The 54,508-nt window shown below is 69.1% G+C and carries 50 protein-coding genes and 4 pseudogenes; 24 read left to right on the forward strand and 30 right to left on the reverse strand.

Annotated features, from left to right (window positions below; all coding sequences use genetic code 11):
* Positions 1-208 precede the first annotated feature (208 nt).
* Positions 209-751 (forward strand): hypothetical protein, encoded by a 543-nt coding sequence (locus ACFVHO_RS29085; protein ID WP_385720830.1) that lies wholly within the window; start codon positions 209-211, stop codon positions 749-751.
* Here the strand turns inward: ACFVHO_RS29085 and ACFVHO_RS29090 are convergent.
* Positions 741-1,634, reverse strand: coding sequence for a sigma-70 family RNA polymerase sigma factor (locus ACFVHO_RS29090; protein WP_385720833.1), 894 nt, complete (start codon positions 1,632-1,634; stop codon positions 741-743). The two genes, ACFVHO_RS29085 and ACFVHO_RS29090, sit on opposite strands and share 11 nt — an antisense overlap.
* Positions 1,635-1,721: 87 nt before the next feature.
* Here ACFVHO_RS29090 and ACFVHO_RS29095 point away from each other — a divergent pair, with 87 nt between their 5' ends.
* Together ACFVHO_RS29095 and ACFVHO_RS29100 are read left to right on the forward strand one after the other, a co-directional pair.
* The gene (locus ACFVHO_RS29095) at positions 1,722-2,180 is read left to right on the forward strand and encodes a carboxymuconolactone decarboxylase family protein (RefSeq protein ID WP_385720836.1); all 459 of its coding nucleotides are present in this window, start codon (positions 1,722-1,724) and stop codon (positions 2,178-2,180) included.
* Positions 2,181-2,318: 138 nt separating this feature from the next.
* Positions 2,319-2,792 carry a carboxymuconolactone decarboxylase family protein gene (locus ACFVHO_RS29100; protein WP_385720838.1) on the forward strand — a complete coding sequence of 158 codons (474 nt, stop codon included), beginning with the start codon at positions 2,319-2,321 and terminating at the stop codon, positions 2,790-2,792.
* A 114-nt stretch (positions 2,793-2,906) separates the two neighbouring features.
* Here ACFVHO_RS29100 and ACFVHO_RS29105 read toward each other — a convergent pair whose 3' ends face one another.
* Positions 2,907-4,211 carry an NAD(P)/FAD-dependent oxidoreductase gene (locus ACFVHO_RS29105; RefSeq protein ID WP_385720841.1) on the reverse strand — a complete coding sequence of 435 codons (1,305 nt, stop codon included), beginning with the start codon at positions 4,209-4,211 and terminating at the stop codon, positions 2,907-2,909.
* Positions 4,204-5,496 carry a DUF885 family protein gene (locus tag ACFVHO_RS29110; protein WP_385720843.1) on the reverse strand — a complete coding sequence of 431 codons (1,293 nt, stop codon included), beginning with the start codon at positions 5,494-5,496 and terminating at the stop codon, positions 4,204-4,206. The genes ACFVHO_RS29105 and ACFVHO_RS29110 overlap by 8 nt, the downstream gene beginning before the upstream one ends.
* Before the next feature lie 418 nt (positions 5,497-5,914).
* Between ACFVHO_RS29110 and ACFVHO_RS29115 the strand changes: the two genes are divergently transcribed.
* Both ACFVHO_RS29115 and ACFVHO_RS29120 read left to right on the forward strand, forming a co-directional pair.
* Positions 5,915-6,502 (forward strand): PAS domain-containing protein, encoded by a 588-nt coding sequence (locus ACFVHO_RS29115; protein ID WP_385720952.1) that lies wholly within the window; start codon positions 5,915-5,917, stop codon positions 6,500-6,502.
* A gap of 164 nt (positions 6,503-6,666) precedes the next feature.
* Positions 6,667-7,674, forward strand: a complete 1,008-nt coding sequence (locus tag ACFVHO_RS29120; RefSeq protein WP_385720846.1) for a zinc-binding dehydrogenase — start codon at positions 6,667-6,669, stop codon at positions 7,672-7,674.
* Positions 7,675-7,788: 114 nt separating this feature from the next.
* Here the strand turns inward: ACFVHO_RS29120 and ACFVHO_RS29125 are convergent, their stop codons facing one another.
* Positions 7,789-8,610: an SDR family oxidoreductase gene (locus ACFVHO_RS29125; RefSeq protein ID WP_385720849.1), complete on the reverse strand. Its 822-nt coding sequence runs from the start codon at positions 8,608-8,610 to the stop codon at positions 7,789-7,791.
* 197 nt (positions 8,611-8,807) lie between these two features.
* Here ACFVHO_RS29125 and ACFVHO_RS29130 point away from each other — a divergent pair, with 197 nt between their 5' ends.
* Positions 8,808-9,275, forward strand: a complete 468-nt coding sequence (locus ACFVHO_RS29130) for a nuclear transport factor 2 family protein (RefSeq protein WP_385720852.1) — start codon at positions 8,808-8,810, stop codon at positions 9,273-9,275.
* Between the two features lie 17 nt (positions 9,276-9,292).
* Here ACFVHO_RS29130 and ACFVHO_RS29135 read toward each other — a convergent pair whose 3' ends face one another.
* Both ACFVHO_RS29135 and ACFVHO_RS29140 read right to left on the reverse strand, forming a co-directional pair.
* Positions 9,293-9,946 (reverse strand): response regulator transcription factor, encoded by a 654-nt coding sequence (locus ACFVHO_RS29135; RefSeq protein ID WP_385720855.1) that lies wholly within the window; start codon positions 9,944-9,946, stop codon positions 9,293-9,295.
* Between the two features lie 292 nt (positions 9,947-10,238).
* On the reverse strand, positions 10,239-11,105 hold the full coding sequence (locus ACFVHO_RS29140) for an NAD(P)-dependent oxidoreductase (RefSeq protein WP_385720857.1): 867 nt from the start codon (positions 11,103-11,105) through the stop codon (positions 10,239-10,241).
* Here ACFVHO_RS29140 and ACFVHO_RS29145 point away from each other — a divergent pair.
* The 3 genes from ACFVHO_RS29145 (at position 11,104) to ACFVHO_RS29155 (ending at position 12,847) form a co-directional block, all read left to right on the forward strand.
* Entirely contained in the window at positions 11,104-11,505 is a 402-nt protein-coding gene (locus ACFVHO_RS29145; RefSeq protein WP_385720860.1) for a winged helix-turn-helix transcriptional regulator, read from the forward strand. The two genes, ACFVHO_RS29140 and ACFVHO_RS29145, sit on opposite strands and share 2 nt — an antisense overlap.
* Before the next feature lie 178 nt (positions 11,506-11,683).
* Positions 11,684-12,127, forward strand: a complete 444-nt coding sequence (locus ACFVHO_RS29150) for a TIGR03618 family F420-dependent PPOX class oxidoreductase (protein WP_385720863.1) — start codon at positions 11,684-11,686, stop codon at positions 12,125-12,127.
* A 114-nt stretch (positions 12,128-12,241) separates the two neighbouring features.
* Positions 12,242-12,847, forward strand: a complete 606-nt coding sequence (locus ACFVHO_RS29155) for a dihydrofolate reductase family protein (protein ID WP_385720866.1) — start codon at positions 12,242-12,244, stop codon at positions 12,845-12,847.
* 104 nt (positions 12,848-12,951) lie between these two features.
* Here ACFVHO_RS29155 and ACFVHO_RS29160 read toward each other — a convergent pair whose 3' ends face one another.
* The 3 genes from ACFVHO_RS29160 to wecB form a co-directional block, all read right to left on the reverse strand.
* Positions 12,952-15,258, reverse strand: coding sequence for a hypothetical protein (locus ACFVHO_RS29160; RefSeq protein ID WP_385720869.1), 2,307 nt, complete (start codon positions 15,256-15,258; stop codon positions 12,952-12,954).
* A 31-nt stretch (positions 15,259-15,289) separates the two neighbouring features.
* Positions 15,290-17,569: an NHL repeat-containing protein gene (locus tag ACFVHO_RS29165; protein WP_385720871.1), complete on the reverse strand. Its 2,280-nt coding sequence runs from the start codon at positions 17,567-17,569 to the stop codon at positions 15,290-15,292.
* Between the two features lie 83 nt (positions 17,570-17,652).
* Entirely contained in the window at positions 17,653-18,822 is a 1,170-nt protein-coding gene (gene wecB / locus ACFVHO_RS29170; RefSeq protein WP_385720873.1) for a non-hydrolyzing UDP-N-acetylglucosamine 2-epimerase, read from the reverse strand.
* Positions 18,823-19,599: 777 nt separating this feature from the next.
* Between wecB and ACFVHO_RS29175 the strand changes: the two genes are divergently transcribed.
* From ACFVHO_RS29175 to ACFVHO_RS29185, 3 genes are all read left to right on the forward strand, one after another.
* Positions 19,600-20,967 (forward strand): glycosyltransferase, encoded by a 1,368-nt coding sequence (locus ACFVHO_RS29175; RefSeq protein WP_385720876.1) that lies wholly within the window; start codon positions 19,600-19,602, stop codon positions 20,965-20,967.
* A gap of 85 nt (positions 20,968-21,052) precedes the next feature.
* Positions 21,053-23,335, forward strand: coding sequence for a hypothetical protein (locus ACFVHO_RS29180; protein ID WP_385720879.1), 2,283 nt, complete (start codon positions 21,053-21,055; stop codon positions 23,333-23,335).
* 127 nt (positions 23,336-23,462) lie between these two features.
* Positions 23,463-23,813, forward strand: a complete 351-nt coding sequence (locus ACFVHO_RS29185; RefSeq protein ID WP_385720882.1) for a hypothetical protein — start codon at positions 23,463-23,465, stop codon at positions 23,811-23,813.
* A gap of 19 nt (positions 23,814-23,832) precedes the next feature.
* Here the strand turns inward: ACFVHO_RS29185 and ACFVHO_RS29190 are convergent, their stop codons facing one another.
* From ACFVHO_RS29190 to ACFVHO_RS29200, 3 genes are all read right to left on the reverse strand, one after another.
* Entirely contained in the window at positions 23,833-24,675 is an 843-nt protein-coding gene (locus ACFVHO_RS29190) for an alpha/beta fold hydrolase (RefSeq protein ID WP_385720955.1), read from the reverse strand.
* 136 nt (positions 24,676-24,811) lie between these two features.
* Complete coding sequence (locus ACFVHO_RS29195; protein WP_385720884.1) at positions 24,812-26,023, reverse strand: low temperature requirement protein A; 1,212 nt, start codon at positions 26,021-26,023, stop codon at positions 24,812-24,814.
* Positions 26,024-26,427: 404 nt separating this feature from the next.
* Complete coding sequence (locus tag ACFVHO_RS29200; RefSeq protein ID WP_385720887.1) at positions 26,428-27,828, reverse strand: FAD-dependent monooxygenase; 1,401 nt, start codon at positions 27,826-27,828, stop codon at positions 26,428-26,430.
* Between the two features lie 326 nt (positions 27,829-28,154).
* On the opposite strand from ACFVHO_RS29200, the gene ACFVHO_RS29205 reads away from it, so the two are divergent.
* Positions 28,155-28,625 (forward strand): flavodoxin family protein, encoded by a 471-nt coding sequence (locus ACFVHO_RS29205; protein ID WP_385720889.1) that lies wholly within the window; start codon positions 28,155-28,157, stop codon positions 28,623-28,625.
* Positions 28,626-28,907: 282 nt separating this feature from the next.
* Here ACFVHO_RS29205 and ACFVHO_RS29210 read toward each other — a convergent pair whose 3' ends face one another.
* Positions 28,908-29,453, reverse strand: a complete 546-nt coding sequence (locus ACFVHO_RS29210; RefSeq protein ID WP_385720892.1) for a hypothetical protein — start codon at positions 29,451-29,453, stop codon at positions 28,908-28,910.
* Positions 29,454-29,522: 69 nt separating this feature from the next.
* Positions 29,523-30,188 (reverse strand): nitroreductase, encoded by a 666-nt coding sequence (locus ACFVHO_RS29215; RefSeq protein ID WP_385720894.1) that lies wholly within the window; start codon positions 30,186-30,188, stop codon positions 29,523-29,525.
* 257 nt (positions 30,189-30,445) lie between these two features.
* On the opposite strand from ACFVHO_RS29215, the gene ACFVHO_RS29220 reads away from it, so the two are divergent.
* On the forward strand, positions 30,446-31,111 hold the full coding sequence (locus ACFVHO_RS29220; RefSeq protein ID WP_385720897.1) for a hydrolase: 666 nt from the start codon (positions 30,446-30,448) through the stop codon (positions 31,109-31,111).
* A 186-nt stretch (positions 31,112-31,297) separates the two neighbouring features.
* Positions 31,298-31,762 (forward strand): MarR family winged helix-turn-helix transcriptional regulator, encoded by a 465-nt coding sequence (locus ACFVHO_RS29225; RefSeq protein ID WP_385720900.1) that lies wholly within the window; start codon positions 31,298-31,300, stop codon positions 31,760-31,762.
* 80 nt (positions 31,763-31,842) lie between these two features.
* Here the strand turns inward: ACFVHO_RS29225 and ACFVHO_RS29230 are convergent.
* Positions 31,843-32,015 (reverse strand): annotated as a pseudogene (locus ACFVHO_RS29230) (nitroreductase); the annotation flags it as partial.
* Between the two features lie 64 nt (positions 32,016-32,079).
* Between ACFVHO_RS29230 and ACFVHO_RS29235 the strand changes: the two are divergent.
* Together ACFVHO_RS29235 and ACFVHO_RS29240 are read left to right on the forward strand one after the other, a co-directional pair.
* Positions 32,080-33,321, forward strand: coding sequence for a serine hydrolase domain-containing protein (locus ACFVHO_RS29235; protein ID WP_385720902.1), 1,242 nt, complete (start codon positions 32,080-32,082; stop codon positions 33,319-33,321).
* 650 nt (positions 33,322-33,971) lie between these two features.
* Positions 33,972-34,607 (forward strand): hypothetical protein, encoded by a 636-nt coding sequence (locus tag ACFVHO_RS29240; RefSeq protein WP_385720905.1) that lies wholly within the window; start codon positions 33,972-33,974, stop codon positions 34,605-34,607.
* A 268-nt stretch (positions 34,608-34,875) separates the two neighbouring features.
* Here the strand turns inward: ACFVHO_RS29240 and ACFVHO_RS29245 are convergent, their stop codons facing one another.
* A complete protein-coding gene (locus ACFVHO_RS29245) occupies positions 34,876-35,442 on the reverse strand; it encodes a YrhB domain-containing protein (RefSeq protein WP_385720908.1) in 567 nt (188 codons plus the stop codon).
* 88 nt (positions 35,443-35,530) lie between these two features.
* Between ACFVHO_RS29245 and ACFVHO_RS29250 the strand changes: the two genes are divergently transcribed.
* Positions 35,531-35,827, forward strand: coding sequence for a hypothetical protein (locus ACFVHO_RS29250; protein ID WP_385720911.1), 297 nt, complete (start codon positions 35,531-35,533; stop codon positions 35,825-35,827).
* A gap of 488 nt (positions 35,828-36,315) precedes the next feature.
* Here the strand turns inward: ACFVHO_RS29250 and ACFVHO_RS29255 are convergent, their stop codons facing one another.
* A complete protein-coding gene (locus ACFVHO_RS29255) occupies positions 36,316-36,840 on the reverse strand; it encodes a DUF1877 domain-containing protein (protein ID WP_385720913.1) in 525 nt (174 codons plus the stop codon).
* Positions 36,841-36,981: 141 nt separating this feature from the next.
* Here ACFVHO_RS29255 and ACFVHO_RS29260 point away from each other — a divergent pair.
* A pseudogene (locus tag ACFVHO_RS29260) lies at positions 36,982-37,790 on the forward strand (IS5 family transposase).
* A gap of 9 nt (positions 37,791-37,799) precedes the next feature.
* Here ACFVHO_RS29260 and ACFVHO_RS29265 read toward each other — a convergent pair.
* Complete coding sequence (locus tag ACFVHO_RS29265; protein WP_385720915.1) at positions 37,800-38,840, reverse strand: CehA/McbA family metallohydrolase; 1,041 nt, start codon at positions 38,838-38,840, stop codon at positions 37,800-37,802.
* 144 nt (positions 38,841-38,984) lie between these two features.
* Between ACFVHO_RS29265 and ACFVHO_RS29270 the strand changes: the two are divergent.
* Positions 38,985-40,014, forward strand: a pseudogene (locus ACFVHO_RS29270) (helix-turn-helix domain-containing protein).
* A 444-nt stretch (positions 40,015-40,458) separates the two neighbouring features.
* Here the strand turns inward: ACFVHO_RS29270 and ACFVHO_RS29275 are convergent.
* From ACFVHO_RS29275 to ACFVHO_RS29300, 6 genes are all read right to left on the reverse strand, one after another.
* A complete protein-coding gene (locus ACFVHO_RS29275; RefSeq protein WP_006376607.1) occupies positions 40,459-41,190 on the reverse strand; it encodes a hypothetical protein in 732 nt (243 codons plus the stop codon).
* A gap of 264 nt (positions 41,191-41,454) precedes the next feature.
* Positions 41,455-41,697: a hypothetical protein gene (locus tag ACFVHO_RS29280; protein WP_385720917.1), complete on the reverse strand. Its 243-nt coding sequence runs from the start codon at positions 41,695-41,697 to the stop codon at positions 41,455-41,457.
* Between the two features lie 163 nt (positions 41,698-41,860).
* A complete protein-coding gene (locus ACFVHO_RS29285) occupies positions 41,861-42,862 on the reverse strand; it encodes a hypothetical protein (RefSeq protein WP_385720920.1) in 1,002 nt (333 codons plus the stop codon).
* Entirely contained in the window at positions 42,859-43,683 is an 825-nt protein-coding gene (locus ACFVHO_RS29290; RefSeq protein WP_385720923.1) for a squalene/phytoene synthase family protein, read from the reverse strand. Before ACFVHO_RS29290 ends, ACFVHO_RS29285 begins: the two co-directional genes overlap by 4 nt.
* Positions 43,684-43,918: 235 nt before the next feature.
* A complete protein-coding gene (locus ACFVHO_RS29295) occupies positions 43,919-44,500 on the reverse strand; it encodes a hypothetical protein (protein WP_385720926.1) in 582 nt (193 codons plus the stop codon).
* On the reverse strand, positions 44,455-44,850 hold the full coding sequence (locus ACFVHO_RS29300) for a hypothetical protein (protein ID WP_385720928.1): 396 nt from the start codon (positions 44,848-44,850) through the stop codon (positions 44,455-44,457). The genes ACFVHO_RS29295 and ACFVHO_RS29300 overlap by 46 nt, the downstream gene beginning before the upstream one ends.
* Positions 44,851-45,307: 457 nt before the next feature.
* Here ACFVHO_RS29300 and ACFVHO_RS29305 point away from each other — a divergent pair, with 457 nt between their 5' ends.
* The gene (locus ACFVHO_RS29305; RefSeq protein WP_385720931.1) at positions 45,308-46,588 is read left to right on the forward strand and encodes an alpha/beta hydrolase family protein; all 1,281 of its coding nucleotides are present in this window, start codon (positions 45,308-45,310) and stop codon (positions 46,586-46,588) included.
* Between the two features lie 209 nt (positions 46,589-46,797).
* Here ACFVHO_RS29305 and ACFVHO_RS29310 read toward each other — a convergent pair whose 3' ends face one another.
* The 3 genes from ACFVHO_RS29310 to ACFVHO_RS29320 all read right to left on the reverse strand — a co-directional run bounded on the left by ACFVHO_RS29310 (position 46,798) and on the right by ACFVHO_RS29320 (position 48,366).
* A complete protein-coding gene (locus ACFVHO_RS29310; RefSeq protein ID WP_385720933.1) occupies positions 46,798-47,184 on the reverse strand; it encodes a fic family toxin-antitoxin system, toxin component in 387 nt (128 codons plus the stop codon).
* Complete coding sequence (locus ACFVHO_RS29315; protein ID WP_385720935.1) at positions 47,181-47,477, reverse strand: DUF1778 domain-containing protein; 297 nt, start codon at positions 47,475-47,477, stop codon at positions 47,181-47,183. The genes ACFVHO_RS29310 and ACFVHO_RS29315 overlap by 4 nt, the downstream gene beginning before the upstream one ends.
* A 208-nt stretch (positions 47,478-47,685) precedes the next feature.
* Positions 47,686-48,366, reverse strand: a complete 681-nt coding sequence (locus ACFVHO_RS29320; RefSeq protein WP_385720938.1) for a hypothetical protein — start codon at positions 48,364-48,366, stop codon at positions 47,686-47,688.
* A 686-nt stretch (positions 48,367-49,052) separates the two neighbouring features.
* Here ACFVHO_RS29320 and ACFVHO_RS29325 point away from each other — a divergent pair.
* The 3 genes and pseudogenes from ACFVHO_RS29325 to ACFVHO_RS29335 form a co-directional block, all read left to right on the forward strand.
* A complete protein-coding gene (locus ACFVHO_RS29325) occupies positions 49,053-49,385 on the forward strand; it encodes a ribosomal protein L7/L12 (RefSeq protein WP_385720958.1) in 333 nt (110 codons plus the stop codon).
* A gap of 651 nt (positions 49,386-50,036) precedes the next feature.
* Complete coding sequence (locus ACFVHO_RS29330; protein ID WP_385720941.1) at positions 50,037-50,228, forward strand: hypothetical protein; 192 nt, start codon at positions 50,037-50,039, stop codon at positions 50,226-50,228.
* Between the two features lie 464 nt (positions 50,229-50,692).
* Positions 50,693-50,782: pseudogene (locus ACFVHO_RS29335) on the forward strand (IS5/IS1182 family transposase); the annotation flags it as partial.
* 15 nt (positions 50,783-50,797) lie between these two features.
* Here ACFVHO_RS29335 and ACFVHO_RS29340 read toward each other — a convergent pair.
* From ACFVHO_RS29340 to ACFVHO_RS29350, 3 genes are all read right to left on the reverse strand, one after another.
* On the reverse strand, positions 50,798-53,398 hold the full coding sequence (locus ACFVHO_RS29340) for a tetratricopeptide repeat protein (RefSeq protein ID WP_385720944.1): 2,601 nt from the start codon (positions 53,396-53,398) through the stop codon (positions 50,798-50,800).
* 38 nt (positions 53,399-53,436) lie between these two features.
* Positions 53,437-53,886, reverse strand: coding sequence for a hypothetical protein (locus tag ACFVHO_RS29345; protein ID WP_385720947.1), 450 nt, complete (start codon positions 53,884-53,886; stop codon positions 53,437-53,439).
* Positions 53,887-54,057: 171 nt separating this feature from the next.
* Positions 54,058-54,508: hypothetical protein (locus ACFVHO_RS29350; protein WP_385720949.1), on the reverse strand; the 451-nt coding region annotated here is incomplete at its 5' end.

The following is a 54,508-nucleotide window of genomic DNA, read 5'->3' on the forward strand; positions in this document are numbered from 1 at the left end:
TCTTCTACCACCTTGTGGGGGGTTTTTTTTTTTTATTACACCAACCCTGCCCATTTTGGGGGGGCCCCTACTGCTTTTTTTTCGTGGGGGGCCACCGGCCTTCTCGACCGATTCGGGAACCGTTCCTCCGCTTCCCGCGTGATCTGGTGATGTGCTGCCAGCTGGTGGTGGCGTGACCGGAGGGGACGGAATGAGAGCGCGGACGTGGGTGAGTGTGGCGGTATCGGCGTGCGTGGTGCTGGTGGCGACCGCGTGCGGCCCGGACAAGGCGAAGAAGGACACGGACGCGAAGCCGTCGCAGCCCTCCACGTCCACCGGCGTGAAAGAGCCGTCGGCCACGCCGTCCGAGTCCCCGCGGCCCGACAAGCCGTCGGCCACCCCGTCCGGCGACCAGCCCGCGCCCAGGACGAAGGACGGCGCGATCCGCCGGTACGAGCAGTACCTCCACGCCCTCGGCCGTGAGGACATCGACACGGTCTGCGAGGTGGCCGGGCCAGCCGCGAAGAAGGCGGAGGACGAGGGCGTCGGCCCGTGCACCTCGACGTACGTCACCGTGTTCAAGATGATCTCGCCCGCACAGAAGAAGGCCCTGAAGACCGCGACGGTCGACCCACAGCGGGTCGTCGTGCGCACACCCGCGAAGATCGAGATGCCGGTCGCGGCGGTCAAGTCCTCCGCCACCTTCTCCGAGAGCGACCTCGGCAGCTACACCTTGGAGTACCTCAAGAAGGACTGGTACATCACCGACTGACCCCGACGCCCGGTGCGCGCCGCAGGTCCACGCGTGCGAGCTCGGCCGGGTCGGTCACAGCCGTGATCTCGGTGATGCGGCCGTCGGTGACGGTGAAGGCCAGGAGGGAGAGCGGGGTGCCGTCCTGGTCCCAGGAGACGACGCCGGGGCGGCCGTTGACGGTCGCCGTACGTCCTTGAGCCATGCCGCCTGCGATCCGCGCGCGGGTGGCGACCTCGGTGGCTCCGATCGTCACGAACCGACCATCCGGGGTGTGGACGGTGAACTCCACCTCGGGGTGCAGCACCTGCAGCAGTTGCTCGAACCGACCGTCGCGGGCCGCGGCCAGGAAGGCCTGGACCACCTCGCGTTGCTGTCGCGAGGTGCCGGCGGGCTCCTTGGCGCCCTGCACCTTCCTGCGGGCGCGGCTGGTGAGCATCTTGGTCGCGTCGGCGGACTTGCCGAGGATCGTGCCGATCTCGGCGTGGGGCACGGCGAACACGTCGTGCAGCACGAACGCCAGTCGTTCGTCCGGGCGCAGCGAGTCGAGGACCGTGAGGAGTGCGACGCCGACAGAGTCCCCGAGCTCCACGAGGTCCTCCGGTGCGGGCCCGTCGTCGAGGACCACGGTGAACTCGGACAGCTGGTCGTCGAGGGCGACGTGCGGGCGGGTCCGGCCCGAACGCAGGACGTCGAGGCTGATGCGGCCGACCACGGTGGTCAGCCAGCCGCCGAGATTGTCGATGCCGCCGATGTCCTGGCGGGACAGCCGCAACCACGCCTCCTGGACCACGTCTTCGGCGTCGGCGTGTGAGCCGAGCACGCGATAGGCGACGGCTCGGAGCCGGGTGCGATGGGACTCGAAGGCCGCGGAGAGCGGATCCACGGGATGGGCGTCGGGCACGTCGTTACCTTCCTCGAAACTGCTCCGTCAAAGGGGTGACGGGCACCGGCCCCGGAACGTAACCCCGATCAAGGAGAGCACCCTCACATGGAGAACCGCCTCAAGAACAAGAACACGAACAGCCCCGACGTGGGGACCGCGATCCAGCACCTCCACAAGGCGATCGCCGCCGGAGGCGTCGACCCGAAGCTCCTCGCGCTGGTCCACCTGCGCGTCAGCCAGATCAACAGCTGCTCGGCCTGCGTCTACGCCGGCGTCGCCGGAGGCAAGAAGGCCGGGGACACCGACGAGCGGCTCCACAACGTGGCGGCATGGCGCGAGGCGCCGTTCTACACCGACGCGGAGCGCGCGGCACTGGCGCTGGCCGAGGCGGCCACCCGGCTGCAGGACGGCGCGGAGGGAGTCACCGACGAGATCTGGGAAGAGGCCGACGCCCATTTCACCGAGGAGGAGCTCGGCGCGATCAACCTGGAGATCGCGCTGACGAACTTCTTCAACCGGATCAACCGCACCATCAAGGAACCGGCCGGCCGGACCTGGGGCTGAGCCCGGCGTGTGTCCCGTGCGCGCTGCCTGACGTTCGGTGGCGCTGTCTCGTCGGGTGTGCAGGGACGCATCCGGTCCCGTGAGCAGCCGTTCCGTTCCTGTGGGGGAGCGGATCGGCCCCGGAGTGGGGAGACATTGGTGAAGGCTCGTATTGATTTCCATGGCAATGCGATCGGTGCCAGGCATGTGAAGTACCTGGCGTCGGCGGGCCAGGCGCTGTTGGCCACGGCGCTGCCGAAGGCGACGATGGAGCTGGTGGCGCTGCGGATCAGCCAGATCAACGGCTGTGGGTTCTGCGCCGACATGCACACCAAGGACGCGGCCCACGCCGGAGAGAGCGCGGTGCGGCTGAATCTGGTCGCGGTGTGGCGCGAGGCGACGGTCTTCTCCGAGGCCGAGCGTGCCGCGCTGGAACTGGCGGAGCAGGGCACCCGGATCGCCGACGCCGCAGGTGGTGTCAGTGATGAGGCCTGGGCGGCCGCGGCCGAGCACTACGACGAGGACCAGCTCGTCGCCCTGGTGTCGGCGATCACGCTGATGAACGCCCTGAACCGCCTGAACGTGATCATTCAGCAGCCCGCGGGGGACTACCAGCCCGGCCAGTTCGGGTAACCGGAAGCCTCCCCGATCCCTGGCGGCGGACGGGCTGGAACAGCCGGGCAAACACCGCTGGCCGGGCACCCGCTCTTTGGTGCCCGGCCAGCGGGGCGCGGTCCCACCGCCCAGTCAGCCCATGACTGTCCCCGTCGACTCGGTGAGCGGGCGTTTGCGTGAGAAGGCCCCGAGGTTGATGACGTGGCCGGTGTGCTCGCAGGTGTGGCGGACCGGCTCCGCGTCGTGGTCGCGGCCGGCCTCCACCTCGTGCACCAGGGTCGTCATGAGGCGGCCGACGAGCGGGGCGTTCTTGAACTGGTTGCCGCTGGTGCCGATCGCGACGTAGAAGCCGTCGAGGTCGGTGCGGTCGTAGAGCGGCGTCCAGTCGTCGGCCACGTCGTAGACGCCCGCGATGCCGCTGGGCCGCCCGGGGACGCGCAGTCCGGGCAGGCGGCGGGCGGCGCGCGTCACCTGGGCGTTGAAGAGGGACACCGTGGCCCGTGGGTCGGCCTTGTCGGGCTCGTCGACCCATTCGAGCGGGTCGCACTCCGGCTCGGTGCCGCCGACGAGCAGAAAGCCGTGGCCTTCGGGGCGGAGGTAGGTGCCGAGGTCCAGGTCGGCGATGACCGGCCCGGACCTGCCCTCCGGGTGGTAGTCGTCCGGGGCCGCCACCTGGTGGACCTCCTGGCGCATCGGCCGCACCCGCACGGTGAACTCGGCCCCGACTCCGGCCAGCCGGTTGAGAGCGCCCGACCAGGGACCGGCGGCATTGACCACGACGGGCGCGGAGAGGACCGTGCCGTCGGAGAGCCGCACGCCCCGGACACGGTCGCCGTCGCGGACGACGTCGGTCACCTCGGTGTTGAAGAAGAACCGCGTGCCGCGCCTCTCGGCGGCCCATGCCAAGTTGAGGGCGGCGAGCTGCGGGTCGCTCACGTATCCGCCGTCGGGAGTGTGGAGCGCGCCCAGGTGTGCGGTGGCGTCGGTGAAGAACGCGTCGTCGCCCACGGGTTTGGGCGGCCAGAAGCGGCCGGTGTCGACTGCCGGGAGGTGCCGGGCCAGTGCGGCCGCGTCCCACTCCTCGTACGGGACGCCCACACGGTCGAACAGAGCCGTGACGCGGTCCCGCGGTGCCGGTGGCGCGTCGAGGAACACCACCCCCGTGCGGAGGTAGCGGGCCAGCCCGTCCCGGGCCGCCGCCTCCACGTGATCGGGCCAGTTCTCCCAGCAGTCCTTGGACTCCCAGGCGGCCGTCACGCCGTCGAGGGTGGAGTAGTTGAAACGGACGATCGCGCTCGAGGCGCTGGTCGACCCCTGGCCCGCTCCACCGAGCTTGTCGACGAGCGCCACGCGCAGCCCGGACCGGGCCAGTTCGAACGCCGTCGAGCAGCCGATCACCCCGCCGCCGACGACGACGGCATCCACGGTCTCAGCCACGACGGCCCCCGCTCATGGACGTTTCCCGGTGCACCGCTCGGGCCACCCGTTCTCGCATGCGCGGCAGCGGGACGGCGCCCGCCGTCAGCATGGCCTCGTGCACGATGCGCGGGTCGACGCCCGCGGCGGACTCCCGCGCCTCCTGGAACGCCAGGAAGCCGCTCCGGTACGCGAGGGCCTGGGCGGGCAGGTCCGTGGCGTAGCGCAGGGTCTCGGAGGCGATCTGCCGGTCACTGTCGAGCGTGTGGGCGCGCATGAACGCGCGGGCCCTCGTCAGGTCCCAGGAGCCGAGGTTGAGTGCGGTGTCCACGACGAGCCGCTGCGCGGTGAACCGCTCGTGCGCGAGGCGCCCGTACGCGTCGTCGGCCGGGTCGAGGCGCTGTACGTCGTATCCGGCGCGGGGCCGGGTGCGGAACAAGGCGTCGATGCCTGGTTCGACCCGCGTCAGGTGCCGTCGGTAGGTGGCCGCGACGGCGTCGGGAGTCGACGCGTACAGGTGCTTCTGCGCCGCGATCCAGCTACGGGCCTCGTCCTCGTCCTCGGGCCCGCCGAGCCGGGCCCTGATCTCGGCCATCCGCTCGGCGAGCCGGGCGCACTGCTCCAGACCCAGCCGGTGCAGCTCTTCCGGACCCAGGTCCAAGGTGGTGTGCTGCCGCACCAGGAGGCGGTAGGCCTCCTCCCCGCCGGGGACGTTGGCCATGCCCACCGCGTCGCCCGCGCTCTCGGCCGAGGTCTCGATCTCGGCGGCGACCGCGACCATCGCGGCATCCACCGCGGGGCTGTCGAGCAGCGTGGACAACTCCGCGCTCAGCGCCGCCCAGGTCCCGCGCGCTCCTTCGACGGCGGGCCCGGGCAGCACGATGCCGCGCTCCCGCCGACCGCGCAGCAGAGTCGCGGCGGAGCACACCCGCTCGGCGAGTTCGGCGGTGAGCCGCGCGCGTTCGGCACCGGTCAGCGGGGCGATGGCCATGCGGGCGACCAGGGAGAACAGGAAGCCGACGTGGTACGGCGCCGTCACGTGCTCGTGCCACATGACCTGGACCCGTTCGATGTCGGCGGTCAGCAGGGCGCGCAGCACCGAGGCGAGATCGGCCTCGGAGTCGTCGCCCTCGATCGCGTCGAGGAGGCCCAGCAGCTCCGCGGCCGTCGCGGCACGGTCGCGCACCGCCTCCTCGTCCAGGGGCGTGAGGGACTGCGGGGCCGTGCCCGCCATCACCGCGTAGAGGGGATCGTCCCGGATCAGCAGCGCCTGATAGGCATCCGCGAGGTCGGCTGTCGCTGTCATCACAGGCTCCTTCACCAGCGGTATCAAGTCAGGACTCTAGGAGCCGAGGAGCACTGCGACCACAGGACGATCGTCGTGTCCTTCAGGAGCCACACACGACAGACGTCGCCCCCCCGTTGCCCGGTGTCACGGGCCGTATGAGTGCTGCTCCTCCTGCAATTCCTCAGTGCTTCGCACTGCACGTTCAGCCCAGGTCGACCGAGCGAGTCACTTAAGTAAGCCGCCTGTTGGCACGCAGGGCCCACCGGCCATCTGGCTGCGTAATCACTACGCACGCGCCAACGGAGCTGTCTGTGTATGTTCGGTCGAAATGGCGACCTGCAACGCAACCCCCATGCGCAAAGGGAAAGACAGTATGTCCGTGGTGACCGCAAACACCACCGCATCATCCACCGCCCGCAGCAAGACCGGCAGCAGTGTGAACCACCGCCGTCCCTACACAGCACACGCATGCTCGAAGGAAACAACCATCACGGCCGCTGAAGCCGACTTCGCGGCACAATTCGGCCTGAGCCCCCGTGAGATATGCGGCCGCGCTGTGAGCGACCTGCTCCAGGCCGGTGCGCCCGGGCGCCTGCGGCATCGGTTCACCGACCTGTGCGAGGGACGCACGGACTGCCTCACCGAACGGGTCACGGGTCGGCATGGCAGCGACCGTGTCCTCACCGCGAGCCTCACGGCCATCGCGATCACCGGCCCGGCCGGACTGGCCGGAATCGTCCTTCTCCTCCACCCCTTGGGGAAGGCGAGCGAGCCCCACCCGCACGAACTGACACTCAGTCAGCTCGACGCGCGCCTCCTGGAAGGCCTGGCGAGCGGCGCGTCGACCGCAGCGCTGGCCGCCCGCCTCTACCTGAGCCGCCAGGGCATCGAGTACCGCGTGACCCAGTTGCTGCGCCGCTTCGACGCCGCCAATCGGCCCGCCCTGGTCGGGCGCGCCCACTCGCTCGGCCTGTTCGTCCCAGGCCAGTGGCCCTCGCGAGTACGTCCGGAGCTCATCGCTTAGCGCGGGATCCGGCGGACGCGAAACGCGCGGAGGCCGTCGACGGGACAAGCTCCTGCCGACGGCCACCGGCATCAAGAGAAGCCCACCCGAAATCAAGGTTCTGCTCCTGCAACGATGCCGAGGCTTCGGGCAAGCCACCGGCACGAACAACACCAGGAGTTCGCATGAGATCACTCGAATTCGTCGCCCCGCGCCACCTGCGCTGGCATGAACTCCCATCACCACGCGTCAACCGGCCGCACGAGGCAATAGTCGCGCCCGTCGCGGCCACCACCTGCGACCTGGACCGTGCCGTCATCGCGGGAGCGACGCCCTTCGAGGGACCCTTCGCACTGGGCCACGAGTGCGTGGCCCGCATAGTCGAACTCGGCTCGGAATGCACGGACCTCACGGTCGGAGACCTCGTCGTGGTGCCCTGGCACATTTCCTGCGGTACCTGTGCCCGGTGTTCGCTCGGCTATCCGTCACAATGTGAACGCACGCCGCGCTACGCCATGTTCGGCCTGCCGCTCGGAGGCCACTGGGGCGGCATGTTCGCCGAACGGATCACCGTGCCGTGGGCCGACGCCAATCTGCGGCGACTGCCCGATGGCGTATCGGCGGCGGCCGCCGCTGCTGCTTCCGACAGTCTCACCGACGCCTATGACGCGGTGCGGCGTGGTCTGCTGCTCCACCCCGCACAGGACGTCGCCGTGCTGGGCGGTCTGACGCACGGGCTCTATGCCTGCGCGTTCGCGGTGAGTCTGGGCGCGGCAGATGTGGTGTACGTCGACCGCGACGAGCGGCGCCGTTCGATCGCCGAGGGTTTCGGCGCCAAAGCGGTGGACGATCCTCGCGAACTGGGCCGGCGCAGGTTCCCCGTGACCGTGGACGCCGCGGGAGACCCCCGAGGTCTGGTCGCCGCCCTGGAAGCGACGGCTCCTGGCGGCCATTGCCACAGCATCGGCATCTACTTCAAGCCGACGCCGCTCCCGCTGATGACCATGTACATGGACGCCATCACCTTCAGCACCGGACGCCCCGACATCAGCCCCCATCTGTCGGACGTGCTGCGCCTGCTGCAGACGGACAGCGTCGACCCTCTCGCCGCCTACAGCGACACCCTCGCCTTCGACGACCTTCCGGAAGCACTGCTGGAGCTGCCGCCCAAGCCGCTGGTGCTTCTTGACTGACGAGCGAGCTCGACGGCCGGCCCAGCAGCCCGCCCTGCGGAGGGCGGGCTGTGAGCTTGGGCCTCGGCGGGTGCCTGCGCCGGGCGGAGGCACCCGCCGAGGTCCGTCCCGAGATCAGCCGAAGCGGACCGAGACGACGGCCATGTCGGCGATGTTGACGTTGGCAGGCGCGGAGACGGTGAAGGCCACGGCTTCGGCGATGTCCTCGGCCGACAGCGGGCGCAGGTTGTCACGCATCTGTGTGAGGGCGCTTCGCATGTCCTCGTTGGTCATGTCGTTGCCGAGTTCGGTGGCTGTGACGCCGGGTTCGATGTTGTGCACGCGTACGTCGCGGGGGCCGAGTTCGGCCCGCAGGTTGCGGGTGAGGTGGGCGACCGCCGCTTTGGTGGCGCTGTAGACGGACCAGTTGGGGAAGAGCATGTGACCGGCGACGGAGCCGATGTGGACGAGGTCGGCAGGCCCGTTCTGCGCGGCGCCGATCAGATCGTCGGCGAAGACGCGCCCGGTGTGGATCAGTGCGCGTACGTTGACGTCGAGCATGCGGTCCCACTCGGTGGTGTCGGCGGTCTCGAAGGGCGCGCCGAGCATGGCGCCCGCGTTGGCCACGACGAGGTCCACGCGGCCGAGTCCGGTGCGCACGGACGCCGCCGCATGGTCCAGGGCCTCGGCATCGGTGATGTCCACGGCGATCGGCAGGACGTGCCCGTGCCCCGCTGAACGCAGTTCGTCGGCCAGGCTCTTGAGGCGGTCCTCGCGGCGGCCCAGGAGGGCGACGTGGGCGCCGCCGAGGGCCAGACGGCGGGCGGTGGCGGCGCCGATGCCGCTGGTGGCACCGGTGATCACGGCGACCCGCCCGGCGAGCGGGTCGCCGGGCCAGGAGGCGGAACCGGAACTGGTGGACAGGGCCGCGGCTGAATTCGTAGCAGGAGGTGTCATGCCTCGACCTTCAACCGGTCCGGCGGCCCCCACCAGGCAGTACGTGGTCTGGGGGTGCTCAGCCCAGGTGCGCCACACCCCCTCAGCCGCTGACCGCGACACGCGCCTGAGGCCGCCCGGTCCTGCCTGCTCCTCCCTCGGCTGGGTGGGTGCGACGGACCCTCCCTGGACCTCACCCGCTGTCCTAGCGTCGAGCCATGACCAACGAACAATTGATCGCTGACCTGCACCGCCGATGGGTCTTCGGTTGGGAGCGCAACGAGGGAGACGCACCGTTCGACTTCCGGCGCACCTTCGGCGAGTTCTACGACTTCAGCTCTCCCGACGTCCGCCTCTACGACGACTTCGATCCCGAACAGCGCGTGGCGACGACAGCCTTCGGATACGGATCGATCTGGGAGCCCGCCTTCCAGAAGATGGTCTCCGCACACCACGCGGTCGACGACGGGCCGCACGTCGTCGCCGATCACGGCCTGGCCGCGTCCACCCTGATATTCGTGGCGCGGGTCACCATGCCCGACGCCACCACCGACATTCGCACCACGACGTCACTGGTCTGGCGCCGGACGCCGGAGGGCTGGCGGATCGTCCGCGAACACAACTCGAGCAAGGTTCTCCCCGCGGGAACTCTCGACCACAGACTGGCGGAGCACGAGGCTCGCTGACCTTCTGCGGGCCGGGCTCAGATGTACCCGGCCCGCAGGGCGTAGGCCACGGCGTGGGCCCGGTTGCGCAGTCGGAGGCGGGAGGTGAGGTTCTGGAGGACGTTCTTCACCGTGCGCTCGGAGCAGACGAGTTTGGCCGCGATCTCCTGGGTCTTGAGCCCTTCCGACACCAGTTGGAGGATGTCGGTCTCCCGCGTGCTCATCCCCACCGAGGAGGCGCCCGCCGGTCCGGACTCCTCGCTCCGGAAGCGCCCGAACCGGTTGATGAGGGTGCCCAGCAGGTCGGCCGGAACGTCACCGTCGCCCCGGCGTGCCGTGTGAATGGCCCGCAGCAGCCGCGCTGACGTGGCTTCCCGCCGCCACACGATCGACGTGACACCGCAGCCGGCGACTTCCAGCAGATCGGCCTCCCGCATCCGGTCCACCACCAGGACCACCCGGACGCCCTTGGTATGGCCGAGCGCACGAAGGTTCTGGAGGACGGCTTCGTCCACGGTCCCGGTCAGCATCAGGGCGACGTGGCCGGGGCCGTGCCGGGTGTCGTCCACCACGACGATGTCCGGCTGCGACCGGAGCTGGCTCACCGCTCCGGCCCGGGAGATCGGATCGGACGCGTGGATGGACACCGACACCCGCCCCGTGAGGGGAACGCGCTCATCAGTCTGCCGCACGGGCTGAAGCACCTCCTGGTGTTGACGACGGCCCCGAGGCTCGGCGCGGGATGCTCCGGTCCCGCGCCCGCCTTCGCGACGGGTGCCCTCCTGCGGTCGGCCGGAGGCAGTGCCGAATGTACGCAGGAAGCGGACCTGACACTTCCGTAGTGCCTACGTATGCGGCCGACCACGCACCCGAACAAAGCGGCACCGGGCGCGGCTGCGTAGCGCAATTGGCTGCCTCGGGCTCCCAACCGGCCTGCGTCGACCAGAGGACCTACAGCTCCCGGGTACCGACCGGAGAGCCGGTTCAGCCGCGCAGGAGTTCGGCGACATGGGCGTAGGAGTCGTCGGCGTAACCGGCTGCCATGCCGCGGCGGGCGATGTCGTGGGCGGCGGAGATCACCGTGGTGTCGATGCCCCGGCTGTGGGACGCCTCCAGGACGTGGGACATGATGGCTGCCGCCGAGCGGAGGTTGGAGCCCTCGGAGGGGTAACTGCCCTTGTCGACCTGCTCGGCGAACGCGTCGATCACATCGGGCAGGAGCGCGGCGACGCCCTTGGCGTAAGGGGCGAGGTCGGACGCGGTGACGCCCTCGGCCCCGGCGAGGGCGAAAGCGTGGACGACACCGGTCAGCGCCGTCCAAAAGACATCGAGCAGTGCGACGTCGTGCGCCCCCGCACGGCCCGCATCGGCGCCCAGGTGCACACAGGTCCCGCCGACAGCGCGAAGGGTGTCCTGGTGGCGTGCGTACAGGTCGGCCGGGCCGCTGTAGAGGACCAGAGCGGACGAGCCGCCGACGAGGTAGGTCGGAACCATGATCGCGCCGTCGAGATACCTGATGCCGTGCGCGTCGGCCCACGCGGCGGTGGCGCGAGCGTCGTCAGGGGTGCCGGCGGTCAGGTTGACCAGGGTGCGGCCCTTGAGCGCGGTGGCGTGCGGCTCGACGACGGCGCGGACGGCATCGTGGTCCAGCACGCAGATCACGACGAGCTCGCTCGCCCCGATCGCCTCCGCGGCGGTCGCGGCTTCGACGGCGCCGCTCTCCACCAGGCCGTGTGCCCGGCCGGGGGTACGGTTCCATACGGTCGCCGGATGGCCCGCGGCCAGGAACGCGGAGGCCAGGGACCGGCCCATCGGGCCCAGGCCGAGAACAGTGACGGGGGCAGCAGACATGGGTGACTCCGAGGTCGTGACGGTGACCGATCCGCACACGTGCGGGATGGGCGTGGCCGTCGGGGTGTTCGAGGGCAAGTGGAAGTCGTTCATCATGTGGGTGCTGTCCGAGCGCCCGCGCCGTTTCGGGGAGACCAGACGGCTGGTCACCGGCATCAGCGAGAAGGTGCTGACCCAGCAGCTCCGCGAGTTGCAGGCCGACGGCATCGTGCACCGCCAGGACTACGACGAGGTGCCGCCCCGGGTCGAGTACTCACTGACCGAAGAGGGCCGTCGGCTCTACGAACTGCTGGAACTGCTTTCCGCCTGGGGCCGGGACCATCTGGCCACGAGGACAGGAGCGGCATCGGACAACGGGCTTGGCGCGCCTCGACAAGACTCCCCGGCCACCAGTCCTTGATCAAGTACGTACCTTCAGGTACGTGCCCCCGCGTTGGGTACGTGCCCCCGCGTTGAACGTTCGAGCGAGCACCCACGCGTGAACAACTGGCTGTCGTTGGTCCTTTCCATGAGCCGGACGTCGCCGAAGTGACCGCGCACGGCGGCGACGGATCCGTCACGGCTAGTAGCCTCCCCGGATGACTGCGATATTCGATGAAGCTGTCCGCGCCCGGCTGCGGGCCCCCAACATCTGGTACGTCGGCACCGTGTTCGCCGATGGAGCACCGCAGGTCAGCCCGATGTGGGTGGACCTGGAGGGCGAGGGGGAGCTGACGTTCAACACCTCGGTGGGCCGAGTGAAGGAGGAGAACCTGCGCCGCGACCCCCGTGTCTATCTCTCGCACGCGGACGCCACCGACCCCTTCGACCGAGTGCAGATCAGTGGCGCGGTGGCCCGCTTCGTCGAGGGCGAGGAAGCGCACGACCGGATGGACCAGCTGGCCCGCAAGTACCTGGGCAGCGACTACGAATGGATCATGCCGGGGGAGCAGCGCGTCGCGGTGATCGTGCGCCCGGTCAAGGTGCGGCACATCGTCGGGGTGGAGCGGTTCCGGCCCGGAGGCCCCGTCCCCGCTCCCTGACCGAGCGCTGGTCAGACCCCCACCGCACCCGGGTGAGCGCCGCCGACGACGTGGCCGATGAGTTCGTGGCTCCCGGCCGGTCCAAGCTGGTGACGCCTAGGAAAGGACATCGCCATGTCGGAGCTTCTGGTCGACTTCATCACCTCCCTCGACGGCTACGCGTCGGGAGAGGGATGGCCCGGGTTCTGGGGCCTCGAGGGCCCGGAGTACCTCGCATGGCTCGGTGAGCAGCCCGAGGTCACCTACCTGATGGGAGCGAATACCTACCGCCTGATGTCGGGCTTCGCCGCAGGCGTGGTCCCCAAGGGCCAGGACGAGTTCAGGCCCGAGGAAGAGGCGTCCGTCGACGAGCTCACGCAGGCGTCCAAGGTGGTGTTCTCCTCCTCGCTCGAGGAGCCACTGACGTGGGCCAATTCCACGCTCGTCCGCGACGACGCCGTCGAGGCGGTCCGCGCCATGAAGTCGAACGGCTCGGGGCTCCTCAGCACCCTCGGCAGCCTCAGCCTGTCCCGGTCCCTGCTGCGAGCCGGACTCGTCGACCGCTTCCGGGTCGTGATGTTCCCGGTGATCACTGGGGCCACGGGCGAAGAACGCATCTACGACAACTATCCGGACGTTGCCCTCGAGATGATCGAGCACCGCACCTTCGACGGCCGCATCCAGCTGGTCGAGTACAAGCCCCGCGTGCTCGAGCACCCGCCGCTCGCCGCCCCTGCGTGACGTCACTCCGTCCGCCGCTCCGGACCGGCGCGCGGGTGGACCGGCGCGCTGGAGGGCCGGAGCGGCGGGACCTCAGATCGAGGTGCGCGCTCTGCGGGGTGGTGTCACCGCACCCGCGCGGACAGCGCGATGGGTGTGAGCCGGCCGATGGCGGCCTGCCCGTCGGCCGGTTGGGTGCCGCTCTGGGCGTCGGGCAGGGCCCGGATGCCGAGGGTGTAGATGAGCGCCGTCTTGTCGGTGGTCCCGGTGTTGAGATGCGGGTTGGAGGAGATGACCAGCGTCTTGCCGCCGTCCTCGAGGCGGGCCTCCAGATTCCCCGTCACGTACGGCGAGGTGAAGTAGTAGCCGTAGGAGGCGCCGCCGGTGAAGGCGAAGCCGGTGGGGGCGGTGAAGCGCTGCTCGATCGTGCCGGGGTTGACCGGCTGGTTGTTGAGCGAGCGGATCTCCAGGTTGAACGTGGTGCTCTGTCCCGGCGCCGCGTCGGGCACCGATTCCTGCACGATGCGCAGCGCGGTCTCGTTCTGCGCACTGCCGATGATCTTGCCGGAGAGCTGGACAGGGGTGTGCCGGCCGACGCTGGCCGAGCCGTTGTCGTACTGCCCGGGAAGGGCGTTGGAGCGGGCCTGCACCGGAATGGTGTAGATCAGCGAACCGGTGTCGCTGGTCGTGGTGTTGAGGTGCGGGTTGGCCGTGATGAGCAGGGTCCGGCCGCCGTCCTCGATGCGGTGGGTGAGGTTCCCGGTGATGACGCCGTGGATGGTCTCGTAGTACGCGTACGTGGGGTGGCCCGAGAAGACGAAGCCGCTCGGGGCAACGAAGCGCTGGTTGATCGTGCCGGGGTTGACGGGCTGCCCGGTGGGGCCGGTGAACTTCACGTTGAAGGCCGTGTACTGGTCGGGCGCGACCTCGGGGATCGTGTCCTGGAAGATGGTCAGCGCCGTCTCGTCCGCCACGGAGGCGGGCACGACGACCGTGACCGGCAGCGTGTACGTGTTGTCGCTCAGGCTGAGGTCGCCGCCGTACTGGATCTCCAGCGTGGAGGTGTAGGTGCCCGGCGGGGTGCTCTCCGGCGCGCTGATCCGGAACACACCGTCCAGGGTGCCCGCGTGGGGCAGCAGCTGCTGACCGGTGAAGGTGCGGGTGAGCCGTCGGCCGGTGCTGCCGGGCCCGCCCACCAGGCCGTCGGCCAGGGTCAGTACGACGGTCACCGACTTGCCGTCGGCGGGGTTGGGGCCGCGGCTGCGGATGCGCGCGCCGAGGTCGAACTCCTGGCCGCGCTGGACCCGGTAGGGGCTGACGACCTCGCCGAACAGGTCGGCGGCGGGCGGAGTCGGCGGGGTCATCTGGGCGACGGACGTGACGCCGCGGATGCGGTGGTTGTTGCAGTCGGCGATGTAGAGGTGGCCGGCGCGGTCCAGGGCTATCCCGTACGGGTAGAACAGGCGGGTGCCCGCGGCGGGGCCGCCGTCGTCCACGTACCCCGCGGTGCCGTTGCCCGCGACAGTGGTGATGATGCCGTCCGACGTGACCTTGCGGACCCGGTGGTTGTGGTTGTCGCCGATGTAGAGGCTGCCCGCCTCGTCAAGGACCACGCCCCAGGGGTAGTGGAGGCGGGTGGCGATGGCGGGTCCGCCGTCGGAGACGTATCCGGCGGTGCCGTTGCCCGCGACGGTGGTGATGATGCCGTTCGGGGTGACCTTGCGGATGCGGTGGTTGTGCCGGTCCGCGATGTACAGACTGCCCTCGGGGTCCACGGTCACCCCGAGCGGGTAGTGGAGGCGGGTGGCGATGGCGGGTCCGCCGTCGGAGACGTATCCGGCGGTGCCGTTGCCCGCGACGGTGGTGATGTTCCCGTTCGGGGTGACCTTGCGGATGCGGTGGTTGCCGTGGTCGGAGATGAACAGGTTCCCGCTGCGGTCCACGGCCACCCCCCAGGGGGTGTTGAGCCGGGTGGCGATGGCGGGTCCGCCGTCGGAGATGTAACCGGCGGTGCCGTCACCTGCGACGGTGGTGATGATGCCGTTGGTGGTGACCTTGCGCACACGGTGGTTGCTGGTGTCCGCGATGTAGAGGTTGCCCGCCTCGTCCACGGCCACATCACCGGGGTAATAGAGCCGGGTGGCGACCGCGGGTCCGCCGTCGGAGATGTATCCGGCCTCGCCGGTGCCCGCGACGGTGGTGATGACGCCGTTCGGGGTGACCTTGCGGATGCGGTGGTTGTGCCGGTCCGCGATGAAGAGATTGCCGTTCTTGTCCACGGCCACGTTGCTGGGGTAATGCACCCGGGTCAGCGCGCCCGGCCCGCCGTCGGAGATGTATCCGGCCGCGCCGTTGCCCGCCACCGTGGCGATGGCGCCTTCGAGCAGGCCTGCGGGCTGAGGGCCCGCTCCGGTGCTGGTGCTGGTCGTCATGGTTGCCGCTCCTGTCGTGGATCAGTCGGGATCAGAGGACGTGACCGGTCAGCGGTACGGGGGCCAGTCGCCCGATGGCTGCCTTGCCGTCGTCGTACGTACCGGCCTTGGCGTCCGGCAGCACACGCACCGAGAGGGTGTAGAGCAGCGCGGTGCGGTCCGTGGTGCCCGTGTTCACGTGCGGGTCGGTCTCGATGACCAGCGTCCTGCCGCCGTCCTGGACGGTGGTGTCGAGATTCCCGGTGACCGGCGGCTTGACGTAGTAGTAGCCGTAGGAGGCGCCGCCGGTGAAGGCGAAGCCGGTGGGAGCGGTGAACGTCTGGACGATCGGGCCCGGGTCGACCGGCACATCGTTCAGCGACCGGATCTCGATGTTGAACGTCGTCGTCCCGCCGGGCTTCGCCTCGGGTACGGTCTCCTGCTCGACCCGCAGCGCGGTCTCGTCGTGCCCGCCGCCGGTGACCTTGGCGGCGATCTGCACGGGCGGGTGCTTGCCGATGGCGGCACTGCCGTCCGTCCGCAGACCGGGCTCGGCGTCGGCCTGGGCCCTGATCCCGAGGGTGTACACCAGCGGGCTGGTGTCGCTGTCGGTGGTGTTGACGTGCGGATTGGCCTCGATGACCAGGGTCTGGCCGCCGCCCTCGATGCGGTACTTGTCCAGGTTCCCGGTGATGACCCCGTGGATCGTGCTGTAGTAGCCGTACGTCGGCTGCCCGACGAACTCGAAGCCGGAAGGAGCCGTGTAGCGCTGGGTGATGACACCGGCGTTGACCGGTGTACCCGTCGGCGAGGAGTAGACGACGTTGAACTTGGTGGCCTGGCCGGGCGCCGCGTCGGGCACTGTCTCCTGGTGGATGTCCAGGACCGTCTCGTCCGCGACCGCCTCCGGCGCGACGACGACGACGGGCAGGTTGACGGCGTTGTCCTTGAGGTTCAGCTCGCCGCCGTACTGGATCTCCAGCGTCGAGGTGTAGACGCCCGGGGGCGTGTCCGCCGGTGCGGTGATGCGGAAGGTTCCGTCGAACGAGCCCTCGTTCGGCACCAGTTGGGCGCCGGGGAAGGTGCGGGTGAGGCGTCGTCCGGTGCCGGGCCCGCCGGTCAGACCGTCGGCCAGGGTCAGTACGACGGTCACGTCCTGCCCGCCGACGGGGTTCGGCCCACGGTTCTTGATGCGGGCGCCGAGGTCGAACTCCCGGCTCTGCTGGACCGAATGCGGGCGGACCACGTCTCCGTACAGGTCGGCCGCCGGCGGCGGGGGAGTGGCCGCACGGGCGACTCCGGTCACCTTGCGGACGCGGTGGTTGCTGTGGTCGGCGAGGTACAGATTGCCCTGGCCGTCCAGCGCCACTCCGCGCGGGTGGTAGACCTGCCCCGCGACGGCCTGCAGCCCGTCCCCGCCGTATCCGCCGCTGCCCTTGCCCGCGACCGTGGTGAGAATCCCCTTCGGGTCCACCTTGTACACGCGGTGCTGCTCGTTGCCGCCGATGAAGACGTTGCCCGCGGCGTCGACCGCCACCCCCAGCGGATGGTTGAGCAGGGCGGACGTGGCCTGGATGCCCTCGCCGCTGTATCCGCCGGGGCCGTTGCCCGCGACGGTGGTGATGACCCCGTCCGGCCTGACCTTGCGGACGCGGTGGTTGACCTGGTCGGCGATGTAGACGGAGCCCTCGCCGTCGACCGCCACGGCCCGGGGGTGATAGAGCTGGGCGGCGGTGGCGGGTCCGCCGTCGCCGCTGAAGCCCGCGGTGCCCTTGCCCGCGACCGTGGTCAGGACACCGGCCGGGGTGACCTTGTAGACGCGGTGGTGGTCGTTCGCGGCGATGTAGAGGTTCCCCGCGCCGTCCACCGCCACGTCCGCGGGGTAGGCGAGCAGCGCGGACGTGGCCTGGACGCCCTCGCCGCTGTATCCGCCGGGCCCGTTGCCCGCGACGGTGGTGATGACCCCGGCCGGAGTGACCTTGCGGACACGGTGGTTGGACCACTCGGCGAAGTACACGTTGCCCTGGGCGTCCACCGCGGTCCCGAGCGGCTGGTTGAGCTGGGCGGCGGGCCCCGGGCCGCCGTCGCCGCTGTATCCGGCGGTGCCGTTGCCCGCGACCACGCTCAGCACGCCGCTCGGCGTGGCCTTGTAGACGGTGTGGTGCGCGTTGTCGGCGACGTACACGTTGCCCTGGGCGTCCGCCGCCACCCCCCAGGGGAACGAGAGCTGGGCCGAGGTGGCCTGGCCGATGCCGGGCAGATAGTCGATCCGACCGCTGCCCACCACCGTGGTGATGGTGCCGTCCGGTTCGGGCGCGTGCGCGGTTGTCACTGTCGATACCCCATTTCTGCTGCGAGGCAGGCGAGTTCAGCCGATACGGCCGGCGGCCGGCGGCAAGGGTGCTGCGGCGCTCATCACGTCTGCTCGGGCAGCTCGACCGGCTTCGGCCGTTCGCCGAGCAGCCAGCCGCAGGCGGCCGCACAGCGCCGGGCCGCCCGTCCGTCGCCGTACGGATTGCGCTGCGGAAACGGCCGGTTCAGATCGCCGAGCAAGGCGCCCTCACGGGCGAGTTCCTTTTCGGCCGCCGCGACGATCTCCGCTTCCTGGGTACCGACAAGGCGGGCGAGCCCGGAATCGATCCCCTCGGTGCGCTCGGTGTTGTCGCGGGTCACCAGAACGGGAAGGCCGAAAGCAGCCGCCTCTTCCTGAATTCCGCCAGAGTCCGTGATGGCAAGTACGGAACGGGCAAGGAGTCGGGCGAAGGTGTCGTACGGAATGGGGCCCGGCAGGCGCACGTTGGGGCGGCCGCGCAAGGAATCCTCGAGCGCGGTACGGACCAATGGATTCATGTGTGCCGCCACCACGAAGCTGACTTCCGGGTATTGATGGCTGAGAGTCGCCACCGCCGCTCCGATACGCCGGATCGGATCTCCCCAGTTCTCTCTTCGATGGGCGGTCACCAGAACCAGCGGAGCGGAATCCTGTTCGATTCGGCGGAATGCGGGATCGCGATCCGCGGGCGGGCGGCGGCTCGCGGAGACGGCCGCGTCGATCACGGTGTTGCCGGTCACCACGATGCGCTCGGGCGGCACGCCCTGGGCGACCAGGTTCCGGCGGGCGGCGTGGGTGGGTGCCAGGTGCAGGGCGCTCACCTCGGCGATCATGCGACGGTGGGCCTCCTCCGGGAACGGGCTGCGCAGGTCGCCGGAGCGCAGCCCCGCTTCTACGTGCACCACGGGCAGCGAGGAGAAGAACCCGGTCATGGCGCCGGCCAGGGCGGATGAGGTGTCGCCCTGCACCATGACGGCGTGCGCCGCGGGCGCGCTCAGCCCCTTGTCGAGGCCGCTGAGCAGGCCTGCCGTCAGCTCGGTGACCGAGTGCGCGCCCGTCGGCAGGGTCAGCTCGACCTGGGCGCGCAGCCCGAAGCAGGCAAGGGTGTCCCGCACCACCGAGCCGTGCTGTCCGGTGGTCACCAGCAGCGGCAGCGCCCAGGGCGCACGTCTCAACTCCTGGACCACGGGGGCGAGTTTGATGGCTTCGGGCCGGGTGCCCACGATTATCGCGATGCGCTGTCGGCCGCTCAACGCGCCAGGGCTCCTGTCCGGCGTGCGGGGAATTTGACCTTCATCTCGACGGCATCACGAATGAGGAGATGGCGCACAGGATCACCGTCCGTCGCTCGGCAAAATGAAAGATCACAAAATGGCGCGGAAGTTGAAATGGGCACCGATTACCCGAGTTCGGGAAACGCGACCCGCCGATGAAAGTAACTCCGGGTATGCGACGTGTGCAACGGCCGCAACGCGAAGCGAATGGCTGGATCCCGGTAACGTTCACAACGGGGGAACGGGAAACTCCTGGTGTGCCTGGAGAACGGAGAAATCCGCTTGTCCCGGGGTCGGCGCGAAACCGCCTGGTAATGCCGCACGGGCGAAGTGCGCGGTCTGGCCAGCGGCAGGCTTCTCGGCGAGAGTGGGCCGCCCCTGGACCTGCACACTATTCGCGCTCTTCCCTGGCCGGAGGTACGGCGGCGATATGTACGTGGGATTCACCTTGCCGCTGGTCGGCGCCATGGCGGCGGCCCGGGAAGGTGCAGGTCTCGGCGCGGGACGCGGAGCCCTGCTCGCGGCGATCGGCGCGGCGGCGCTGCCCGCCGGTTTCCTCGTGGGCAGGGAGATCCAGCGGAGGTCGACCGGGAGGAAACACGCGCCACCCACCCCCGGGACCGCGGCGCCCCGGCCGCCACGCTTCCGCCCGCCCGCGCCGGACCGCCCGCACCCCACCCCCGCCGCTACCCCCCACCTGGCAGGACATCAAGAACCCTCCCACCTGACAGGGCATCAAAAACAGGAGATCCGCCCGTGAAAAGCGCCCTGCTCAAAGCCGTCGACGCCATCGGCTGCACCGTCATCGGCATGTCCGCCGGCTATCTCGCCCTCGCCATGGGAGCGGGCATGATCGAACTGCGCCGCCAGAAAACGAAGTTACGGGTGCAGGGCGACACCGCGTACGGGAACCCGCACCTCGGCCGCCGCGACGACCGCCACCTCTACGTCCTCCTTCCCTGCCTCAACGAGGAGTCGGTGATCGGCACCACGGTCACCGGACTGCTCGGGCCCCGTACCACCGTCGTGGTCGTCGACGACGGCTCGGACGACACCACGGGCGAGGTCGCCAGGCAGTCCGGCGACGAGGCACGGGCCGCGGGCCGCGAGGGTGAGGCGGTGGTGCTGCGGCGGGAACTGCCCCAAGCCCGGGAGGGCAAGGGCGAGGCACTCAACCACGGCATCGGACTGATCCGCGAGCGCGTCGCGGCCCGCGGCCAGGACCCCGCGGAGGCGATCGTCTGCGTCATGGACGCCGACGGCCGCCTCTCGGACCGCGCGCTCAGCCACATCCTGCGGCTCTTCGACGACCCCCGGGTCGGCGGAGTCCAGCTGGGCGTCCGTATCCGCAACCGCCGCGGCAACTTCCTGACCTGGTTCCAGGACTACCAGTTCTGGGCGATGGCGGCCGTCACCCAGTTCGGCCGCAACCTCACCTCCACCGTCAGCCTCGGCGGCAACGGCCAGTTCACCCGCCTGACGGCCCTGAACGCCCTGGGCGAACGCCCCTGGTCCCAGTCCCTGACCGAGGACCTGGACCTGGCCATCAGCCTGGCCGTGCGCGGCTGGCGGCTGCGCACCACCGCCCACGCCTCCGTGGACCAGCAGGGCGTGAGCGACCTGCGCCGCCTCATCCGCCAGCGCACCCGCTGGTACCAGGGCCACATGACCGCGATCTCCCGCATGGGCGAGATCTGGCGGGCACCGCGCATGCGCCACCTCGCGGCCCTGGAGATGTTCGCCTACCTCCTCGTCCCCTGGGTCCTCGACCTCCCCTGGTCCCTGCTCTTCCAGTACTGCCTCATCTGGTTCATCCGCAGCCCCAACGTCCTCGTCCTGCGCGGCAGACGGGTCACGGCCCTCAACACCACGTGGCTGAAGTGGCCGGCCAACCTCGTCGCCTGGTACCTCCTCACCTTCGCCCCGGCCCTCGTCACCTCCTTCACCTACCTGCGCCGCGACAAGGAGGTCGGCCCGGCCCGCGCCCTGCTCCTCGGCCACTCCTTCGTCGTCATGAACTACCTGTCCTTCCTGTGCGCCTGGCGCGCCCTGTTCCGGATGGTGCGCGGCCACACCGGCTGGACCAAGACCACGCGGGAGGTGGAGGTGGCCGCCACGACATGAGCCGGTTCCCCCATCCCCGGAGAGGCCGCACAGCGCGAATTCGTCCCAGTAGCGCGACAGTCAGCTTCCTTTCGAAGGAGACACCATGACAGCGCCCGCAACACCGCAGGACGGCACCATCATCACCGTGGCGGGAACCGGCGAGTCGGGTTCCGAAGGGGATGGCGGTCCCGCACGGGAAGCAACCCTCCAGCAGCCGAACGGCGTGGCCGTGGACGGCGCGGGGAACCTGTACATCGCCGACTACAGGGGCCACCGCGTACGCAAGGTCACCCCCGACGGCACCATCAGCACCTTCGCGGGCACCGGAAGTTCCGGATTCGCGGGCGACGGCGGCCCCGCTACCGACGCGAGGCTGTACAACCCGACCGGGGTCGCGGTCGACAGCAACGGCAGTGTGTACATCGCGGAGTTCATGAACGACCGCGTGCGCAAAGTCGATCCCGAAGGCATCATCACCACCTTCGCGGGCAACGGCGAGAGCGGCTACCCCGGTGACGAGACCGGCCCCGCCCTCCAGGCCCGTGTGGGCACCCCGCACGCCCTGGCCCTGGACGCACAGGGGAACCTCTACATCGCACACAGCGGCGGCAGCCAACAGGAGTACGTGCGCAAGGTGACCCCTGAGGGCATCATCTCCCCGGTGGCGGGCGGCAGCTGGAACGTGGACGACGGCAAACCCGCCAACCGGACCGGAATCGGCTACGTCAAGGGCCTGGCCGTGGACGGCTCGGGCAATGTCTTCATCGCCGACTACCTCAACGACAAGGTCTACAAGGTCACATCGGCGGGAGCCATCTCCGTCGTCGCCGGCCGGGTGTACGGCAAGGAGCTCAAGGGCGACGGCCAGCCCGCCATCGGGTCGGTCCTCAACAGCCCCTACGCGGTGGCGGTGGACACCGCGGGCAATCTCTTCATCGCGGAGGAGAGCGCGAACCGGGTCCGCAAGGTCAGCTCCGACGGGATCATCCACAGGGCGGCGGGAGGTGGAGGGGGCACGGTCGAGTCCATCCCCGCGTACGAGGCCGAACTGCACGAGCCCGTCGCACTGGCCCTGGACACACAGGGCGCTCTCTACATCTCCGAGCAGGCGGGCCGCCGGATCCGCAAGGTGTTCGGCGCGGGACAGGCGGTGAAGCCGAGCCCCGCGGTGGCCGACCTGTACGGCGAAGTGGTCGTCCCGCACACGGTGCAGCGCGGCCAGGAGTTCGACCTGGGCGCCCGCATCAGGAACAACGGCCCATCGGCGGTGGACGGCCAGCAGGTCACCGTCGTCCTGACCCTCGCCGACGGCCTGGTCGGCGCGCCCGGCACCACCGGCAACCGGCTCACCCGCACCTTCCCCGGCCAGCGCCTCGAAGCCTTCGTGGGGTCCCTCGACGGCGTCTTCCGGGCCATCGCGCCGAAGACCACACCCCCGGGTACGTACGAGTCGACGCTGGAGATCCAGTACGCGGCCGAACTCAACCTCAAGAACAACGTCGTGACCCTGCCCGTCACCGTGGTGGCGACCGATCCGGTCACCGACGAGACCGCGCTCACCATCCGCCAGGAGAACGTGCCCAGCGCCGCGCCCGGCCAGTTCGTCAAGTTCAACGTCACCTATGACGCCCCCGTCGGCACACCCGTCAACCCCGGTGTCCTGGCCCAGCGTTACACCGCACCCACGGGCTTCGTCTTCGCCGGCGAACCGAGCTACGGCTACTACACCACCGTCCACGGAGCGATCCTCGGCAACCTGGACGACTTCGAGATCTCACCCGACGGCAAGACGCTGACCATCAACGCGAATCCGCACGTCAACACCGGCGACCAGGACACCGCCCCACTCGTCTACACCCTGCGGCTGCAGGCCGAGCAGCAGGCCGCGCCCGGCCGGTACAGCGACGGCTCGGCGAGCGTCGGCAAACACGCGCCCGTCCAGATCACGGCCGAGGTCACCGGCACCGCCCACGATGAGACGGCGCTGCGGGTGAGCCAGGAAACCGTGCCCGAGGCGCCCCCGGGCGCCGCCGCCACGTTCAACGTGGAACTGCGCTCGCTCAACGACCAGCCCGTCAGCCCCGGGATCATCCAGCAGCGGTTCACCGCTCCGACGGGCTTCGAGTTCACCGGTGGTGCCTCCTACGGCTACTACTTCGTCCAGCCGCACGTCACCGGGAACCTGGACGCCCATCTGGAGGACGGCGGCCGCGTCCTGGTCGTGGAATCCAACCCGCACCTGAACACCGGCGACACCGACCGCAGCACCCTGCTCTACACCCTGCCCGTACGCGCACTCCCCGGAGCCGCCCCCGGCACCCACACCGACGGCCGAGCCGCCATCGGCCGCCTCACCCCGATCCCTCTCACCGGCCGCGTGCTCTAGCCTCCGCCCCGGTCCCTGCGGGCCCGGCTCACTGCTCCCCGAGGCCCTCGCCGTCTGCGCGCAGGCGGCGAGGGCCACCCGAATTTGCCCCCTCGGGGCAACGCTTCACTCAGCTAGGGTGTTGAGGGTGCCGCTTGTCGAAGTGACCTACGCGCCCACGGTGCCCGAGCCTCAGCTACGCGAACTCGGCTCGGTGCTGCCGCATCTGGTGTCCCTGGCTGTGGAGTGCCCCGAGGAGCCGTACGACGGCGAGTTGCAACCCGGGGATGTCGAGATTCGCTTCCGGCCGCTGGGCCCGCTGGACCGCAGTGGCCTCGCGGTGGTGATCGAGATCAAGTCGAAGTGGTCCGCCAGCAGGGAAGCCAACCGCCAAGAGCGCGTGGATGCGCTGCACGCGGGCGTCCGCGCCGCCACCGGGATCGTCGACTTCGGCGTCTACCTGTCCCTGCCGAGCGCCGCTTGGTCCCAGGGAGACTGATCACTCACACCGAGGCCGATCACCGCGAACTGACCGATGCCTCCCAGCCCCTGAGATCCTCCTTGTCCTCCGCGCCGTCATCGGCAGCAGACAGAAACGTGGTGACCGCGGCAGCGAACTGCTCCGGAGCATCGTGATGCACGACGTGACCGGCCGCCAGCTCGATCAGGCGGGCCTGTCCGCCGCGGCGGGCGACCATGTCCCGGGCGTGCTCGGCCGCCAACTCGTCGCTGCGTGTCCCGTGGATCAGCAGGGTGGGGCAGGACACCGCTGTCCAGTCGCCCCAGTGATCCCCGTTGAGCGCCTTCTGGGACGCCACGGTGTCGTCGATGCCGAACGAGAAGCCCCACCTCTGGTCCTTCTGCCGGAACGAGCACTCCAGATACGGCGCCGCCGCACCCAGGGCTGTGACCAGTGCTTCTCGGGACGGCGCGGGAGAGGGCAGGCGCGTGGTGAACGACCAGTCGCAGTCGACGACCGCGCCGATGTCCTCCACGATCAGCTTGCTGACCTTGTCGGGGTGCCGGGCGGCGAACTGGTAGGCGTTCACCCCACCCAGTGAGTGACCCAGCACCGCCACGGGGCCGACCCCCAGATGCCGGTGGAAGGCGTCGACATCGCCTACGTAGTCCTCGCGCTCGTACCTGGCGGCACGGTCGGACTCGCCGTGCCCGCGCTGATCGAGCGCGAGCACCCGCCACCGCGACGCCAAGACCTCCGCGAGCGACGCGAAAGCCGCTGCTTCGTTGTAATGCCCGTGCAGGACCACAAGCGGTCTTCCCGGACCACCGAAGTCCAGGTACGACAGCTTCCGTCCACCCGCCATGAAGAACTCACGCATGACGCGGATCATAGAAGGCATGTCCGACACTCAGGCCGTACTCCGCAATGGCTCCCATCTGCCTGGTGCTGCCGAGGGCACTGCATTACGCCACTGACCTGGTGTTTCTTTCCGGAAGGTGCCGCCTCACGGCCCTCGGAGGTCAACTCACCGGAGGTCAACTCGCCTGAGGCGGCGCAGGTTTCGCGCTCACGGTCCGCTGCCCCTCCAGAGCGAGCACCCCCGCCACCACCCCCGCCAACACCACAAGTGCAACCAGCGCCGGTACCTCCGCGACCACCACCCCCGCGCAGAGACAGAACGTGCTGCCGGCGATCAGCGGCACGGACCGTTGCCCGGCGGTGCGCAACAAGATCGCCGCGGCGGCGGCCAGGAACACCCCCACACCGCCGGGAAGCGCCCAGGCCACCACCCCGTGCAACGGCTCGGACAGGTCGTAATGCCCGGTGTCGGCGACCTGCTTGAGAACCTTCTTCATCCCCAACGCGGTGAGCACGACCCCACCGACGAGCGGCAGATGCAGGAAGGTGTAGACGTCACGCGCGAAGCGGGTCTGGTCGTCACCGCCCAACGCCGCGAGCCGATGCTCGGCCGCAGCGCTCACCCGCCCGAAGTACAACCGCCACAACCCCGCCACCACGAGCAGCCCCACCGCGGCCGCTCCCAGTACGGGCCAGGTCAGAGTGAACCCGGACACGCCCACACCGATGGCGACTATCGACTCGCCGAGGGCGATGATGACGATCAGCCCGTGCCGTTCGGAGAAGTGCTCCGGTGAGACCACGCGCCAGCCGGATCCACCGACGAGGTAGATCCCGAAGTAGTCGACCGCCACGGCACCGAGCCAGAGCAGCACCTGCGCGAGGCCGCTGAAGGCGCAGCCGACCAGGAGCAAGGCGAACGGCGGCGCCACGGAGAGCAGTGCGGTCCGCCGCAAGGTGGCCCGGAGCACCGAGTCATCAGGGGCGGACATCCAGTACGTGACGAGATGGAGCACCCGCACAGCCCCGTAACACAGTACGAAGACGAGCGGCACCGGCAGCCCGCCGGCGGCGTCCGTATACACGTCGGGCACGGCCAGCGAAACGACCATGACCACGGCCATCACCGCGACGAGCACCCCGAACACCGCCCCGGAGTCGGCTCGCACCACATTCCCCAGCCACGCGAAACAACACCAGCACCACCACAGCAGCGCGAGCACGACGCCCGCGCCGAGCAGCCGCAGCGGGGTCGGGTCGGCTGCCATGAGCGCGGTGACCTGTGTGATGGCGTACACGAAGACCAGGTCGAAGAACAGCTCGGCGGGTGTGACGCGATGCCCGTCCTCCGTCGGAACGATCCGCGCACGCTCACCACTTGTGGCCACGATTCCCCCTCCTGACCGGACCCACCGCCCGGTCGAACCCCGGCGGAACAATACCCAGTGCCGCGTAGCCGGGGGCGCGGTGCGGAACACACCGACTGTCAGTCCTCTCCGTGGCCCCTCCAAAGCCTTGGTTGACGCAGAAGACGTAGTCCTCCTGCCAGCGGTCACATGCGGGCTTCAGACGAACACCGGGGCGGACAGGCCGAGGTGGATGCCACCGGTCAGGTGGGACGGACTGCGGTACCGGCGCGGGGTTCCGTGGAGTCGGCGGGCGACGGAGCGAGGAGCGCAGCAGAGAAACCCAGGGGCCTGTCCGATGGGCCCGTGACGCCGCGCCGACCCATCGGACAGGCCCCTGGGCCACGCGGGCCGTGCCGCCGCCCGGTTCGAGGCCGTCCGTCGAGTCAGCGCCGCCCGTCGAGTCCGCACAGGGCGCGCTCCTCCGCCGTGATCGAAGGGCCCCGCTGCGCGTCCGGGCCGGGGCCCCGGGCCACGCCGACGAGGACCTCCGGCCTGACCATGCGGGTCAGGGGCGCGGACAGGGTCATGACCTCGGTCAGGGCCCGCAGGACCGCCTGGTTGCCGGTCGCGGACCGCATCAGCCGCTGGATGTAGCCGCGCAGGAGCCGGGCCGTGGGTGGCGGGCTCTTGCCGATGGTGGCCGGGTAGTTGAGGTCCTCGCCGGTGGCCAGGTCCCAGGGGCTCCCCGTGGCGCGGGCCACCGAGCGCTGGACGTGCCGGGCGAAGCCCGCCGTGTGGGCCCGGCGCTCGCGCAGGGCGCGGTCGAGGGCGGCCGCGCCGTGCGCGACCACCGAAAGGCCCTGCCCGTAAACGGGGTTGAAGGTGGCGACCGCGTCGCCGAGGGCGACGAACCCGTCCGGCGTGTCGGGAAGCCGCTCGAAGCGGCGGCGCCGGTTGGCGGTGGCGCGGGTGAGGTGGACATCGGTGAGGGGCTCGGCACGGGCGATCAGGTCGGCCAGGAGGGGGTCGCGCAGGCGCCGGGCGAACGGCTCGAACCCGTCGGCGTCCCGGGTGGGTTCAGCCCCCCGAGTGCCCGCCAGGGTGATCACCCACCGGCCGTCCTCGACGGGCAGCAGCACGCCGATCCGCCCCGGCCCGCCGGAGCGCGCGTCGGGCTGGAGGCTCACCAAGGGGAAGCGCTCGGTGCCCGACGGCGCTTGGAAGAGCCGGGTGGCGTACACCTGCCCGGCGTCCACGGTCTCCTCGCGGACGGCGGGCAGCCCGAGGCGGGTGAGGTGGCGCCCGGACTGCGAGCCGCGGCCCGAGGCGTCGACGACGAGATCCGCCGCCAGGTCCTCGACGCCGCCCGTGCCGGTGTCCCGTACGACCACCCCGGCGACCCGGCGCGCGTCACCGAGCAGCTGCACCGCCTCCGTGCCGTCCCGCAGCGCCACCCGGGGCAGGGCGAGGACGCGCTCGCGCACCACCGCGTCGAGCAGGTCCCTGGTGCACGAGATGAGGAAATGCGGCCCCGGCCGACGCGGGAACCAGCCCTGGGCGCCAAGGAGCACCATCTCCTCCGTCACCGCGATGCGCCGCGCGCCCGCGGCCAGCCATGCCTCGACCGTGCCGGGGACCAGCGCCTCGATGACGCGTGCGCCGCCGGACATCAGCATGTGCGCGTGCCGTGCCTGCGGCAGTCCCCGGCGCGGGTCCGCTCCGCGCGGCATGCGGTCCCGGTCGACGACCACCACCTCGTCGACCCGTCCTGCCAGGACGCTCGCGGCCAGCATCCCGGCCATGCCCGCGCCCAGGACCACGGCGCGACTGCCGTGCGACGTCACGATCACAACCTTTCCGTCGGGTGGAAGGCCAACCTGCGGGTTCCGGACCGCACCGCACAAGCGGTGAACCGGACGGCTCTGTTCTCCCTGCTCGCCCCTCAGCGAGGTGGGCGGGCGGTGTCGGTCGCTGGGGACAACGGGGGAACGCCGGGAAAGTGTCGGGGAGATCGGGCGGGCGGGGGCGGGGGGAACGTGGCGCGAAGACGTCGTGCGTGGGTGCGGGCAAACCCCGCCCCTGTGGTGTGGCGGTCGTCACGCTCCAGGGGTGTCACGTTGGACGCCGCTTCCGTGTCTCAGTGCGGAAGGCGAGAGAGGGGATCGTGAGGATGAAGGCCGTCATCGTGTGTGCGTCCGTGTCGCATGGCAATACGCGTCGGGTTGCCGACAGCATGGCCCAGGTGCTGGGCGCGAAGGTCGTTTCCCCGGAGGAGGCCGACCCGGCGGAGCTGGCCGGGGCTGATCTTGTGGGTTTCGGTTCGGGTGTCTTCTACAGCAGGCTCCACCCGCACCTGACCGAGTTCGTCAAGGCGCTTCCCGCCGGGCGGGGCCGGGCGTTCGTGTTCGCCACCAGTGGGCTTCCCGAGCTGCCGGTGGCGCCGTTCACCCGCCCTCTGGTCAAGGTCCTCGAAGGCAAGGGGTACGAGGTGGACGGGAGCTTCTCGTGCAGGGCGTTCGACACCTGGGCCCCGTTCAAGATCGTCGGCGGCATCAACAAGCAGCGGCCGGACGCCGGGGACGTGGAGGCGGCGCGCGCGTTCGCGGAGGGGATGCGGGACGGGCGCGGGCCAGTGTCCTGACCATGCTGCCAGCCAGTGTCCTGCCGCATGCCAGAGGGGAAGCCTCTCGGGGCCTGTTCGACGGGGTGCTCCGAGTGGGGCGGTCTGCTGGCTCGGAGTTCTCACGAGCGCACGACTGAGCTCACGACGCTCGTCGGTCAGCCTCGCTGCAGTATGTGCGCGTGCGGCGGATCCCGGTGCGGGCCGGGTCTGCCTCGCACGGGCGGTCGGTCACCTGCTGTGTGGAGGGCTTCCGGGCGTTGGTGACACCGGTGCCTCAGGTGGCGCGGACCTGAGCAACAGTCAGCCCTGGTCCTGCTGCAGTCCGTTCGGGGTCCCGTCGGCCGGGTTGCCCGTACCGTCGAGGGCCAGGCCCTCGCATTCGGGACCGAGCGCGGCGAGGGAGGCTTCGCTGCTCGGGCGCCACCGCATCCAGAGGTCGCCGCCGTCGAGCCGGTAGCGGTCCCCGTCGTCCAAGCGCACCTCGCCCGCAAGCCGCCGGACATGGTTGGGTGGCTGGCGGTGCGGCGCGAGGAGTACTTCCAGTTCGTCGTAGCGGGCATTGACCCCTCCGTTCGCCGGATGTTCGTCCCTCCCGGCGTCGGAGATCTCGTACCTGACGTAGATCGCCCACTGCTCGCGCTCCATCGCCACTGCCGCCTCGCTCGCGGGCCACACGTCGTACTCGTCGGCGGCGTTGGCCGGGTGGTAGTCCCAGCCCTCGAAGTAGTGCGGGATGCCGTTGATGACCGCGAGTCCTTTACGGGGCCCGTCGTACCAGTCCAGGACGGCGTACGCGCGCTCGAAACCGTCCTCGATCAGCTGCTGCTCATTCCAGGGCTGAGACACCTCGGCAGGCTACCGGCCGGCTGCCTCTGCATCCATGATCACGATCTGCGGCCGGAGCACCAAGGGCGGTCATGTGCCGACGAAGCTCACCGTTTCCCTGATGTCGGCCCGTCCGGTACGCAGTCGTGGGGCGCCTCGCTTCTCGTATCCCACGGAGATACCGCAGTACAGCATGAGATCGTCGTCGGCTCCGGTGGTCTGGCTGACGGTCTTGCGGTACATGGTCCACATCACCTGGGGGCAGCTGTGCAGTCCTTCGGCTCTCAGCAGCAGCATGACTGTCTGCAGGTACATGCCCGCGTCGCCCCATTGCCCGGGCCCCATTGCCCGGTGGAGGTAGCAGAACAGGACGACCGGTGCCCCGAACGCCTGCGAGTTCAACGCGGCGATCTTGAAGGGCCTGTAGGGGTCGTCGCGCTCGATGCCCAGCGCTTGGTACCGCTGGGCGGCCGCGGCGGAGAAGCGGTCCTGATACGGCGTGGTCAATGGGGTCGGGTACATCGGATAGTCGCGCTCGTCCCCGGGGTCTTGCGCCAGTGCTCTGGCCGTCGCGCGTGTCTTCAGTCCGGCCAGGGGTTCGCCGGTCACGACGAACACGTGCCACGGCTGGAGGTTCCCGCTGGACGGGGCCCGTGTCGCTGCGGTCAGTACTCGTTCGAGTACCTCCCTGGGGACGGGCTGTTCGCTGAAGGCCCGGACGGCCCGGCGGCTGTCCACGGCCTCATACACATCCACGTCTTCGCGTCCTCTCCCCAGCCGGGCGCCTCCACCGTATTCCGCGGTCCGTACCCGGGCGTTGCCCGGGGCTGGACCGCGCCCCGGCAGCTCCACCTCTGAGCTGTTGGGTGCCCGCGCCCGTGTCTGTGCCTGTATCTGTTCGGTTGCGGCGCCCTGAACAGGCAGCGCTGGACAGATAGTTGACGTGTCATATAGAAAGATGACGCGTCAACCAAATTGGTTTGTGCGCGCCCCGCACTCCTGAGGAGATCTCCATGAGCACGTCGCCGAAGGCCGGCCTCGAAGCCCTGCTGACCCCCGAGGAGAGCGTCCTGGTACTCATCGATCACCAGCCGTACCAGTTCGCCAACCTTCACAGCCACGAGCCGATGATGGTCACCAACAACGTCGTGGGCCTGGCCAAGGCGGCCAAGGGATACGGCGTCCCGACGATCCTGACCACGGTCGTGGAGGATCGCGGGGGCCTGCTGATCCAGCCGTTGCAGGACGTCTTTCCGGACCAGAAGCCGATCAACAGGACCTTCATCAACACCTGGGAGGACCAGGTCGTGGTGGACGCGGTGAAGACCACCGGACGCAAGAAGCTGATCATCGCCGGTCTGTGGACGGAGATCTGCGTGGCCATGCCCGCCATCCAGGCGGCGGGCGAAGGCTTCGACGTCTACGTCATCACCGACGCCTCCGGAGGCGTGTCGGCCGAGGCGCACGACATGGCGGTGCGGCGCATGATCCAGGCCGGGGTCGTGCCGATCACCTGGCTGGCCGTGATGAGCGAGTGGCAGCGTGACTGGGCGAGGACGGATCGCATCACGCCGGAGGACCAGAAGGCGGCCCTGGAGCACACGGGTGCCACCGGGATAGCGACGGCCTGGGAGCAGCAGCTCCTGAACACCCCGGTCGCCGAGACGGCCGGGGTGTAACGGCGGGGCGGTCCCGGTATTAGGGGCCGCCCCTTGCCCTGGTCATCACGCGGCCGCCCAACTGGACCAGATGGCCCGGCTGTTCAGCCCGTCAGAGATGAAGACGTCGCCCCGTCGCGCTGCGACGCCGGAACCCACACCCAGCCGGTCCGATGACGCGTCAACCAGTTCACTACACTCGACCTCGTGACTGACGGGGTGAACTGGCTGACGGCGGAGGAACAGCACGCGTGGAGGAGTTTCGTCCGCGTGCATGAGCGGCTGATGGGCCGCCTGTCACATCTCCTGCAGACGGAATCCCACTTGGCGGCTGCGGACTACGCGGTCCTGGTCAACCTGACGGATGTGCCGGACGGCCGTCAGCGGTATCAGGACCTCGCGCGGGCACTGGAATGGGAGAAGAGCCGGATGTCCCACCACATCACGCGCATGATCAAGCGGGGACTGGTGGTGCGGGAGGACTGCCGGGAGGACGGGCGGGGCGCCTTCGCCGTGATCACAGATGCAGGACGCGAGGCCATCGCGGCGGCGGCCCCCCTGCACGTACAGGCCGTCCGATCGCTTTTCCTGGACCATGTCACCGCGGCGGAGCTTCGAACCCTGGCAGAGATCTCCGTCCGAGTGGTGGAGAAGCTGGACGATGACGCCTGAACGGTGAGCGCCGGCCCGCCCGGGGAACTGACGGCAGTTGACTGCACAAGCCGGCAAAGACTGAGCCGACGCTGCGCCCGGACGGCTGGTGCTCCGGACGCCTGCGAGTTCAACGCGGCGATTGTGGAGGGCCTGTCGGGGGCGCTGTGCGCGATCCCCAGCGCTTTGACCACTGGGTGGCTGCGCTGGAGAAGCGGTCCTGATATGGCGTGGTCAATCGGGCCGGGTACATCGGATACTCCCGCTCGTCTCCGTCCGTGTCCGTGTCCGTGTCTCTGTCTGCGTTTGTGGGGCGGTGTCGGTGTCATGATGCTGGGGTGAGTCGCGACGTGAGTGCGCAGGTGCAGGCCCGGGTCGACAGTCTCCTGCACCGCCTTGTGGAGTCCGGCGCGGAGAGCGGTTTGCAGGCTGCGGTGTACGTGGACGGGGAGCAGTTCGTCTCGGCCTGCGCGGGCACCTACGTCCCGCTCAGCGGCCAGGTGCCCGGACCGGGGCCTGACACTCCGGGCGCTTCAGCTGCCTCAGCCACGCCGGATACTCCGGCCGGCTCGGCTGCTCCGGCCGGTCCGGCTGTTCCGGTCCCGCTCACGCCCGGGACGCTGATCCATAGCTTCTCCACCGGCAAGGGCTTCATGACCACCCTCGTGCATGTACTCGCCGAGCGTGGCCTGATCGATTACGACTCTCCGATTGCCCGTTACTGGCCGGAGTTCGCCGCTCATGGCAAGGACCGGGCCACCGTGCGCGACGCCCTGACTCACAGCATCGGCATCCCACAGCTCCCGCCCGGTATCACCCCGGCCGAGTTGTGTGACTGGGACACGATGTGTGCCCTCGTTGCGGACCAGGAGCCTTTGTGGGAGCCGGGCTCGGACAGCGGCTATCACGGCTGGACGTTCGGCTGGATCCTGGGCGAGCCGGTACGCCGGATCACCGGCCTCACCCCGGCACAGGCGCTGCGCACCTTCGTGACGGAGCCGCTCGGTGTGGCGGACGAACTGTACTTCGGCGTCCCCGACGCGGAACTTCCCCGCATCGCGCCACTGGTGGAGGGCAACTGGGCCGCGTGGCTGGAGGACCTGCCTGCCTCTGTGCCTTTCCGCCGCTTCGTCGTGCCGAACCGGAGTGTGTGGACGACCGCCGATCTGGCCAACCGCCGTGACCACCTGCTGGCCGACATCCCGGCGGGCGGCACCACGACCGCCCGTGCCGCCGCGCGCCTGTATGCGGCGCTCCTGGGAGAGGTCGACGGCGTACGCCTGATCTCACCGCAGCGCCTGGAGCAGATCACCGCGGTCGCCGTCCAGGGCAGGGACCGGATGCTCCTGGGCCGCTTCGCCAAGGGCCTGGGCTACTTTCTGGGGCTGCCGGAGATGGGCGGCGGGCGGTCGGCCTTCGGCCATCACGGCAGTGGCGGCAGTATCGCCTTCGCCGACCGTGAGCGTGGCCTGTCGTTCGCGCTGACCCGGACGCGGCTGGTCGGTGGTGAGGCGGACGGGGCCGCGCGGTTGGTGGCGGATGAGGTCCGTTCCCGCGTGCCGAAGGCAGCCGCGCCGTAAGCCACGGGGGCACCCGGCCGGATCCCCCGCTCGGTGAGCGGGCTCGCCTTCCGCTCGGACAGTGATCGGGCGCGTGCTCGGCCAACTCGCGGTTGCGATAGGGAGCCTCACCGGGACCAAGCGCCACAGGGAAGTCTCCCTCCCGATCGGCGGCGCGCTCACCGCGGTGCGGGTGCGGGTATCACGGATCGGGATCGTGGTGTCGGGCCCTTGGCCAAGGGGCCGTCGCGTGCTGCTCATCCTGGATAGGGGGAGCCCTTCGCGGGGCTCCGACCGTGGTATTGGTGGTCGTCCTCGACGGCGGCAGCGTCTGCGGAAATGTCCCTCCGCAGCGAAGCAGTCCCGACGTTACTGCCCGCACCTGGGGGGCCAAGTCCCCGCCGTCACTCCGCGCGGCCGCCGGCGCTCGCTTGTCGGCCCATCTCGACCTCGCCAGAAGACCCGGCACTGTCCGACGACGAGCGGATGGCCGTGGACCGCCTGAGGGCACTTGAGGCAGCCCGTCCCGAAGGCGGCCGAGGACCTTCTCAAGGCCGAGGAACGGCAGAGCGGGCCGAGTGGCGCCAGCTCCACCCCGACCAATGCCACCGGTGCTAACCTGGGTACTGCTACTCATGTGCCGCACCATGCCGACACCTAACGTCACTGGCATGTTGAAGACCTCTGTACGTGACACCCGGACCTCCGGGCGGTCGGTCCTGCATGCCGACACAGGGCTCGCACTGGTCACGTTGACAGTCGGTGCCGTGGTGGCGGGGAACTCCGTGTGGAACGGCGCACCGTACCCTTCAGCCGACCCCGATGCTGTCGCGCAACGGCTCAAGGTCCGCTCCGACGGGATCTACGACGACTTCGCACTACCTGGCAAGTACGTCGCGGACGCAGGCCGGGTCGGTACCGGCGCCTGTTACTACCGGGGCCTGAGGGGCATCGCCCACATTGACCAGGCACGGGGCGACGTCCGCAGCTTCGGACTCGACTGGAGCGTGCCCGACATCCCGGAAGCCGCGGCACGAGACGCACAGCAGCGCGTGCGCCAGCGGCTGATACAGCAGGGATGGAAACTCACCCAGGACCGCGATCGCACAGGGACAACTTTCCGCAAGCTGGGCTTCCGATTCGAAAACCCGGACAGCGGTGACCAGATCGACGTTGAGTGGAACATCTCGACTACGACTCTGTTCATCAACGTCTACGCCCCATGCGGAAAGGTTCCCGACGACTTCAAGGAACACGACTGGCCCGAGGCAGACTGGCACCCGGAAAGGCGAGCCCCAGCAGCTTGAAAGCCTCTACACCCTCGAGAACCAAGACCGTTGCCACGCGGCTGAATTCCGCTGGCGAGGCCCGCTGCTGAAGACGTTCCTCCCGCTGATGTCCGTCCGGTCCCGGGCTTCGCCCAGCTACCGTGATGTCCTGCCTCTGCCGAACGGGTGGGGCTGTCGCTGACCTGAGTTCGCAGGCGCGCTGGCCTGCGAAACGGCGACGCATACACCCGGACCGGAAGCCACCGAAGCCAGCCACGTGCCGTCGGTGGGTTCGGCTCGTAGCAACTCAGAAGTCGGCATCAACGCCGTAGGTACGTACGGCCAGTACACGGTCGAGGGGCTTCACCAGCTCCTTGTTAGCAACAGCCAGGAGGTGTGCTGGCACTTCGCCCGCGAGCAGCCCGGTGACATAGGCGAGGGCATGTGTAGGGGACAGCCTGGTCACCTTCCGGCGAAGGGCACGGACGGCGGCCATGCGCCCGCCCGCTGTTTCAGCTGCCGTCCGCAGCTCGTCGTGGAGGTCATCCATCGGAGTGCGTACCGGCAGCCCTCGGATACGGCCGCGGTAGTCGTCCTCCCATGCCCCCTCGATCTCGGAGACGGCTCCGATCAAGTGGAGCCCGCCGTCGGCGCGGTCGACCAGATACGGACCGTGTCCCACCAGCATCGCGGCTGCATTGCGCGTTCGCGCATACTCCTCGGATTGGACATAGACCTTCCAGGCCAGCTCGTGCTCGACCACGCTGACGATCCCGTTGCGCGGGAACTGTTCGGCCCCAGCGGTACCCCACGCCTGATGGCCACACTCCAGGTGTTCCTCAACGATGCGTATCGCGTCATCCCGTTCGATCACAACCGCAGCATCACCCAGTACGTCAGCTCGCCACCAGAGGATTTCTCCTCACCAAGCACCCTCATCTGCAGGGGCCAAGAACGCGTCTGTGTCGATCCATCACGAAGTATCCGCCACAGCCCAAAATCGCGACCGCTCACATGGAGACCTCCCCGATGAACTGATCAAGCTGGAACGTTCCGCTGAAGAGGCCCGCGCGCAGTTCGCCGGGCTCGACGGCGACGTGTACGACACGCAAGGGCGCGCCTGGCGCTCGGCTGCGGAGAAGTTCCAGGCAGCGGTCACCGCATACGCCGCGCGTGACGACGTCACCATGACGCGCCGCGAACTCGAGCAGGCGGTGAAGGCTGCCGTCCGGCATGGGGAGGAGGATCCGGCCGAGTAGCGGTCGGCTCCGCAGCCCTGCGGGCAGTGCCCGGCCTCTCGGTTGGAACGCGGGGCCGATGACGGCCTCGGTGCTGTGCCGCGGATGGTATTTCCTCCATTCTCTGAGCTCGGGCAGGTAGGCCTGCCCGAGGTGCTTGAAGACGAGGCCTTCCAGACTTGCTGACGACCACTGCAGCCACTCGGCGGCCTGCCGTGGGTCTGTGGGGGAGGGGCACAGGGTCCAGGGCGGCCGCATGCGGTAGTCGGTGAAGAGCGACTCCTGCGCGAGGCGGCGGGCCCGGTACGGCTGTGGGGTCAGGTCGGTGCCCAGGCGGTGGCCATGGTCGACGCCTTCCACCGACGGGTACGGCCGCGGGGTTGAGCCGCTCGGTCGGCGGACTCCTCATGGGCCGGTGGGTCCAGCACCGGATGCATGCCGGCTGAACACCCCGTGCCTGCCGCGTGCGACGGGCTCTCCACACCGCCCGCAGGGCGCGGGTTCGCGGGTCAGTCCCACCAGAGCACGACGAGCAGGTGGCGCTCGGCTGCGCCGCGGTAGAAGTCGCGCAAGGCGTTGAAGTATTTCAGCAGGTACGTACTCAGGCCGCCGGTGATGTTGTCGGCTCCGTGGCCGATCAAGGATGCGGCGTCACGGTCGTCGGCTGGCAGGGCGGCGAGAAGTGCGGGCGTGTCGATCTGGCCAAGCAGTGCGGAGATGCGTGCGACTTGGGAGACGTTCAGGGCGGTGGGGGCGGTCTCGAAGGGGGCTATGGCGTAGGGGTGGGCATGGAGGAAGGCGAGGTCCAGTGCGGTGTCGCCTTCTGTGGCCTGGCGCAGAGCGTCGAGGTGGGCATGGTGGAGCCCACTCACTTCACCGACGCGTTCCAGCAGCGCTGGTGCCCAGTCCAGGTCCAGCATGTCGTGTGCCGGTGGATCCCAGTGCGGATCGCGGTCCGGTGACGTGCTGGCGGACTGGCGGCAGGCGGCGAGATACCCCGTGGGGATGCGGGCGAGCTGCTGGGTAACGGCCATGACAGCAGTGTCCCTGCCGCGTCCACCGGATTTCTGCGGCTGGATGGGCGGGGATGGCTGACCTTGCTATTTACTGAGCGTTTCAGAATGAGTTGAACCGCAGGTCTTGCATCTAGCGATCTTGGTCGGCAAAGTGTCCGGGTGCGTGCTGATCTTGTTCCGGATGACTTGTGGGAACGCGTGGCTCCGCTCCTGCCACCCGCTCCTGAGCGGCGCCGCCGCCACCTCGGGCGACTGCGTGTTCCCGACCGGGCGGCTCTCACCGGGGTGATGTATGTACTGCGGACTGGCATCGCCTGGCGTGATGTCCCGACCGAAACGGTCGGCTGCTCCGGGGTGACGGCCTGGCGTGGCCTGCGAGACTGGACCGAGGCCAGCGTCTAGCCGCGCCTGCACGCAGCCCTGCTGACCGAGCTGCGCCGCGCCGACCTGCTGGATCTTGAACACTGCGCTGTTGACGGCTCGCATGTCCGGGCCCTCAAAGGGGGGATCACGTCGGCCCCTCGCGAGTCGACCGTGCCCGGCCCGGCTCCAAACACCACCTGATAGTCGACCGGCACGGAACTCCGCTCGCCGTCACGCTCACCGGCGGCAACCGCCACGACGTCACCCAGTTGCTGCCGCTGCTCGACGCGGTCCCGCCGATCCGGGGGCTACGAGGACAGCCTCGCCGTAAGCCACGGCACCTGTATGCCGACCGGGGCTACGACTTCGACAAATACCGCCGCCTGCTGTGGAAGCGCGGCATCAAGCCGATGATCGCCCGACGCGGCGTCGCCCACGGCTCAGGGCTCGGCAAAGTCCGTTGGGTGGTGGAACGGGCCTTCGCCTGGCTGCACCAGTTCAAACGACTCCGAATTCGCTACGAACGACGCGCCGACCTTCATCAGGGCCTGCTCGAACTGGCATGCAGCCTCATGTGCCTCCGCCGCCTGCGGACCACACGATGAAACGAGCGGTCAGTTGAGGATGATCGGATTGGTGAGTGCGGCGACCTGCCCGCTGCGATGGCGGACCTCGATGCGGACGAATCCTGATTGCTCCGCTGTCGTGTCCCACTGCACCGCTCCCGCCCCGTCATCGGGGAGGGGGGCTCGGTGGGCCTTTCCTCGATCGGTGTGGAAGCTGACGGTCCCCGCCGGCACACCTCGTACTGCCGCACGCACTTTCACCTGCCCACCATGAGTTGCGAGCCGCTCGCCCACCCCGGCGACGCGGCCGGCCGTATGGGCGGTGAACGACACATCCACATCCGCCGACTCGGCGATCCAGCTGCGGCCGGCACTGATCCCGACCAGGACTGCCTCTGTGCTCAGCTCCTCAGCGAAGACCACGGTGTGAGGGGTCCCGATCTGCCCTTCCAAGTGGGTGTCGCTGTTGCCCATCGCCGGCCGCCACGAGCCCGTGTGGAGGTCCGCCGCGAGGCTCCGCCCCCATTCGGCCAGGGCTGCCTCGTTGTCGGCATTCCAGGGCCGGTCCGAAGTCCACAGTCCGTTCCATACCTCCACTACGTCGAAGCCAGGGAAGGGGAACATGAAGTCGCCCGAGGGGTAGGGCGCATGCGGGTGTGCGGCCACGCACAGGCCCCCTGCTCGGTGGACCTGTTGCAGGCACTTGTCCACCAGTCCGTCCCTGACCTGGTGGTTCCAGTCGACGACCTCGCCGGGATCGAGGCCGAGCGCGAGCCAGTGCCCGGTCTTCGTGGTCACCTCTTCGCCGAGAAGGATCAAGAAGTCATCTGCGGCCAGATGCCCCCATACCCCCGGGGCCGCGGCTGAGTTGTGCTCTGTCGTCGCGATGAAGTCGAGCCTGGCCGCCCGCGCCCGGACGGCCAACTCCTCGGGGGTGAGTTCCCCGTCCGAGTGGACGGAGTGGACGTGGCAGTCCCCGCGGTACCAGGCCGCCCTGCGTCCGACCGCCCGTGCCGACGGGAAGCTCAAACTCGATGACAAGGTTCTCCTCCCAGAGTCCTGTCGAGCCAACGTGCCAACCCGTTCCATCGCCCGCTGAGCACGATCTCGGTCGAGACGTCAGACCAAGATCTCATTCTGAAACGATCAATAAGTGCTGTGACCGCGAAGGTTCACCGGGCTACTCGTTGTGTGGCTTGGAAATGAGTTCTCCAAGCAGCGTGGGGGGGCGGGATGGCGAAACCGGTCTGGGTTCGCGGTCTGACCGAGCAGGAGGGCCAGAAACTCCAGCGCATCGTCCGGAGGGGCAGCACGAGTGCGGTGCGGTTTCGGCGGGCGATGATGCTCCTGGCCTCGGCCGGCGAAAGCACGGTCCCCGTCATAGCCCGCCTGGTCCAGGCGGGCGAGGACACCGTCCGCGATGTGATCGACAAGTTCAACGAGATCGGGCTCGCATGCCTGAAACCTCGCCGGGCGGGAGGCCGTCCCCACCTTCTCGATCGTGACGACGAGGACTTCGTCGTCCAGACGGCCCCCACCCGCCCGACCGTCCTGGGTAAACCCTTCACTCGCTGGTCGATCCGTAAGCTCACCGATCACCTGCGACGAACCCATGCCCACCGCGTCCTCATCGGACGGGAGGCCCTGCGGTGTTTACTCGCCCGCCGCGGGATCTCCTTCCAGCGTACGAAGACCTGGAAGGAGTCCCCGGACCCCGACTTCGACGCCAAGCTGGCCCGGATCAAGTACGCGATCAACGAGCGGCCGGACCGCACCTTCGCGTTCGACGAGTTCGGGCCCTTGGGAATCCGCCCCACCGCCGGCTCCTGCTGGGCCAAGCAGACCCGGCCCGAGCGTCTGCCGGCCACCTACCGGCGCACCCACGGCATCACCAATCCGCACGGCCCGCCCGGACGGCGCCCCGATCTACGTGATCCTGGACAACCTCTCCGCCCACTTGAACTGGCGAATCCGCAGGTGGGCGGCCCGCGAGAAGGTCGAGCTGTGCTTCACTCCGACCTACGCGTCCTGGGCCAACCCCATTGAGGCCCACTTCGGACCACTACGGCAGTTCACCCTGGCCAACTCGAATCATCCCAACCACACCATCCAGACCAGGGCCCTGCATGCCTACTACCTGCGCTGGCGCAACCAGAACGCCCGTCACCCCGACGTCCTGGCCGCCCAACGACGCGAACGTGCCCGAATCCGCAGTGAAAGAAGCATCCGCTGGGGCGGCAGACCCCTACCCACCGCGGCCTGACTACTCAACCCGGTGAACCTTCCTGGTCACAGCACAAGCCGCAGCCGGAACGTGACGGAGCCCGGGAGCATGTCCAGCTCCCGGGCTCCAGCTTGCCACCCATTTGCGCACACCGGCGGCGTTTAAGAACCGCGGGTCATGTTGAGATCGACGTGTTCTGCCTTTGAACTACAGCGCCACGAGAGAGGCGCCGGAGGGACTTGAACCCCCATCCGTCGATGTTCGCCCACGCTCGGTCGATCCGGTGTTCGGCGGCGAATACTGAGACTGGAGCGAGAATCTGAGTTTCATGGGGCCGCCTCTGCCAGGCTTGGGCCACCCCCGCACGTGGTGCGGGGAGAGGGATTCGAACCCCCAACTGACACCCCTTCATCAGCTTCAACATCAGTTTCAGCTTGCGCTCATCGCGCACCCTCCGCTCGCGACGGAGGGCGTATGTGGGGGCTACCGGAAGAGGTAGCCGAATACCGCGTCGCCGACCCGCTGGTCGGTGACCTCGGTGTTGTTCGCCTCCTCGCGGGCGAACTTGACGGACTGCTGGAGCTTCTCGACACGGTCGAGGAGCTCGTTGACCCGCCGGGCGGGCAGCGCGCCGGAGAACTTCACCGTAGTCCAGTAACCGACTGGGACGTCCTCGTAGTACACCTCGACCTGCGCCGGGTGCTTCTCCGTGGCCTCGGCCTTCACGTGGTTGCGCGGAACCTTCTTCGTGCGGATGGTCCGCACCGGGTCCGTCTTCCACGAGTCCGTCGAGGGGTCCAGGTTCCACGACTCGGAGGCGTCGAGCACCGGCAGCTTGCGCACGAAGGTGTGCAGGTCGGTGAGTTGCTTCTCCAGGAACAACAGGTACGGGACGGGCACCTGGGGCAACAGCACCGTACCGTCAACCACCACGTCCGCGACCGCGGACCGGTTCGCCCAGTCCTTCGTCGCGGTCACGTCGAAGAGCCGCGTCAGCGTCCCGGCGGTCGCCCGCAGAGCGTCCTCGGCCTTGATCTGCACCCGCGTGGACTCTGGCGGCAGCTGCTCGCCCTCTTCGTCCTTGGGCTGGTAGGTCCGGGAGATGCCGGCCAGCAGGGCGGGCTTCTGCACATCCTGGTGAGCCTGGGTGAGCTCCTGGAGAGCCTTGGACTTGACGCCCTTTTCGACTGCGATGATCTGATTCAGCTTCGGCACACGGCGAACCTACCAACTCCGCACCGTACGCACATCCGATTAAACGCCTGGCTGTGAGGGCGGGGCGGCGAGTGTGAGCCCGGACCGGGGCGCGAAGGTCACCAACCGTAAGGCGCGTAGCCGATGAGGCCGAACTTCTGGTGGACGAGGCGGTCCTGCTTGACGCCGCTGCGGCGGGCGGGGTCCGGAACATCGTGCTTTTGGCCGAGGTCGACCGGGCGCCGCTGTTCTTCGGCTTCCGCGGTGCGGTGGGCCTTCTCCGCGTCACCGCCTCGGTGAGCCGGTGCGGATGGGCTGCGGGTCGGGCTCGCCGGCGCGCCGGGCGTGCAGAGCGGTGACCTGGTTGGCGCGGGTGCCCCTGGGGCAGGTGTCGGCCCGCTGCTGCAGGTCCGGGACGGCCGCGAGGTGCGCGGTCAGCAGGACGAACGCGTCGCGGTGTGCGGCGGCCCAGGCCTGTTCCGCCCTGCGGTCGCGTGCCCGGGCGCGCGGGCGGAATGCGTTCGTCATGGTCTTCGGCTTCCTGCCGCTCGAGCGCCGGACGAGAGAGGCGTCCTGGCCGAAGGCTTCGGCCAGGACGCCTGAAGGGGCCGGGGCAGTCAGTTCTACGCAATGAGTACGCGTAGGCCTGGTGAGGGCGCCGGGTGTCCCTTACGAGGGGGCCGGGTGTCCCTCACAGGCCGATCTCGTACCGTCCTGTCTCGTGGAGCCAGGCGAGGTGTCCCGCGATCTGTTCTTCCAGCCCGCGTACGTACTGGTCGATGACTGGGATACCCCGCTGCCGCAAGTCGGTGGACACCTGAACGAAGTTGTCGGTGTGCCGGGTCACTTCCGCCGCTGTGAGATCGATGCCTTCCTGGACCGAGCAGCCGTCGTGGTGGGCGAGGACCATGGGGAGGTTGGCGATGTGGCGGCGTTGGGCGTCACGGGGGCAGCCCAGGACGTCGTTGGTGAGGCCGATGATCTGGATGGCCAGGTCGGTCAGGTCCCGGACCTGCGGGTCAAGCAGCAGAGCGGTGGGCATCTCGAAGCCCTGTGCCATCTCGGTCAGGACGAAGTGGTGGTGCAGATGCGCGATGAGGTGCCGGATGCGCCGGTACTCGGCCACGGGCGGGACGATCCCGGCGGCCGCGTAGGCGGCGTCGGCCGCCGCTCCCACGCTGTAGTGCAGCATGCCCTTGCGGATGCGCAGCACCTGCTGGGGGGTGGCGATCTGCTCGATGCGTGCGAACAGGTCTCGGTAGGCCCGCTCGATGGGGTATCCGCCCGCCGGGCCGTGCGGGTTCTCGGCGATGTGTTCGCAGGCCAGCAGGTGGGCAGCCAGGGCGGTGGTCCTGCCACCCAGCCCCAGCTCTTCGGTGTACCGGTCGTCCTGCACGGTGGCCCAGATGCAGAACTGGGTGGCGACGAGCACCCGTTCCGTGTCTCCTTCGGGGATCATCCAGGCGTAGGTGCGGCCGAGTGTGGAGTGGCGCAGGTACGCCTCCTCGTCATCGCTGCTGATGATGTCGAAGTCGCGCAGCCAGGCCAGGGTGCGCTCCTCCAGTTCGTCCGCGGCCGGATGCAGCCGGGCCGGGACGGGGAAGGAGATACGGGGCACCACGAGCCGGTCCGCCCCGGTATCTCCCGTCGGTGGGGGTGCTGCTACCGGCCGCTGGTCCTGCCACCAGGTCACCGCTTCCGCCCCTCCATCGTCGTGGCCTTGCGTGGTGTCGGTGTCCACGGCTGGAGGGCCAGTGCGCGGTGGGCGCGGACCAACGGCTCGGCGCAGAAGGTGCGGGCCGGTCCGTCCGGCAGCCCGGCCAGATAGGCATCAGCCAGGGCCAGCTCCTGACGGGCATAGCGAACCATGTCGTGCGCCTGCCAGCCGTCCGGCCAGAAGTCCACCCCCCGGCCGGCATCCACCCCGCGGTCAACGAGGATGTTGACGCTCTGCAGCGCCCGCCCGTAGGCCACCGCCAGGGTCCTGCTGCTGTGGGTGCCGTCGTACCAGGTCCACAGGTCCGACAGCAGCAGCACCAGCGTGCCCGCCACGGCATACGTGTACCGGTCGAGATCCTGCTCATCGTGCACGGCGAAGTCGCTCTCGGCCCAGTGGGCCATCCGCTCGGCCATCGTGGCGAACGTCTCCCACACCCGGGGCCCGATGTCGGGCGGAGCCAGGCCCGCCCACTCGCCCAGGCGCAGCGTCACCTCCGGCAGCATCGCCTCGTGCCCCGCGAACAGCGCGGCCAGGTCGTCGCAGGAGAAGCGCAGCTGCAGGGTCCGGCCGACCCCGCGCAGCAATACCGCCTTGTCCGCACCCGACAGATGGGGATGGTCCTCGATCTCGTCGATCCCCCGCATCAGCAGATAGGCGCACGACACCGCCTCGTTCAGCCGCGCTGGCATGCTGATCACGGGCTCGTACCAGGTAGTGCTGTACTCCCGTACCACGCCATGCGCCTCAGCCAGCACAACCATCCGCGCCTCCGGACCACCTCGTAGGGAACGCATTGCCGTGCATACAAGCGTCACGACCGACACCGCCCCGCGCAGCGGCGCACGAACCGTGCACCGATGCATGCGCTTGCGCCCCGTCACAGGTCGAGCCCGGCGCGCTGGGCGACGTCCCGGGAAAAGCCGCTGCTGTGCGGGGCGTGCCGCTGGGGGACTGCGGGGATGACCACGGAGCGGCTGCCGTTCCCGGTCCCGGACTCTCGTGTCCATGCTCGGTGAAGTGCGGTATGAATCAGGCGGTGAGAGTGTATTTCCCCTGGTCAATGGATGGATAGAGCCGTCGGTTTTCCTGCTTGAGGTGGTATTGCCAGTGCGCCGGGAAGTCGTCGCTACTGATGACCGCACGGAGGATGAGGAGAGCCTCGGCGCCCGGGACGCTCCATCTGCTGCCGGTGATGTCGAGTCTGTCGGCGATGAGGTGGCGGGCTGCTCCTTCGATGACGCCGCTGGCGATCGACCAGCCGGCGGCGAGCGCCCGGTCGTAGTGGACGAAGTCGGCGTTGTTGTTGAGGTATTGGCAGGCCTTATCGGCGGCCGTGCGTTGATCACCGCTCAGTTTGCGCTGGTCGGCCTGGGCGCGGATCTCGTCGGCGGCCTGCTGGGCGCGTCCGCGAAGGATGCGGGGGGCCTTGATGGCGATCCAGTCCTCGGCGGCCGGGTCAGCGGGAGCGTGGCAGCAGCGGGAGGCGGCCCGGAGCTTCTCCAGCACGTGGACCAGGTCGAGGACGATGTGGATGGTTACCCAGTGGCGCTTGGCCCCGGCCTGGATCAGGTCGAGTTGGTGGCGGGCGCCGTCGTTTGGACCTCCCAGCACATGCGGTGCTGCGGGTCAGGGGCCTGGGCCTGGTCGAAGGCGGCGTCGATGACGTACTCGGGATCGTGCTCGACCGAGCCGGTCAGCCACTTGGCCTGCGCTCTCGGCCCGGGGCGCGGGATGCGGGCAGTGCTGCGGCCGCCGGGCGGCGCGCTGACGTCGTGCGCACGACGCACGGCCAGGTCGCCGTCGTAGACGGCGGCCAGAGTCGCCATCCGTTTCCGATGGCCTTGCTCGCCGATGGCCAGACGGGTGCGGAAGGTCCGCGTCGCGCGCTCGGCCGCCTTGAGGGTGGCTTCGCGCAGATGGCCCGGCCTCATGACGATGCCCTTGCCGTCCACGGACAGCACCAGCAGCGTCCCCGCGCTTGCCAGTGTGGGGGGGCATAGAACGCGGCCACGTCCACCGCCGCTGCCCGCACGAGGCATTCGACCTGGCGCTTGACCACGACCCTCCCGCAGACGCGGGTGATCGCCTCCATCGCGGCGTCGTACGAACCGCGCACCGCCTCGAGCACGGCCAGCCTGCGCAGGCCCAGGCTTGTGCCGCACGTTGGGCAGGCCGAGAACTTTGTCGGCCGGATAGGAATTGGGTGTGGCTCCTTTGCAGGGGCAGGCTCACCTGCGACTGTGCTGCATTCGCCGGGTACGTCACCAAGCTGTGGGCGGCTCCGGTCCGCCCTCACAGCGCCGGCACCCGGGGTCTACCCCTCCCTCATGCCCGGGGGTGTGCACCAGTGCGTCCAGCGCTGCTCCTGATGGAGGCTGAACTCACTTCGGATCAGCCAGCGTTGAGGGAGAACATGCCGTGTCTGTCGCTCGAACCTTGCACCGGCATCGCCGAGTCGCCACAGCTGCCGTCGCTGCCACGATTCTCGCCGGGGCGGGCGTCGTCAGCGCTGGCGCCGAATCATGGACGTCCGCCGCACCCTCCTCCAACGCCGCCACCCAGCGCGGCGCCCTGCTCTCCGCCGAGTTGCTCTACACCCTCACGTCGGCCAAGGACTCCACAGCCGAGCTGACCGCCTCCGGGTACGACCCCGGCGCCGCCCGCCATGGCGTGGACGCGTACCGGCTCATCTACCGCACCATCGACCCGAAGGGCCAACCCGCCACCGCCAGCGGGCTGTTCACCATCCCGCGCGGCGTCCAAGGGCGTCTGCGGACCGTCTCGTTCGCCCACGGCACCGGCGTCCACCGCATCGACGCGCCCTCGATGCAGCGAAAGGTGTTCCTGACCGGCCCCTCCATCACGTACGCCTCCGCAGGCTTCGCCACCGTTGCGCCCGACTACCTCGGCATGGGCACGGGCCCGGGCAAGCACCCCTGGATGGACGTGCCGTCCGAGGCAACGGCCTCCCTCGATCTGCTCCGTGCCGCCCGGCAGTTCGTCACGCGCACCGGACACACACTGGACCGTGACGTCCTGGCCACCGGCTTCTCACAGGGCGCGTCGGCTGCGCTCGGGCTCGGCAGGGCCCTCCAGGCGGGCGAGGACCGGTACTTCAGGCTCGGCGCCCTTGCCCCGATCAGCGGGGCCTACGACTTCGGGGGTGCGGAGATCCCGGCGCTGCTCGCGGGCGACAGTGAGCTGGAGCCGAGGTGGCGCGTGGTGTACGCCGCGTACACCTTGGTCGCCTTCGACCGCGTCCACGATGTGTACGACAACCCAGGCAAGGTGTTCCGCGACCCTGTCGTGGAGGAACTGTTCGACGGTATGCACACCGGCCCGCAGATGATCAGCGCGCTGCCCCGCACGCTCGATGAACTGCTGACGCCGTACGGGCGCGACCTGCTGGCCCGGCCCAGGGGCGGCCTCGTAGCTGGGTTGCGGGGGACCGACAGCGTGTGCAAGGACTGGAAGCCCAAGGCGCCGATCCGGCTCTACATGGCACAGGGCGATGAGCAGGCGACCGTCCGGAACACGGCCAACTGCGCCACAGCCTTTCAAGAGAGGGGCACCCGGGTGTCGGTCGTCGACCTCGGTGCCGTCGACCACCAGAAGTCACGGCACCTCGGCTCGAACGTGCGGGGAACAGCGGAGGTGGTGCGCTGGTTCAACACGCTCCGGACGGGCGGCAACCGCTGACCCGCCCTCGCGTCGATTCGTGATGTACCGGGCGAACGCAGCACAGTCGCAGGTGAGTCTGTCCCTTCAAGGGAGCCGCACCCGTCAAGGATGGTCTCTTAGTAAGGTCCGACACGGGGCGGAGCAGTGGTCCGGGCCTGCGCGGCGGGGTCATGAGGGCACTGCAGGGTGGCAGGCCTGGGAGTGCTCTCAGGAAGGGATTGGGTTACTCAAGCCACGGCCCAGTCGCGCAGTTGGCGGGCGATTCTGGCCACGCCGAGTGCTCCGGTAGCCGCGTCGCGCACGAGCGCGACGGCCGCCTTGGGCTGGTAGTCGAGTTCGCGCGCGTTGAGGAGCAGGTACGCCTCGGTGGTGTGCCAGGCGAAGGCGTCGTTGGAGTGTTCCAGGCACGGGAGTTTCGCCAGGGTCTGCAGCAGGGCTGCGGCCTTGAGGAACAGCGATCCGTAGATGTCGCGTTCCATGGCGCGGGCATTGACCCGCGCGACGGCGGCGTAGAGCGGCCCGAAGTCGTCGACTTGCGGGTCACCGTCGAGGAGCTCGGCGGCGTGCAGGAGGAAGGTGACGTCGAGCGGGAGGGCCGGTTCGGGCTGGGTCACGCGGCGTGTCCTCGCTCCGTCTGCTCGAGGTCCCGCTGCGCTTGCTGCTCGGCGGCCCGCTGCTCGGCGCTGGCGTCGAGGTTGCCGGGCTCGGCTGCGAAGGCTGCGCCGCTGCGGGCCATGGACGTCCGGAAGGCCTCCAGGTAGCGCCTCTCGACGGCGATCGCGCGGTCGTAGGCGGCCGAGAGGATGTACTCCTGCATGCTGATGCCCGCCGCTCTCGCCGCGGCGGCGATGGCCGCGCGCTGCTCGGGATCGGGGAAGCGGAGGTTCATCGCTTTGGGATCCGTCATGGCCCCTACGGTACCAGCGGTACCAGTCGATGTCAGAGGTCGCGTTCGGGCCGGATTCCGGCCGCTTCTGGCTGCTCGATCCCGGCGCGACGGGCCGGGGTCGGGGTGCGCGCTTCAAGCGGAACCATTCTCGTCTTAGTGACATTAAGGTGTGGGTGGGATGGGAGCAAGGCGCCGCGTACGGTCCGCTGCCCACGTACGGCCGTGGTCAGTACATGAGGTTGGCACCGGGGTAGGTGTGAGTCGCCGCGTCCGGTGGGGCCGTGCCGATGGTGAAGCAGCGGCCGTCGGCCACGGCAAGGGCCGTGGGTTTACCGTCCGCGAGGAGTTCCAGTTCCAGGGAGATCGCGTGGGCGGCTCCGGGGGTTTCGGCATCGAGGCAGAAGAGGAACTCCAGCGCGTCGCCTTGGCTGAGGTTCAGGCCCAGGCTGGTGAGCTCCTGGTTGGTGTCGTCGAACAGCCTGACGGAAGTGCCGGTGGGACCGATGGTGACGTTCGCCCGGCGCCTCAGGTAGCCGTTGCCGCCGAGCTGGGTGACCACGGTGGAGTGCATGACCAGGCCAGGCAGCTGCCGGACATGGGGCCGTACCCCCGTGATGACCAGGGACTGGGCCCGCCCGGCGAGGAGGACGGACCGGATGTGCCAACTGACGGGGGCAGCCCGTTCGCAAGAGAGCCAGGCGTCGACAACGTCCATGCCGACCTCGATGGGCGGGGCGCCGGAGAAGTCGACACAGGCGGCAGGACATACCCAGTTGCCGTGGGTGATGTCCAGGGTGTGCAGCTCCGGCTTGCGCAGGCGCGGCCGGGCCCGCCAGGCCAGGGCCACACCCACGGTGGCGGCCACCCCTGCCACCAGGCCGCCGATGCCGGCGAGGATGTCAGTCATGGCCCTCCTCCGTGTCACGGCTACGAGCTGTACCTGCACGGTCGCACGCTTGGACCGGGATGGCACTGGGCGCAGGAGGATGGCCCTACCGCCCGCGCGGCGCCCGGAGCAGGGCGCACAGGCTACGCACACCCCTCTATATGAGGCGGCGCGGCCGCTGAACGGCACACCCGCGGCTGTGATGTCGTCGCGACGCGCCCCCGGGGGAGCCTTACCGTGCCGGGGAGGCTCGGGAAGAACCGGAGGGCGCAGCGGGGCAACGTCGTCGCGGTGTCCGGCCGCACCTGGTTCTTGCCCGGGCAGGCAGATCGACAGCACCCCCTTGGGAACCCTCAGGCTCCTCGGGGTCGGGACGCTCCTGGCTGAGATCAGTACGGACGTGGAGCTCGACGTCAGCATCATTCCCATGACGTGCCGTCAGCGACTGCTCCCGGGCATGGCTGCCCTGCTGGAACGGGCGGGCCACGAAGACGACCGGAGATCGACCGCAGCAACCAGCCGGCCGAACGAGCGGTGCGAGTTTCACCTCGGCGCCGGCGGGGCCGAGCCTCAGTCTTCGACTTCGCCGAGCCATGCCTTGTCCGCGCTTTTGACGTTGATGCCTGAAGGTGGGTCCGGGCGGCATGATCCGGCACCTTGTGGTGGGGTCTGCCGGCCAAACGGTGTGGTGGTACCCGATGGGGGGGATGGTGGAGGAACCTGAGTTCGGCGTGCTGTTGGCCTCGAGCGGAGGCCGGGGGCTCGACCTCGTCCAGGCGATTCGGTCAGTGACGGGGCTGAGCGCATGGCGAAGCAAGCAGCTGCTTGAAGCCGCTCCGACGACACTGGTGGATCGGACATGGTTCGAGGCCGCGGTGGATGCGGCGATGCGCCTCAACGCGGTCGGTGCGCGAGCTGATGTGGTCTGCAGGTGGTGTGAGCGAGTGATATCTCCGCAGGACTGCCCGGTGGACCCGGAGCCGTGCTCATCACCCTTTTTGTCTCCGAGCGGCTGCCCGGCGAGCCAGCCGAGGGCTTGATCAAACCGCGGCTGTCCTGGCCTGGACCACTACGCCCGGACCAGAGCCGCTGAAGCAGCCGCCGCCGACACCGATAGCCGATGAAGGCGGTCAGGGCGCTCGGCGGGGTCGAGGGCGCCGGCGAGAAGTTGAGAACCCGTATGTGCCCCCACGGGGGCTGGTTGAGGCTCTGGTGGCGCGGCGGTCTGGTATTGGGTTGCTAGGGGTAGCGGGACCGCACAGGCTCAATCTCCAATGCGCGGTCACCGATCCGGAACTGCCCTTTGGACTGCTGCTCGACCACTTCCCGCAGCTCGGCCATGACCGCGTCGTAACGCTGCCGGGTCACACACCCGACCTTCTTCTCAGCGGGCGTCGCGCCCACCCCCAAATGCCGAAGTGCGGCGGATCCACTTCGCCGGCGATGTACCCCGGCCTTCCCTGAACTGCAGTGTTCTCCCGCTGCCAGATCCGTAGCAACCCAAGGCCAGAGCTCCGCGCCACGAGAGTGAGCGTCAACCAGTCTCAACAACCCCTTGGCTCTGTACGCGAGTTTCGATCTTCCGCTATGACTATCTGCGAGCGCAGAAGGACGAGCACCCTCGGTCCCACCTCAACATCCACGGTCACCTCGATTGCGAAGTCCTCGGCGGCCGCAGGCTCCTTGAAGACGTGCACTTCCCGACCGGCCGCATCCCCATCGAAGCAGTCATCCGGCTCCTCATCGTTCAGTTCGAGGTGCCCGCGGCCACACCTGACGACGTCTGGATGCCCGTGCTCACCACCAGTGAAGCCGCGTTCCAGGAGATCTGCGAGAAGCCCCTCTCAGGCCCCGAGTCCCTGGAGGATGTCGCCACCGGTTGATGGGAGGCATTCCCATGGTTCCGATATGCGCAGCTCCCAATAACCCGTCCGGTTCGGCGCCAGCCACCATGCCGCCGTTCCGAGGGCTCGCCGAACGGGGTCATCTCGATGGCGACGGGCGAACGCGCCGCCTCCTGATGTCCGTGTCGGGATGAGGACTCGGGTGTGCCTAGCTGCACACATCAGCGCCGGGTCATATGTGGTCCGGGAATGCAGTTGCCGCTGAGAATGTGGCGCGGTTTTTGAGATATAGGTTCTCACAGCTCATGTCGGGAACCGCTCTCGTGGCCTGCGGCTTCTCCCACCGTCTCACTTCGTTTCAGACGTTGGATTCTCAGCCCCGTGTCGATTCCTCGACGCTTGTCGACGATCGGTGAGACCTGTCGAGGTGCTGACCTGTGCTGTCCTGTCGCAGCGCATCTGGCAGATAGTGGCTCGCTGGCCTGCGAAGGGGTCGATTGGCTTTCCGGCGACTACGCATCTGATGAGAACGAAGGGCCGACATTTACGGAATACTTCTCAAGCTGGCCTGCTGTCTCATCACCTGCCGCTAAATCGGGCACACTGTGCTAAGAGTTGTTAGACCGTCTGACTTGTCGCAAGGCCGCGTCGAGGTTGGTTTGGGCACCACTTTCCTCTTGATGGTCGCCTAGTTCGCGATGGATGGTCGCGGCTCGGGTGAGGACGTCGATGGCCTCCTCAAGCCGACCGACTCGCTGCAGAGCAGCGCCCAGGTTGTTCAGCGCTGCGCCCTCGCTGTGGTGGTCGCCGACTTCCTGGAAGATGACGACGGCTCGAGTGTTGGCGTCGATGGCCTCCTCCAACCGGCCCACACGGTGCAGGGCGAGGCCGAGACGGCCCAAGGCCGGACCTTCGCCGTGGTGGTCGCCAGTCTTCCGGAAGATGGCGGCAGCTTGGGTGTTGGCGTCGATGGCCTCCTCAAGCCGACCGACATCCCCGAAGACAATCGCGAGGTTGGTCACGGCTGTGCTTTCGCTGTGGTGATCGCCTAGTTCGCGATAGATGGTGGCGGCTCGGGTGTGTGCGTCGATGGCCTCTTCGATTCGGTGCACCCGGGTCAGGGCGAGGCCGAGGTTGTTCAGCGAGTCACCTTCGCCGTGGTGGTCGCCAAGTTCGCGAAGGATGTCGGCGGCTCGGGTGTGTGCGTCGATGGCCTCGTCAAAGCGCCGCACCTCGGCCAGGGCACTGCCGAGGTTGTTCAGCGTTCTACCTTCGCCGAAATGGTCGCCAAGTTCGCGAAGCACGTCGGAGGCTCGGGTATGGGCGTCGATGGCCTCCTCAAACCGGCCCACACTCGCTAGAGCCATACCAAGGTTGTTCAGCACCGCGCACTCATGGTGACGGTCATCCAGACCACGGAAGATGGTGGCGGCTCGGGTGTGTGCGTCGATGGCCTCGTCAAAGCGCCGCATCTCACCAAGAGCAAGGCCCAGGTTGGTCAGCGCTGTGCCTTCGCTGTGTTGGTCGCCAAGTTCGCGAAGGGCGTCGGCGGCTCGGGTGTGTGCGTCGATGGCCTCTTCGAACCGGCGCACGCCGTTCAGGGCGAGGCCGAGGCCGTTCAGCGCCGAAGCTTCCTCAAGCCGGTCAGGGAATGCACGGAAGATGGTGGCGGCTCGGGTGTGGGCGTCGATGGCCTCTTCGAACCGGCGCACAAGGGTCAGGGCGAGGCCGAGGTGGTTGAGTGCCCCGCCTTCGCGGTGGTGGTCGCCAAGTTGTTGGGACGCGGCCAGAGCAGACTGGCTGACAGTGATCAAGTCGTCGAAATGGCGTCGCTGGTAGAGGTATCTACCGATGGTTAAGGCGAGACGGGCACTGGTCTTGAGGTGGCTTAGGGAAAGGCCCGCGCTAGCGGCTGCGACCAGGTTGAGATGTTCACTGTCCAGCCAGGCGAGAGCCTGACGGCGGTCCGGGAATCGGGCAGAAGTGGGGTGAGGCAGGGTTTCCAGGTGGGTGTCGGCGGCTTTGGCCACGCTTAGGTAATGCTCGGAGAGGCGGGTGATGGCGGCGTCGCGGTGGTCGGTGTCGGTCTGGGCGTGTCCCCGGTGGTCGGCGTAGAGGCGGATCAGGTCGTGGAGGCGCCAGCGTCCCCACGCGGGTCCGGGTTCGATGAGATGGGCGCGGGCCAGGTCCTGCAGGAGTTCCTCGGTCTGCGGTGGGTCGGTGTCGGCCAGGTGGGCGGCGGATTCGGTGGACACGTCGGGGCCGGCGTTGAGCGGCAGCAGGCGGAAGAGGCGGCCGTGGTCGGGGCCCAGGCGCTGGTAGGACAGGTCGAAGGCGGAACGCACCGCGCGGTCCTCGCGGCGCAGGCGCTCCAGGCGGGTGTGCTCCGTTTCCAGGGCCTGGGCCAGGGAGGCCAGGGGGCGGGTGGGGGTGTCGGCGAGCAGGGCGGCGGCGATCCGCAGGGCCAGCGGCAGGCCCGCGCACAGCCGGGCGATGGTCGCGGCATGCTCGGGCGCGTCCTGCACGCGGGTGTCGGCGGTGCCGCGGGCCTGCAGCAGGACCTGGCGCAGGAGTTCCACCGAGGCGTCCGGGTCCAGGGTGTCCAGGTCGTGGAGACGGGCGTCGATATCGAGGGTGTGGCGTGAGGTGAGCAGGGTGGCGGTCGTGCCGTCGGTGGGCAGCAGCGGGCGGGCCTGCTCGGCGGTGGAGGCGTTGTCGATGACGAGAAGGATCCTGCGGTCCTGCTCGGCGAAAGCGGCCAGCACGCTGCGGTACAGCCGGGACCGGTCCTGCAGGTCGGCGGGGACGTGCTCACCGGGCATGCCCAGAGCGCGCAGCATGCCGTCCAGCGCGCGTTCGGGCGACAGGTGGCGTTTGGTGTCGTAGCCGAACATGTCGACGAACAGCACCCCGCCGGGGAACCAGCCGGGCTCCTTCAGCGCCCGGGCGGCGCACTGCACGACCAGCTCGGTCTTGCCGACCCCGGCCAGCCCCGCCACCGCCGTGACCAGCACCGCGCGCTGCTCTGGACAGCCGGGGGCCAGGGCCTGCAGCAGGTCCTCCACTGGTTGCTCACGGCCGGTGAAAGTGCGGGAGACGGGAGGCAGTCCGGACAGCGCCGGGGTGATCTGCGGGGGCAGCACCACGGTGATGTCCCGGCCCTGGATCACCGCGTGGAAGAAGACTCCACCGCTGATCGTGTTCGACACCTCAGAGCTTGAACTCTCGGTTGCGCCGTCCATGTCGGTCAGGTCTGCGGTGGTGGTGTGCCGGTGCTGGGGGCGGCTGGCGGCGGGGGCGGGGTGGTGAAGGAGATTCCGGTGAAGTCCCTGCCCTGGAGCACCGGCCCGTGGAAGGTGCCGTCGCTGATGGTGTTGCTCACGTCGCCGTCGCCCGTGCGCACCCGTTTCGCCTGCTCGTGCCATTGCTGCAGCCCGGTACGGAAGTCCGCGTCGAGGGCGGCCCGCACTGCCAGCGCTGTGCTGAGCGCCTGCGCGCGTGCCGGATCGGCCGGGGCTGCTTGCAGCGCTTCCAGTTCTGTCGTCCCCGAACTCACCGCAGGGTCCTGCGCGGCGTTTTGGCCGCCCTGGAACGGGCGCCGTACCAGCGCGGCCAAACCTGCCCACGCCTGACGGCCGACCTCGCCACCAGCTCCGCCCGCCAACGCCACTAACAGAACTACCGATATCGGTTCCATCCCCCGCACCACCCTCCGTGCAGAAACACTCACCGGCAGTAGACGCAGTACGGGGCGCCGCGGTTCCTGCTGAAGGCCAACGGCCAACCCGTGCCAGGCCCGGCCTGGAATCTCCGCCGAGCGTTTGCGTCCGATCGTGGTGGTACGCAGATGGTGTGAATCCGGTTCCTATCACCTTTTCCTGGTGCGGCCCGGGTAGGAGCCGGCGGGGCGAAGTGGGACGTCGTTCTTGAGCAGGGCCAGGCGCACGGTGGCGAGGCTGGTTCCTTCGCGGTCGGCGATGTCCTGCAGCGACAGGTGGTCTTGTTCGTACCAGGTGCGCCATTGGCTGATGCGGGTGGCGGTGTGCTGGGTGCGGCGGAACCGGGGCGGGCTCCAGTCGACTGGATGCCGGGACAGCAGGTAGATGACGTGCGCCGTGGTGGTGTGGAGAGTCTGTGCGATCTGGGCGATGGAGAAGTCGCCGACGGGCATGGCCTGATGGAGCCGCGCCACGGTGATGCTGTCCGGATCAGGGCCCGGTAGGCGCAGTACGTCTTCCGTCCCAGCGGGCTGATGATCAGCATCCACTGCATGCGAGACATGCTTGAAGCCATCGAGTTGGGAAGGCCGTTGTCCCAGA

Source organism: Streptomyces sp. NPDC127108 (assembly GCF_042677545.1).
Taxonomy (GTDB): Bacteria; Actinomycetota; Actinomycetes; order Streptomycetales; family Streptomycetaceae; genus Streptomyces.

What these genes read in the sequence shown, in the direction of transcription:
- ACFVHO_RS29095 (WP_385720836.1), top strand. Translation starts at nt 1,722, where the DNA reads ATGGAGAACCGCCTCAAGAACAAGAACACGAACAGCCCCGACGTGGGG.
- ACFVHO_RS29110 (WP_385720843.1), bottom strand. Translation starts at nt 5,496, where the DNA reads ATGACAGCGACAGCCGACCTCGCGGATGCCTATCAGGCGCTGCTGATC.
- ACFVHO_RS29120 (WP_385720846.1), top strand. Translation starts at nt 6,667, where the DNA reads ATGAGATCACTCGAATTCGTCGCCCCGCGCCACCTGCGCTGGCATGAA.
- ACFVHO_RS29125 (WP_385720849.1), bottom strand. Translation starts at nt 8,610, where the DNA reads ATGACACCTCCTGCTACGAATTCAGCCGCGGCCCTGTCCACCAGTTCC.
- ACFVHO_RS29130 (WP_385720852.1), top strand. Translation starts at nt 8,808, where the DNA reads ATGACCAACGAACAATTGATCGCTGACCTGCACCGCCGATGGGTCTTC.
- ACFVHO_RS29145 (WP_385720860.1), top strand. Translation starts at nt 11,104, where the DNA reads ATGGGTGACTCCGAGGTCGTGACGGTGACCGATCCGCACACGTGCGGG.
- ACFVHO_RS29140 (WP_385720857.1), bottom strand. Translation starts at nt 11,105, where the DNA reads ATGTCTGCTGCCCCCGTCACTGTTCTCGGCCTGGGCCCGATGGGCCGG.
- ACFVHO_RS29150 (WP_385720863.1), top strand. Translation starts at nt 11,684, where the DNA reads ATGACTGCGATATTCGATGAAGCTGTCCGCGCCCGGCTGCGGGCCCCC.
- ACFVHO_RS29155 (WP_385720866.1), top strand. Translation starts at nt 12,242, where the DNA reads ATGTCGGAGCTTCTGGTCGACTTCATCACCTCCCTCGACGGCTACGCG.
- ACFVHO_RS29160 (WP_385720869.1), bottom strand. Translation starts at nt 15,258, where the DNA reads ATGACGACCAGCACCAGCACCGGAGCGGGCCCTCAGCCCGCAGGCCTG.
- ACFVHO_RS29180 (WP_385720879.1), top strand. Translation starts at nt 21,053, where the DNA reads ATGACAGCGCCCGCAACACCGCAGGACGGCACCATCATCACCGTGGCG.
- ACFVHO_RS29190 (WP_385720955.1), bottom strand. Translation starts at nt 24,675, where the DNA reads ATGCCTTCTATGATCCGCGTCATGCGTGAGTTCTTCATGGCGGGTGGA.
- ACFVHO_RS29205 (WP_385720889.1), top strand. Translation starts at nt 28,155, where the DNA reads ATGAAGGCCGTCATCGTGTGTGCGTCCGTGTCGCATGGCAATACGCGT.
- ACFVHO_RS29220 (WP_385720897.1), top strand. Translation starts at nt 30,446, where the DNA reads ATGAGCACGTCGCCGAAGGCCGGCCTCGAAGCCCTGCTGACCCCCGAG.
- ACFVHO_RS29240 (WP_385720905.1), top strand. Translation starts at nt 33,972, where the DNA reads ATGTTGAAGACCTCTGTACGTGACACCCGGACCTCCGGGCGGTCGGTC.
- ACFVHO_RS29255 (WP_385720913.1), bottom strand. Translation starts at nt 36,840, where the DNA reads ATGGCCGTTACCCAGCAGCTCGCCCGCATCCCCACGGGGTATCTCGCC.
- ACFVHO_RS29265 (WP_385720915.1), bottom strand. Translation starts at nt 38,840, where the DNA reads ATGGAACGGGTTGGCACGTTGGCTCGACAGGACTCTGGGAGGAGAACC.
- ACFVHO_RS29280 (WP_385720917.1), bottom strand. Translation starts at nt 41,697, where the DNA reads ATGACGAACGCATTCCGCCCGCGCGCCCGGGCACGCGACCGCAGGGCG.
- ACFVHO_RS29290 (WP_385720923.1), bottom strand. Translation starts at nt 43,683, where the DNA reads ATGCGTTCCCTACGAGGTGGTCCGGAGGCGCGGATGGTTGTGCTGGCT.
- ACFVHO_RS29315 (WP_385720935.1), bottom strand. Translation starts at nt 47,477, where the DNA reads ATGACGGATCCCAAAGCGATGAACCTCCGCTTCCCCGATCCCGAGCAG.
- ACFVHO_RS29320 (WP_385720938.1), bottom strand. Translation starts at nt 48,366, where the DNA reads ATGACTGACATCCTCGCCGGCATCGGCGGCCTGGTGGCAGGGGTGGCC.
- ACFVHO_RS29325 (WP_385720958.1), top strand. Translation starts at nt 49,053, where the DNA reads ATGGTGGAGGAACCTGAGTTCGGCGTGCTGTTGGCCTCGAGCGGAGGC.
- ACFVHO_RS29345 (WP_385720947.1), bottom strand. Translation starts at nt 53,886, where the DNA reads ATGGAACCGATATCGGTAGTTCTGTTAGTGGCGTTGGCGGGCGGAGCT.